The following is a 56,484-nucleotide window of genomic DNA, read 5'->3' as shown; positions in this document are numbered from 1 at the left end:
CGTCGGCGATGCCGAAGAGCGCGAGCCCTTCCTGCGCCCGCTTCCACAGCGCCGATCCCTTGATCAGGGCGGGCAGGAACAGCGTGTGGTGGGTCGAGCAGTGGAAGTCCCCGTCCTGGGTGCGCTCCATCAGGCAGGGGCTGGAGGCGACGCACTCCTCGAACACGTGCCGTACGGGGTCGATGCCGACGACCTCCGCGGCCTCGTCGTCGGTGAGCCGCATGTTCAGGAAGCCCTCGCCGCGAAGGGAGTTGAGGAGAAACCGGTTCTGCGCCACGGTCAGCAGCACGATCGCCGGGTCGGGCAGGCTGGACTTCACCCGGATCCCCAGCACCACGTCCTGCAGGTGGCGGCCGTCGAGCGAGAAGATCGATTCGTCGGCCCGGCCGAACCTGTCGGTGAAGTGCTCGCGGGTCCGCGAGCGTCCTCCCTCGCAGATGGCGAGCACGTGCTCCTTGGCCACGGTGTCCTGGCGCTCCGCGATGTCGAATTTCTCCGGCACCAGGCGGATGCGGGCGGACCTCTCGTTCGCCATCTCCAGCAGGGTGTCCTCGATGTGGGCGATCCGGATGTTCCGCGGGCCGCAGCCGCGGATGGAGTCCGGACCGGCCGGCCACATCTCGCTGTAGGACCCCTCGGTGAACAGCCGCTGCTGGACGTCCTCCGGGAGGTTCAGATACTGGCGGCTCTGCACGGTCACGACCTGCTGCCGCCGGTTGTTGCCCTGCCTGGCGTTCTTCCACACGACGCGCGAGCCGTCCATGGTCCAGCGGCCGTCGTAGATCGTGATGGTGACGCGCTGCCCCATGAGGTGGTCGAGGAGCAGGGCGAAGGCCAGCCCGACGGGCCCGCCGCCGGAGACGGTGACGTGCAACACCTGCTCCGGCTCGACGTCCGGCGCTGACGGGCGGAACCGCTGCATCAGAGAGGTGTTCAGCACCGTCACGGAGTCGTCGAACGCCTCGAAGCGGAACGTCTCCCCTCCGATGGCGATCGTGTCGCCGGGCTGGAGCACATGCCTGGTGACACGCGTGCCGTTGACCAGCGTCCCGTTGCTGCTGCCCCGGTCGAGGAGCACGTAGCCCTCGGCCTCGCGGCGCAGCTCCGCGTGGAAGCGCGAGGCCCGCTCGCTCGTGATCACCACACTGTTGTCGCCTCTGCGGCCGAAGGTGATCGGCTTGTCGTCGATCGGAAAACGCTGACCGGCAAGTGGACCTTCATGTCCGACGATCGCAGGCGGCATGCTCCGCCCCCTCTCCCTCGCAAACGTCGTGATCATTTATCGTGACACGCTTCCTGTTCGCTGCAAAGCGTCCAAGTCGGGCAGGCGATCGCCTCCGTGCGCGCCGTCGCGCTTTTCGTCCCGCTTCGCCCTGCTTCGTCGGACCGGCCGGGCGGGCGGAAACCGGAGATGACGCCCATGCGGACACTGTCCCGCCCGCCACTTGACGTCCGCTTGGAATCCGGTTGCCCTGCCGGGTGGCCTAGGCGTACGCGAACGCGTCCCGGCGCAGCCTCCCGCAGATCGCGCCGGGATCGCCGAGATAGCGCCAGGGGATCGCGGTCACCAGATCTCCGAACGCCTCGAAGCGCTCCTTGGCCGCGACGTGGTCGCCGGCCAGGGCGAAGGCGCAGGCGAACACGTTGTGGTCCTCCGGTCAGCCCGGCCGCCGCCGGTAGGCCGGATGCCGTACGGAGCGGTCGGCGGCGGCGCGCAACTCGGCCCTGACGTCGGGACGCGTCATGTACACATCGTCATCGCCCCTGTCGAGCGACAGCCACTTCTCCAGGTGCGCCTCGGCGACGAGCCCGCCCAGCGGGCTGCCGGGAGGCGCGTCCGCCACGGCCCGCCGGGCGAAGGCGAACATCTCCTCCTCGCTGCCGAACCATTTCGCGCACAGCCACTGGAGCATCTGGGAGTGGGTGTGCAGGTGCCAGGGGTGCCGGCTCGTCGCCGCGTGGAAGCGCCGCAGCGTCTCCTCCCGCCCCACCCCGTGGCCCCGCGCGCCTCCCATGCCCACCTGACTCCGTGCGCGCCTTTCACCAGGAGCGGCAGCGTCGACTCCCGCTCGGCCGCGATCCATCCGTCGGCCCGGTCCTGCACGCCTTGTACCGACGCGCAGACGTTCAGGTAGAAGGCGCGCGGCCTGCTCCTGCCTGCCGACCGGGCGCCGATGCTGTGGGCGACCGTACGCGAGCTGGCGGCGGAGGCGCGCACCCGGATGCCCGAGGAGATCTGGCTCACCGCGGAGGTCAACGCCGCCGTGCAGGAGGAGCCGCGTTTTCTGGGGCTCTCCGGGGGACGCCGCCGCCTCTACGTCGGCCTGCCGCTGCTGCAGACCATGACGGTCGGACAGATGCGGGCCGTGCTCGCGCACGAGCTCGGGCACTACTCCGAACGCCACACCCGCCTGTCCGTGCCCGCGTACCGGGGCAGGCTGGTGATCGCCCACACCCTGGACCGCATCGGGCCGAACAACCCGGCGGGCTGGCTCTTCCTCGCGTACGCCCGGCTCTACCTCCTGGTCGACCGGGCGGGGTCGCGTCGCCAGGAGCTGGAGGCCGACCTCGCCTCGGCCCGGGCGGCGGGAGCCGACGCGGCGGTCAGTGCGCTGCGCGAGATCCGCGTCCTCGCCGCCGCCTGGGAATTCTTCCTGGACCAGTACGTCCGCCTCGGCTGGGAGTCCGGATATGCCCCGGCCGACCTGTTCGCCGGGTTCGGCGCGCTGGTGGAGGCGCGCCGGGACGAGCTGGAGGAGCTGCGCGCCCGCGAGCCGGACGACAGCGGCTCCAGATGGGACACGCACCCGCCCCTGTCAGAACGGCTCGCCGCCCTCGCGGCGGCGCCCCGCACGGCGGCGCCGCTCGACACCCGGCCCGCGGCGATGATGCTCGCGAACATCGCGGAGGCCGGGCGCGCGCTGCAGCAGGTGGCGATCGACAGCGAAGAGCGCACCCTGCTGACCTGGCCCGAGCTCACCGCGACGGCCCTCGCCGAGCAGCTCCAGCGCGACGCCGACGCGATCCTCCGCATGATCGCCCGTACGACCGGCAAACCGGCGGTGGGGCTGGCCGACGTAATCGACGCCATCGCGGCCGGGCAGCTCACGACGATCGCGCAGCCCTTCTTCCCGACCGCCACCCGGCGGGAGGTGGGCCCGCTGTTCGCCGAGCCGCTGGAGACCCTGCTCAGGCTCGCCGCGCTGCGGTCCGGCGTCGCGCGGTGGTGGCACTCCTGGAGCGGCCCGGCCCGCTTCCGCGGCGTACGCTGCGACGAGCTGCCGCTGGGGAAGATCGCGACGCTCGCGGTCAGTCCGGACGGCCTGCGGGCGGCCCTCGCGGAGCTGTCCGCGCTCGGCGTCGACATCCGCCGGGCAGCACCGGCCGACACGGCCCCGAGCACCTTCGGTTCCGCCGTCGTCGGCGGCCTGGCGAACGTGCGGGTGGACGGGGCCGAACACGACCTGTTCGTGCTGACCACCGGGATCGTCCTGGTCGCGAACCCCGGCAAGTCGGACAACGGGCGGCAGCGCATGCGCGACCTGCTCGGCACGACGACCGCGGTGAGCCTGGCCGAGCGGAACCGGTTCGTCGCCTTCGAGGAGATCGAGAGCGTCCGGATCGGCAAGCGGATCCCGCTCGACGCCGAACTCGTGCTCTACGGCGGCGCGACCCTGCGGCTGCGGGAGCGGTGGAGCAGCGACGAACTGGACGACGACAGCCGCAAGCACCTCATCGCCCTGCTGGAGAACATCTGAGCGGTGACTCGGCGGACGAGCGGCAACCACCGGGCGGGCCGGGAACGCTGGAGCGGTTACCGGGCGCCAGGGAACGTCTGACCGGTTATCGGGTGGCCGGGAACGTCTGACCGGCTATCGGGTGGCCGAGCCGCGCACCTGGAGGGAGGCCAGCAGCGCCGTGCTGGCCTGCGCGATCTCCTCGACCGCGCGGTCGAACGCCTCGGCGTTGTGCGCGGCGGGCGCGCGGAAGCCGGAGATCTTGCGGACGTACTGCAGGGCCGCCGCCCGGATGTCCTCCTCGGTCACCTCGTCGGTGAACGGCGGGCGCAGGGTCTTGATGCTTCGGCACATGACCCCATACTGACCGATCCGCGACCGGTCAGGGGTGGAGGACGGCGGCGCCGAAGTCCTCGGCCACCTTGCGCAGCATCGCGGCCAGCTCCTCGCGGTCGATCGCGTCGATGCGCTCGGCCGGCCCGGACACCGACATCGCCGCGAAGGCCCGCCCGCCGTCGTGGACCGGCACGGCCATGCAGTGGACCCCGCTCTCCTCCTCGCCCAGGTCGAGCGCGTACCCCTGGGCGCGCACCCGGTCGAGCTCCTCCAGCAGCTCGCCGACCGACGTGATCGTCCGGTCTGTACGGCGGGGCAGCCCGGTGCGCCGGAACACCGCCTCCGCGTCGTCCCGCCCGGCCAGCAGGGCCTTGCCGACGGCCGTGCTGTGCGGCAGCACGCGGCGGCCGACCTCGGCGAACATCCGCAGCCTGCGCGGCGAGGGCACCTGGGCCACGTAGACGACGTAGTCGCCCTCCAGCACCGCGAGGTTGGCGGTCTCGCCCGACAGCTCCACGAGCCTCGCGAGATAGGGCTCGGCCCAGACGGCGAGCATCCGCTCGGCCACGCCGCCGATCCGCACGAGCGCGCCGCCGAGAGCGTAGCGCCGGTCGGACTCCTGCCGGACGTACCCGCGGGCCAGCAGCGTCTGTAACAGCCGGTGGATCGTCCCGTACGGCAGGCCGGTCGTGGCGGCGATCTCCGACAGCCCGGCCTGACCGCCATGCTCGGACAGTGCCTCCAGCACGTCCAGCGCCCGGTCGACGCTCTGCACGCTCACGGCATCCTCCTCCTCGGCGGTGTCATCCTTGACGGGGGGACCATCCCAGGATGCCGGGTTCGAGACCGCGCAGCGAAGCGTCGAGCACCTCGGCCGTGTGCGCGACCCGGATCTCCCCCTTGCCCGCCCTGCGTACGGCGGCCGCGATCTGCATCGTGCATCCCGGGTTGGCCGACACCAGCACGTCCGCGCCGGCGGCGAGCACCCGCTCGGCCTTGCGGTCGCCCAGCTCCCTGGCCGCCTCGGGCTGGAGAAGGTTGTAGGTGCCCGCGGACCCGCAGCAGATCGCGGACTCCTCGATCTCCCGCAGCTCCAGCTCCGGGATCGCGCGCAGCAGCTCGCGCGGCTGCGCGCGCACGCCCTGGGCGTGGGCCAGATGGCAGGCGTCGTGGTAGGCGACCGTGAGCGGCAGCGGGCGGCGCTCGGCGACCGGGCCCAGCTCGATCAGGAACTCCGCCAGGTCGCGGGTCCGCAGCGCCTCGGCGCGGGCCGCCCAGCCGGGCTCGCCGGCCAGCACCTCGGCGTAGTCCTTCATGCTCGATCCGCAGCCCGCCGCGTTCACCACCACGGCGTCCACACCGGCCCGCTCGAACGTCTCGATCGTGCGGCGGGCGAACCTCTTCGCCTCGTCCTCGCGGCCCGAGTGCAGCGACAGCGCCCCGCAGCAGCCCTGCCGGGGCGGGATGACCACGTCGCAGCCCTCCAGCGCGAGCACCCGGGCCGTCGCCGCGTTGACCTGCGGGAAGAACTCGCCCTGCACGCATCCGGTGAGCAGCCCGACCCGCGCCCTGCGCCGCCGCCTCGCCCGCACCAGCGGCGGGAGCCGTACGGGCCGGGGGACGGCGGGGGCCAGCTCGGCCATCGCGCCGAGGGAGGGGTGAACCTCCTCGAGGAACGACTGCAGGCGCCTGATCAGCCGCATGGGCAGCCGCATCGCCCGCAGCCTGCGCCGGTAAGGGAACAACGCGAACACCAGCGCCCGGATCGCGCGCTCGTCGGGGCGGCGCACGTGCTCGCGCTCGACGACCGCACGGGTCTGCTCGATCAGCCGGTCGTACCGCACACCGGACGGGCACGCGGTGACGCACGCCATGCAGCCGAGGCAGGCGTCGAAGTGGCCGGCCATCGCGCCGGTGACCGGCGTGCCCTCGACGTGCTGCCCCATGAGGTGGATGCGCCCGCGCGGGGAGTCCATCTCCTCGCCCCACAGCACGTACGTCGGGCAGGTGGGCAGGCAGAACCCGCAGTGGACGCAGTCCTTGATCAGCTCGGGGTCCATCAGATGCCTCCCGGGAAACGGCCGGGGGAGAGCCGGCGATCGGGGTCGAACCGCTCCTTGACCCGCTGCATCAGGCGGAGCGCGCCGACGTGCCCCCACCGGTCCAGGCGGCGGCCGGTCTCGGGCGGCACGGCGAGCACGACGACCCGGCCCTCGCCGTCGGTCTCCATGTGGTCGCGCAGCTGGCTCGTGAAGGCGGCGACCCGTCCGGGCTCGGTGTCCGGCGGCAGGGCGACGTGGAGGACGCTCGCGGCCAGGGAGCCGCGCACCGACGCGCGCACGCCCGCCTCACGGGCCGCCTCGAAGGGGCCGACGAAGCTGCCCGCCAGCCGATAGGGGATGTTCCTGACCTCCAGCAGGATCTCCCCGCCGCCGGTGCTCCCCGTGCCCTCTCCCGCTACTTCGCTCGTCGTGCCCTCGCTGCCCGTGCCTCCGTTCGTCGTGCCCCCGGGTGGCCGGTCCGGCGCCGGCGGTTCGGGCAGGAGTCCCCACCACGGTGGTGGCTCCTCGGTCACCTCCGCCGTCTCGCCCATCAGCCCGCACAGCGCCTTGGCGCGCTCGGCCGCGGCGGTGCCCTCGACCAGGACCGCGACCGTGCAGGGCCCCTCCACATCGGGCCAGTCCACCTCCACCGCACTCGGCTCCAGCGGCGACTCGGTGATCGCCGGGATCGCCGCGTGCAGGGACGCCGCGACGCCCGTGGATGTGGTCTCCAGCGTCTTCCCCTCGTACACGTAGGGCTCGACGGTCACGGTCACCGGCCGTTCGACGGTCGCGGTCACCCAGGCGCGGGCGGCGGGCAGGGGATGGAGGCGGAACGTCGCGTCCGCGATGATCCCGAGCGTGCCGTACGAACCGGTGAACAGCTTGCCGAGGTCATATCCGGCGACGTTCTTGACGACCTTCCCGCCCGACCTGGCGATCGTGCCGTCGGCGAGCACGACCGTGACGCCGATGAGCAGGTCGCGGGCCGTGCCGTGGCGGAACCTGCGCGGCCCGGCGACGCCGGTGGCGAGCAGTCCGCCGACCGTGGTGCCCGGCACGGGCACGTCGAGCGCGAGCTCCTGACCTTCCTCGGCGAGAGCGCGCGCGAGCGCCTCCACGGTCACCCCGGCCTGCGCCCGGACGACCAGGTCGCCCGCCGCGTGCTCCATCACCCGGTTCATGCAGCACAGGTCGACGAGCACGTCGCAGCGGCGCAGCGGGGCGCCCCAGTGCAGCTTGGTGCCGCCGCCGGTCGCGACGGCGGCCAGGTCGTGCGCGGCGCACACCCGCATCACGGCCGCGATCTCCTCGGCCGACTCGGGCAGCGCCACCCAGCGCGGCCGAACGCCCGCCACCTCGTCCTCGTCGCCGGCCCCGCGCACGGCCACACCCGTCGCCTCCAGCGCGTCCCTGACGTCCCGCTCGCTCATCAGAACTGCTCCGCCAGACCGGCCTCGACCAGGGGATGGGCGCCCTTGCGCACGCCCGGCGCCTCGCCGCACAGGCGCGGCGTGGGGAAGACCTTGCCGGGGTTGGCAAGCCCCCGGGGATCGAACGCGCACCGCACGAGCTGCATGGTGTCGAGGTCGTCGCCGGTGAACATCCGGGGCATGTAGCGGGCCTTGTCCACGCCGACGCCGTGCTCCCCGGTGATCGACCCGCCGTGCTCGATGCACAGGTCGAGGATGCGCCCGCTGACGATCTCGGCGCGCTCGGCCTCGCCGGGCACGGAGTCGTCGAACAGCACGAGGGGATGGAGGTTGCCGTCGCCCGCGTGGAAGACGTTCGCCACCCGGATGCCGAACTCCTCCTGCAGCCGGTCGATCCCCGCGAGCACGCGCGGCAGCGCGGTGCGCGGCACCACGCCGTCCTGCACGATGTACGCAGGGCTGATCCGGCCCACGGCGGCGAACGCCGACTTGCGGCCCTTCCAGATGGCCGCCCGCTCCTCGGCGGAGGCGGCCACCCGGATCTCGAAGGCGCCGCTGTCGCGGCAGATCCGCTCCACGGCCGCGAACTGGTGCTCCACCTCGGCGCGCGGGCCGTCCAGCTCGACCACCAGTACGGCTCCCGCCCCCGCGGGGTAGCGGCAGTCGACGGCGGCCTCGGCCGCCTCGATCGCCAGCGCGTCCATCATTTCGATGGCGGCGGGCACGACGCCCGCCGCGATGATCGCCGACACGGCCTGCCCGCCCGCCTCGATGCCGGTGAAGGCGGCGAGCAGGGTCGTGACCGCCTCCGGCGCCCGCGACAGCCGTACGGTGATCTTGGTGGCGATGCCGAGCGTGCCCTCCGAGCCGATGAACGCGCCGAGCAGGTCATAGCCGGCGTCCATCGCGGACAGCTCCACGATGTCCCCGTCCGGCGTGACGATCTCGGCGGCGAGCACGTGGTTGACCGTGAAGCCGTATTTGAGGCAGTGCGCGCCCCCCGAGTTCTCCGCGACGTTGCCGCCGATCGAGCAGACCTGCTGGCTGGAGGGGTCGGGGGCGTAGTAGTACCCCTGGTCGCGCACCGCCTCGGTGATCGCCAGGTTCGTCACCCCGGGCTCCACCACGGCCCGCCGGTTCGGGATGTCGATCTCGACGATCCGCCGCATGCGGGAGGTGACGATCAGCACGCCGTCCGTGCGGGGGAGGGCGCCGCCCGACAGGCCGGTGCCCGACCCGCGGGCGACGAACGGCACGCCGTGCTCGCCGCACAGCCGTACGACCGCGGCGACCTGCTCGGCCCCGTCCGGCAGCACGACCACACCGGGGGTCGCCCGATGGACGGTCAATCCGTCGCACTCGTAGGTGCGCAGCCGTACGGGGTCGGTGATGACGGCGTCCGGCGGGAGCACGGCCGCCAGCCGTGCCGTCAGCCGTTCGAGCTCGGACATCGGCTCCCGCTTCCCCTCACATCGTCACGGCATCCGCTCGTACGCCGGAAGCGTGAGGAACTCCGCGAAGTCGTCGTCAAGGGCGACCTCCTTGAACAGCGCCGTGGCCTGCGCGTAGAGCTTCTCGTCGTAGCCCGGCTCGGCGGCGATCCCGGCCAGCTCCTCCTCGATGATCCGCTCGACGAGCTCCCGTGTCACCACCGCGCCGGTGTCGGCCAGTGTGATCTCGTTGTGGATCCACTGCCAGACCTGCGAACGGGAGATCTCGGCGGTCGCGGCGTCCTCCATCAGGTTGTGGATCGCCGCGGCGCCGTTGCCGCCCAGCCAGGCCGCCAGGTAGCGCAGGCCGACGTCCACGTTGTTGCGCAGCCCGGCCTCGGTGATCTCGCCCGGTGTCTTGGAGACCGCCAGCAGGTCCTCGGCCGTGACGTGGACGTCCTCGCGCAGCCGGTCGATCTGGTTGGGCCGGTCGCCGAGCACGGCGTCGAACACCTCGCGGCAGATCGGCACGAGATCGGGGTGGGCCACCCAGGAGCCGTCGAAGCCGTCGCCCGACTCGCGGGTCTTGTCGGCCCGCACCTTTTCGAGCGCGACCTTGTTGACCTCGGGGTCGCGGCGCGAGGGGATGAAGGCCGCCATGCCGCCGATCGCGTGCGCGCCGCGCTTGTGACAGGTGCGCACCAGCAGCTCGGTGTAGGCCCGCATGAACGGCGCGGTCATCGTCACCGCGTTGCGCTCGGGCAGCAGGAACTCCCGCCCCCGGGTGCGGAACTTCTTGATGACGCTGAACAGGTAGTCCCAGCGGCCGGCGTTGAGGCCCGCCGAGTGCTCGCGCAGCTCGTAGAGGATCTCCTCCATCTCGAACGCGGCCGGGTAGGTCTCGATGAGCACGGTCGCCCGGATCGTTCCCCGAGGGATGCCGAGCAGCTCCTGGGCGCGGACGAACACGTCGTTCCAGAGACGCGCCTCCAGGTGCGACTCCATCTTCGGCAGGTAGAAGTACGGCCCGCGGCCCTTGTCGATCTGCCGCTTGGCGCAGTGGAAGAAGTAGAGGCCGAAGTCGAGCAGCGACCCCGACATGCGCGCGCCGTCCACCAGGATGTGCTTTTCCGGCAGGTGCCAGCCGCGCGGGCGCACCACGATGGTGGCCAGCTCCTCGTCCGGCCGCAGCGCGTACGTCTTGCCGCCGGCCTCGAAGTCGATCGTACGGTCGAGGGCGTCGCGCAGGTTGAGCTGCCCGTTGATCGTGTTCTCCCAGGTCGGCGAGTTGGCGTCCTCGAAGTCGGCCAGCCAGACCTTGGCCCCGGAGTTGAGCGCGTTGATCGTCATCTTGCGGTCGACCGGACCGGTGATCTCGACCCTGCGGTCCTCCAGCCCCGGAGCGGGCGGGGCGACCCGCCACTCGGACGCGCGGACGTGGGCGGTCTCGGGCAGGAAGTCGAGCATGCCGCCCGCGGACAGCTCCTCCTGCCGCGCCTGACGTGCAGCGAGCAGTTCCTGACGCCTGGGGTCGAACTCGCGCTGCAAGGTGGCCACGAAGCCGAGGGCCTCGGGGGTGAGGATCTCGTCGAACCGGTCCAGCATGGGGCCCTTGATCTCGACGTCTTCCGCCATTTTCCACCTTCCGGAAAAATAGTTCTGAATCGTGGAATCGACGCTACTTCAGGGAACGTCCGGGGGTCAACGCGGGGGACGGCTCAGGGGATGGTGAGGGACTTCCCCGATGAGAGGGCGCGCACGCATCCCCGAGGATCTAGGGCATGAGACACAAGACGATGGCCGTCGCGGGGGCCGTCCTGGGACTGAGCCTTTCCGTCGCGGCGTGTGACGTGCCACTCAACTTCGGCGGGCAGCAGGCCGTGGAGTCCTACGACGTGAAGGACAAGGTGGCCGTCCTCGACACCCACACGGCGTCGGGCGATGTCGTGGTGAGCGAGAGCGACAGGACCGGCGTTCACGTCACCGAGACCCTGCACTGGCGCGGGGACAAGCCCGCGAACGGCCACTCCGTCGACGGGGACACGCTCAGGCTGGCGTACAAGTGCGACGACTGCTCGGTTGACTACAAGGTGGAGGTGCCGCGTGGTCTCACCGTGAAGATCGACACCGGCTCGGGGGACATCACGCTGCGCGACCTGACCGGCCAGGTGAACGCCTCCGCCGGCTCGGGCGACCTCGACGCGCGGGGGCTCGCCGCCAAGCAGGTCAACACCCGCACGGGGTCGGGGGACATCACGCTGCGGTTCACCGCCGTTCCCGACCAGGTACAGGCCGTGACAGGGTCGGGCGACAGCCGGCTCTGGGTGCCGGACGGCGCCTACAACGTCAACGCGTCCACGGGAAGCGGCGACCGCAGGATCGAGGTCCTGGACGACGACTCGGCGCCGCACACGATCACGGTCAGGACCGGATCGGGCGACGCCGAGGTGCACAAGGCATAGCCGGCCGGGCTATCCGAGCACCGGCTGGTTGGCGCGGAAGACGCCGCCGGGGTCGCGGCGGCGCTTGATCTCGCGCAGCCGGGCCAGTGTGTCCGCGTCGAACGCGGAGGCGGCGGTCTCGCCGCCGTTCAGGTAGGTGAACGGCTTGCGGCCGCTCGTGTGCGGCGCCATCGCCTGGGCGATCTCCGCCATCCGCGCGGTGAGCGCCTGCCCGCCCTCCGGCGACAGGACCGGCCCGACCATGCTCAGCAGGTAAGGCTCGGCGATGTGCCCGCACGCCCCGCCGCCGTCGGCGGGGCGCCTCAGTGCGCCGCCCAGGTGACGCACCTGCACAGTGCCCACGGGGGCGATGCCTCCCACGGCCGAGAGCAGGTCGTCCGCCACGGCGTCGCCGAGCCCGGTCAGCAGCTCGGCGCGGCCCGCGCCGGGCACCGGCTGCGTCGGCTCGGCGCAGATGCCGCCCAGGGCGTCCAGGGGCATCGCCGCGCGGCTGTCGCTCAGCGCGCCGGGGATGTCCTCGAACCGCCGGAGCAGGCCGCGCCCCTCCTCCTCGCCGCCCAGGAACGTCGCGTCCACCACGACCGCGGCGAGCCCGCGCAGCGGCTCGGGCACGTGGGGCGCCGCCGGGAACTTCACCATCGCGAACCAGACGGTCAACTCCTCGGGCGCCGCCGCGGTCACCTCGCGATAGACGGCGAGCACCTCGGGCGCCCGCTCGGCGGGCCACAGCATGCGCCCGCCGTAAAGATGCGGCGCCGGGTGCAGGTCCAGCTCCATCGCCGTGACCAGCGCGAAGTCGCCCCCGCCGCCGCGCAGCGCCCAGAACAGCTCGGGGTCGGATTCGCCGGTGACGCGGGCCTGCGTGCCGTCGGCGGCGACCACCTCGAAGGCGCGTACGGCGTCGGCCGCCCAGCCGTGCCTGCGGGAGAACCAGCCGAGCCCGCCGCCGAGGGTGTAGCCGGTGACACTGACGACGGGGGAGCCGCCGGGCAGGCCGGTCAGCCCGTGCTTGCCGGTGGCGGTCAGCAGCTCGCCCCACTGCACGCCGGCCTCGACCCGGGCGGTGCGCCGCTCCTGCTGGACCTCCACGCCGCGCAGCCGTCCGGTGCGCAGCAGGATCGTCCCGTCGAGGCGGGTCGTGGCGCCGTGCCCGCTCGGCTGCACCGCGACGGGGAGACCGGCCCGGCCCGCGAAGCCGACCACGGCGGCGGCGTCGGCCGCGTCCTCGGCCTCCACGACCGCGGCCGGGCGCTGGTCGACCGCCCGGTTCCACGGCAGTCGCGCGGCCTCGAAGCCGTCGTCGCCGGGGACGTGGACCTGGCCGCGTACCGTACGGCGAAGGTCGGTGCCCAGGGTTGTCACGCTCTCCTCCTGCTGCGTCCGGGGGCGCCGGTCGGCCCCGCTCGTGATCAACCCTGCTACATCCCGTTTGCCGATGATCGGGAATTCGCTCGGCTCCTGGCGAATCGGGCGCATAAGGGAGTGCGTACGTCCGGGGGGTCGTGTCACCATCGACGGGAGGCATCCGGGGCCTGGGAAGGCATCGGGGTGTCCGACTGTTCTGTCTAGTAGAGATGACATATATGCGAAACGAGCCCGAAGACCTCGCCGTGGGCGATTACGAACTGGAAGAGCGCCAGGCGCTCCGCCGCGTAGCGGGTCTGTCGACAGAGCTCGAAGACATCACCGAAGTCGAATACCGGCAGCTGCGGCTGGAGCGGGTCGTCCTGGTCGGCGTCTGGGCGGGCGGCACCGCGCTGGACGCGGAGAACTCGCTGCAGGAGCTGAAGCTGCTGGCGGAAACCGCCGGATCGCAGGTGCTGGAGGGTCTGATCCAGCGTCGCGACCGGCCCGACCCCGCCACCTACATCGGATCGGGCAAGGCGATCGAGCTGCGCGACATCGTCGCCGCGAGCGGCGCCGACACCGTGATCTGCGACGGCGAGCTGACCCCCGGCCAGCTCCGCCAGCTCGAAGAGATCGTGAAGGTCAAGGTCATCGACCGGACCGCGCTGATCCTCGACATCTTCGCCCAGCACGCCAAGAGCCGCGAGGGCAAGGCCCAGGTCGAGCTGGCGCAGCTGCAATACCTGCTGCCGCGCCTGCGAGGCTGGGGTGGCAACCTGTCCCGTCAGGTCGGCGGCCGCGCCGCAGGCGGCGTCGGCATCGGCGGCCGCGGCCCCGGTGAGACCAAGATCGAGCTGGACCGGCGGCGGATCCGCGAGCGGATGGCCAAGCTGCGGCGGCAGATCAAGGAGATGTCGACCGCGCGGCAGACCAAGCGGCACCGGCGGCAGGCCCGCGAGGTGCCCGCCGTGGCGATCGCCGGATACACCAACGCCGGCAAGTCGTCGCTGCTCAACCGGCTGACCGGCGCCGGCGTGCTGGTCGAGGACGCGCTGTTCGCGACCCTCGACCCGACCGTGCGCAAGGCCCGCACCCCCGACGGCCGCCTGTTCACGCTCGCCGACACGGTCGGTTTCGTACGGCACCTGCCCCACCAGCTCGTCGAGGCGTTCCGCTCGACGCTGGAGGAAGTGGGCGACGCCGACCTGATCCTCCACGTGGTGGACGGCTCGCACCCCGACCCCGAGTCGCAGATCGCGGCCGTGCGCGAGGTGCTGGCCGAGATCGAGGGCGCGCGGGACATCCCGGAGATCGTGGTCGTCAACAAGGCCGACGCGGCCGACCCCGTCGTGCTGACCCGGCTGACCATGAAGGAACGGCACAGCGTCGTCGTCTCCGCCCGCACCGGGGCCGGGATCGGCGAGCTCATGGCCGTGATCGAGCGGGAGCTGCCCCGCCTCGACCACGAGGTCAGGCTGCTGGTGCCGTACGACAGGGGCGACCTGATCGCGCGGGCGCACAGCGAGGGCGAGGTCCTGTCACTGGAGCACACCGGCGACGGCACGGTCCTGCACGCCCGGGTCCTCGCCGACCTGTACGCCGAGCTCGACCGGGTGGCCAAGCCCGTCGAGACCGTCTGACGCCTTCAACGGCGGGTCACCTTCGCGTGTCGGTGGCCCGCCGACGGTTGCCCTTGCTACGATCAGGAAAGCCTAATGGGACCTTATGGCGTGGGTAACGACATGACTCCAGGCAGTGCGGTCACCCTATTCAAGGCGTTCGCGGACAACGGATCGGTTGCGTCGAACCTGATCTCGCCGCAGCGTGTGAGACGACTGATGCGCGGCGATGCGCATGATACCGGCGTACGTTTCTGTCGCTAACCCTGTACATCAAGCCCACCTGTGAAATACCGTAACTGAACTGAATCGCCCGGGTTCGAGATCCCGGCGGTAGGGTCATCGCACAACATCGGTGCGCGATGAGGCAGGAGACCCCCCAATGACGTCCGGACGCGAAGCGGACCCGGCGGGCCAGGCGCCCGCAGGCGGGGGTCGTTCGTCGTCCCGGGGTGTGTGGCAGGTGGTCGGATGACCGTTCGCCTTCTCACCAACATCGGCCGGCTCTGGACCGGACACGATGTGTGCAGCAACGCCGCGATCCTGGTGCACAACGACCGGATCGCGTGGGTCGGCCGCGCCGCCGACCTCCCGCAGAGCGTTCCCGGCGTCGTGGACGACATCGTCGACGTCGACCATGTGGAGAACCTCGGCGGCGCGCTCGTCACGCCCGGCCTGATCGACGCGCACACCCACCCCGTGTACGCGGGCAACCGCTACGCGGAGATGGCGATGCGGTCCGGCGGGTCCAGCGCCTCGGCCATCGCGGCGGCGGGCGGCGGCATCGGCTCGACCGTCACCGTGACCCGTGGCACCGACCCCTGGACGCTGTGCAACGGGGTCCGCGAGCGGCTGCGCGAGTGGCTGCTCGGCGGCACCACGACCGTCGAGGCCAAGACCGGCTACCACCTCACCCGCGACGGCGAGCTGGCCGACGTGCGGCTGCTGCGCGAGCTCGAAAAAGAGCCGATGATGCCGCGGGTCCACGTCACGTTCCTGGCCGCCCACGTGGTGCCGCCGGAATACTTCGGCCGCCAGCGCGACTACGTCGAGGCCGTCGCCTCCTGGTGCGCGGACGCCGCCGGCGCGGGGGCCGACAGCGTCGACGTCTACTGCGACGACGGTCACTTCACCGCCGAGGAGGCCCGCTGGGTGCTGGCCTCCGGCCGCAACGTCGGGCTGCTGCCGCGCATCCACGCGGGCGCCTACAACCGGCGCGGCGCCGTCCAGCTCGCGGCCGAGATGGGCTGCGCCTCCGCCGACCTGCTCCACCACGCCTCGGACGAGGACGTCGCCCTGATGGCGAGGTACGGCGTGCCCGCCGTCGTCTGCCCGGGCGCGGCCCTGCAGGTGGGCCACCTCCCGCCGGTGCGCAGGATGCTGGCCCAGGGTGTCCCGATCGCGCTCGGCAGCGACCACAACCCCGGCCACTGCGGCATCACCTCGATGTCCCTGGTCATCAGCCTCGCGGTGGCGGCGTTCGGGATGAGCGTCGGAGACGCCCTGCGGGCCGCCACGCTCGGCGGAGCCCAGGTCCTCGGCGCTCCCGACCGTGGCATCCTCGCCCCCGGCCGCCTTGCCGACATCGTCCAGTGGGACGCCGACCACGAGGGCGCGTTCGCCTGGTCGTTCGGCCTCAAGCCGCGTCGCGTCTGGCGGGGCGGCGTACCGGTCCAGTAACGGCCGGGATTTTGTGACGGACCGGTTTTGCTGACGGACTGGTTTTGGTGAGGACCGGTTTTGGTGAGGACCGGTTCAGCGACGCGCCGGTTTTCGTGGTGGGCCGGTTCAGCGACGGGCGGGATCGTCGGCGTGACCTGAAGGTTCAGGAAAAGGCCGGCCGGTCCAAGAAAAAGCCTGAAGCTGCCTGAAAAGCTTGCCAGGCGATCACCCACGGGTAATCTCGCGATATGTCACCATCTGTCGCTGTCGTCACCGATTCCACGGCGTACCTCGGCGCCGAGGCGACCGGTAGATGGAACATCACCGTCGTACCGGTACAAGTGATCCTCGGTGATCGCGAAATCGACGACGTTACCTCGTTCGACGCCGGTCTTCTCACGCACGCACTCAAGGCCCGCTCGCCGATCGTCACCTCGCGCCCGGCCCCCGAGCGTTTCGCGGACGCCTACCAGCGGGCCGCCGCCGACGGCGCCACCGCGATCGTCTCCGTCCATCTCTCCGGCGCGCTGTCCGGCACCGCGGACTCCGCACGTCTGGCCGCGCGAGAGGCCTCCGTGCCGGTCGAGGTCGTCGACAGCGGCTCGATCGCCATGGGACTCGGCTTCGCGGCGCTGGCCGCCGCGGGGGCGGCCGCGGCGGGGGCCCCGGTCGCCGAGGTGGCCGACGTGGCCCGGCGGCGGGCCGCCTCCACGAGCACGTTCTTCTACGTCGAGACGCTCGACTACCTGCGGCACGGCGGCCGCATCGGCCGGGGGGCCGGCCTCCTGGGATCGGCACTGTCGATCAAACCGCTGCTGCGGATGGCCGACGGCGAGATCGGGGTCCTGGAGAAGGTCCGCACCGGGAGCCGTGCCCTCGCCCGCCTGGAGGACCTTGCCGTCGAGGCGGCCGGGGACCGGCCCGTCGACGTGGCCGTGCAGCACCTGATGGCGGCCGAACGGGCCGAGGCGCTCACCAAGGGCCTGACGGCGCGACTGCCCAGGCTCGTACGGATGTGGGTGGCCGAAATCGGCCCGGTCCTCGGCGCCCACGTCGGCCCCGGCATGCTCGGCGTCACCATCGCCCCCGCCACCCTGGACTGAGCCCCGCCTGAGCCCCGCCTGAGCTGCGCTTCGCGCCGTGCCGCGCGCTGGGTCGTGCTTTACGCTGAGCCGCGCCTGAGTCGCGCTGGGTCGCGCTGTGCTGAGCCGTGCCGCGCTGTGCTGAGCCGCGCCGCGCTGGGTCGTGCTTTACGCTGAGCCGCGCCGTGTCGCGCCGGGCACGCCGGGCACGCCAGGCTGCACTTCGCGCTGAGTCACGCTGGGCCACGATGCTGTGCCGAGCCGTGCAAGTGCCACAACTCCGCAGTCGCGCACTGCCCCACCCCCCCTGCCCGTGCGCTCCTCCCAATCCCCGCCGCGCCGCCGTGCTGCGACTGCGTCCGTACCCTGCCACGTGTTGTGCCGCACGGTCTGTGCACGGGTGCTGTTCGGGACGTGCAAGCGCCGCATTTCCGCAGTTGTGCGCTGTCCCACCCCGCTCGCGCGCGTCCCAACCCCGCCGCGCCTCCAGGCCTGTGCGGCGCCCCGACCTGCGGTGTGCCGTTGGCCGCGTTGCGCCGTGGGGCGGTGAGCTTGACGGGCGACCGGGGGTTCGCAGGTTATCCACAGAACCACGTTCGGTGACGAGCGGGGTCTCGGCGAGTCCCTACCGTCCATGGCGTGCGAAGCAAGGAGTCTCCTGGGGCCGCGCGTGGCGTCGTCGGCGAGTCCCGCCTGCGCGCGCTGCTGCGTCCACTCGATCCGGTTCCCCCGTCCGCCCGCCTGCGATCGACGCCGTCCCCGCCCGGGCCGCCGCCGTCGTTCGGCGCTCCCCACATCGTCCGTACGGAGACCTACGTGCCCGAGCATCCGACGGAGGCCGAGGACGGCCCCTACCGCGAGGAGACCTTCATCCTGCCCGAGGAGGCCGCAGATCAATGGGCGGGCCGCCCAGACGGGTCGGCAGGACGTTCCGGCGTGCCAAGCACATCCGTGCCAGACCTGAGAACGCGCGGACGGGCGGCTCTCGGTCGCGCCCTGCCACGGCTCGATCCGGGCATGCCCGGGCTGCGGGTGCTCGTGGCCGCCGGGCTGCTCGCCGCGGTCGTCACCGGGGTCCTGGCCTGGCGGTCGAGGCCGGTGGCCGAGCCCATCGCCCCGCCGCTTCCGGCCGCCGCGGTTCGCGACCTTGGTTCTGCCGCAGATCATGGCGCGGATTCCGCTGCCGGCCGCGACGTGCCGCCTGGTTCGGCGACGCCCGCGTCTCCGGGCCCGGGAGCCGACGGCGGGCCGGGCGCGACGGCCTATGTCGCGGGTGCCGGTTCTTCCACGGTCACCACCCCGGGGTCGCCCGCGCGGGTCGTCGTTTATGTGACGGGCAAGGTTCGCCACCCGGGAGTGTTCGTCCTCGCGTCCGGCGCGCGGGTCGCCGACGCGATCGAGGCCGCAGGAGGTCTGCGGAAGGGCGCGAAACCGGGTGCCATCAACCTGGCCCGGCGTCTGGTGGACGGTGAGCAGATCGTCGCCGGAAGCCCGGCGGCGGCCGGTGCGGACTCCGCCTCCGTCCCTGGATCGACCATGGTGCCCGGAGCGGGCGTGGTGAACCTCAACACCGCCACCGCCGAGCAACTCGACGCGCTGCCCGGGATCGGCGGCGTGATCGCGCAACGGATCGTCGACTACCGGAACGCGCACGGAGGCTTCCAGAGCGTCGACCAGTTGAAGGAGGTCCCGGGCATCGGAGACAGGAAGTTCGCCGAGATGCGCGACAAGGTCTCCGTGTGACCGCCGTCGGCTTCCCTCACGGCCTGACCGGGGACCACGACGAGCCGGACAGCGGCCCGACGGTCTGCAGTGAGGCCGGGTGCGCTGAGCGGGGGTGTGCCGGGCGGGGCTGCGACCTGCCGGGGTGTGCCGGGTCGGGGTGTGCCGGGTCGGGGTGTTCCGGGTCGTGGCGTGACGAACCGGGCGACGAGCCGGGCAGCGAACCGGCAGGGCGCGACGAGGCTGGACAGGGCCGGGCGGTCTCCGGTCCGGTGGCTCTGGCCGCTCCGGCGGTGGCCGCCTGGCTCACGGCGCTCGTGCTGCTCGGCTGCTCCGCCGTCGCCGGAGCTGCCGTGGCACTGGCCGCGACCATCGCGGGCGCGGTCATGTGGGCGACTGCGTGGACCGCCGGGCGGCGCGGCAAGCGGGCAGGTGGGAGACTCGCCGACCTGGTGGGAGCGCCGGGGGCCGCGCTCCGGACCGCCCTTGCGGTGCTCGCGTCCACCGCCGTCACGGCCACGGTGACGGCGTTCATGGTCCACCGGGTGACGACCGGGCCGGTGCCGGACCTGGCCCACCGGAGCGTCTCGGTGACCGCGGAAGCCGAGATCACCGACGATCCGCGCATCCGGCCGCACCAGGGCGGGGTGTCCCGGCGGGAGACGGCGGTCGTCCAGGCCCGGATGCTGCTCGTGTCGGCCGCTCGGGAGCGGTACGCCGTGGACGTGCCCGTCGTGCTGCTCGGTCCGGCCGACGGCTGGCGTCCGCTGCTGCCCAGCCAGCGGGTCAGGGTGCGCGGGCGGTTGAGCCCGGCGGAGCAGGGTGAGCCGGTCGCGGCCGTGATGCTCGTCCGGGGGCTGCCCGAGCCGATCGGCACGCCCTCGGCCGTTCAGCGTACGGCCGGGGTGCTACGCGAGGGGCTGCGGGAGGCGAGTGGCGTGCTGCCGGACGACCAGCGCGGGCTGCTGCCCGGCCTGGTCGTCGGCGACGTGTCACGCCTCGACGAGGAGGTGCGGCTCGACCTGGTGACGGCGGGCCTGAGCCACCTCACCGCCGTATCCGGCACCAATCTGGCGATCGTGGCGGGTGCTGTGCTGGTGTTCGGGCGCTTCGCCGGCCTGCCCCTGGCACTCCGGGCCGTCGTCGCGGTCATCGCGATGATCGCTTTCTCGGTCGTGGCGAGGCCGTCGCCGAGCGTGCTGCGGGCCCTCGTCATGGGAACCGTCGCCGCCGTGGCCCTCGGCACCGGCCGCACCCGGGACGGTGTGGCCGCCCTGTCGGCGACCGTGCTGGGGCTGGTCGTGTTCGATCCCGGGCTGGCCCGTCAGTGGGGCTTCGCGCTGTCGGTGTTCGCGACCGGCGGCATCCTGATCCTCGCGCCCCGATGGCGCGACCGTCTGACGGCGCGCCGGGTGCCCCGCCTGCTCGCCGAGGCCCTGGCGGTGTCCGCCGCGGCGCAAGCCGCGGTCACGCCCCTGCTGGTGCTGATGTCGGGGCGGCTCGATCTGGCGGCGGTCCCGGCCAACCTTCTCGCGGAGCCCGCGGTGGCGCCCGCGACTGTGCTGGGGTTCGGGGCCGCCGTGGTCGCTCCGGTGAGCATGGACCTGGCCCGGCTGCTGGTGCGTCCTGCCGGGTGGGCGGTCGGCTGGATCATCGCGGTGGCGCAGCGGGCGGCGGACCTTCCGTTCGCCTCGGCGGAGTGGCTCGGGGGAGTGGCGGGCGTCGCCGCGCTCGCGGCGGCGGCCGTCGCGGGATGGCTCGTGCTGCGTGGCCGTGCGCGAAGACGCCTGGTGGCGGCGCTCTCCGCTGGGGCGCTGCTCGCCGTGCTCGTGGCCGTGCCGGTGGTGTCCCCCTGGCCGCCGCCGGGATGGCTGCTGGTCGTCTGCGACGTCGGCCAGGGGGACGCCTTGGCGCTGGCGGCCGGTCCCGGCCGGGCCGTGGTGGTCGACTCCGGGCCGCAGCCGGGCCCCGCCGATCGGTGCCTGCGTGCTCTCGGAGTACGACAGGTGCCGCTCGTGGTCCTGACTCATCCCCATCTCGACCATGTCGGCGGGCTGCCGGGCGTGCTGCGCCGCCGGGCGGTGGGGGCGGTGGTCGTGAGCCCGAGCCGCGTGCCCGAGGGCGAGGCCGTACGGGTCTCCGCGCAACTCAGGGCGGCGCACATTCCGGAATGGCAGGCCGTCCCCGGAATGCGGTGGCGGTTCGGACCGAGCGAGATCACCGTGCTCGCCCCCGAGCCCGGTGTGGGGCCGCAGGGCCCCGGCGAGGGGGCGGTGTCCAACAACGCCAGCGTCGTGCTGCTGGTCCGGTGGTTCGGACCGTCCACATCGCCCGGCGGCTCGCCCGCGGCGCCTGGCGGGTCGCTCGCAGCACAGGGCACAGTGACAGCGCCAGGCGCTGCGGGAGTGCAGGCTCCGGCAGCGGAGGGGGCCGCGGGAGCGCAGAGCGCAACGACAGCTTCCGGCGCTGCGACAGCATCCGGCCCAGCCGCAGCGCCTGGAGTGCCCGGAGCGTCGGCGGAGGCGGCAGCCCCCGGAGTGCGGCCGGTGGCGGGGCCGATGGTGGGGCCGGTGGCGGGGCCGGTGGTGGGGCCGATGAAGGGGGCAGTATCGGGGCCGGCTCTGGGGACGGCCCTGCTCGCCGGTGACCTGGAGACGGAGGCGCAGGAAGCCCTGGTGCGGCGCGGCCTGCCACGGGTCGACCTGTTGAAAGTCGCTCATCACGGCTCGTCTCGACAGGCACCTGCCTTTCTCGCCGCCACGGGCGCGCGGGCCGCTCTCATCAGCGTCGGCGCGGTCAACGACTATGGGCATCCCGCCCCGCTGACGCTGCGGCGCCTGCGCTGGCTGGGCATGCGCCCCTACCGCACCGACCTGTCCGGGGACATCGCCGTCGTCGCCACTGACGACGGCCTCGCGGTGGTCGTACGGGGCAAAGGAGCGCGAGCCAGGTGAGAAGGCGAGGGAGGGGTGGCGGTGGATGTGCCCCGGCCGCCGGGGCGTGGCATGCTGCGTGACATGGCGAACCCAGCACCTGTGACCCTGGTCGTCGGCGACGAGGAGTTCCTGGCCGATCGCGCCGTCGGCTCCATCGTGGCCGCCGTACGCGCCGAGAATCCGGGGGCGGAGCTGCACGACCTTCAGGGGAGCAAGGTGGAGCCGGGGGAGCTGACCGGGCTCGTTTCCCCCTCGTTGTTCGGTGACCGCTCGGTCATCGTGATCCGCGGGGCGCAGGATCTCTCGAAGGACGTCATCGCCGAGATCGTGAAATACACCGCCCATCCGGCCGACGACGCCGTGCTGGTGCTGGCCCACGCCGGTGGGGCCAAGGGGAAGGCCCTGGTAGACGGGGTGAAGAAGGCGGGCGCGGACGTCGTCACCGTGGCCAAGCCGAGCAAGGCGGGGGAGCGGCTCGACTTCATCAAGGCCGAGGTACGCAGGGAGGGCCGCTCGATCTCGCCCGCCGCCGCCCAGGCGCTGCTCGACGCGGTGGGCAGCGACCTGCGCGAACTTGCCGCCGCCTGCAATCAACTCGCTTTCGACACCGAGGGCAAGAACATCGACGAGGCGGCGGTCGCCAAGTATTACCGGGGACGCGCGGAGGTCAGCGGCTTCACGATCGCCGACCTGGCCATCGAGGGTCGCTTGGGGGAGGCGCTCGAACAGGTCCGCTGGGCCGTCGCCACGGGCGTGGCGCCGGTGCTGATCGTCAGCGCGCTCGCCGGGGGCCTGCGCTCGCTCGCCAAGGTGGGCGGGGCGCCCCGCAACCTGCGCGGCGGCCAGTTGGCGAGCCACGTGGGCATGCCGCCATGGAAGATCGACCGGGTGAAGCGCCAGCTGTCCGGTTGGGGGCCGGACGGGATCTCCACCGCCCTCCAGGCCGTGGCCACCGCCGACGAGCAGGTCAAGGGTGGTGGCACCGACCCGGCGTACGCGCTGGAGAAGGTTGTCCACACGATCGTGGCCAGCCGGAACAAGCGCTGATCCCGCCCTCTCGGTTCGGGACGTCACCGAGGGGGCCGGACGCCCGTCCGGGGCCGGTCGCCACGCCCGGTCGCGGGAGCCGGTCGGCCACGCCTGGCCCAGGAGCCGGTCGCCAGGTTTGATCCCGGGAGCCGGTCTGCCATGCCTGGTCCAGGCGGGGCCCGCCGCTCCCCGTCCACGAGTCAGGCGCGGCCGGGGTTCTCCACGCGAAGCAGCATTCGCTTGAGCAGCGCCGCGAGGATCTCCTGGTCGTCCGGCCCCAGAACGCCCACCATCGCGTCCTCGACCTCGCCGCGCAGATCCATCGCCTTGAGCCAGATCGCGCGGCCTTCGCTCGTCAGCTCCACGTCCACCCGGCGGCGGTCCTCCACGCTGCGGATGCGCCGGACGAGCCCCGCCTTCTCCAGGGTGTCCAGGCGGCCCGTCATGCCGGCGGGGGAGACCTTCAGCTCGGCGGCGAGCTCGGACGGGGTGGCACGGCCGCCCTCTCCCCGGGCCCCGAGCCAATGCAGGGTCTCGTACTCGAAGTCCTGCAGGCCCACCGCGGCGAGCGCACTGTCCTTCGCTTGAGCGAGGTGCTTCACCAGGAACTGCATGCGCGTGACGATCGCCTCCACGCGTTCGTCGAAGGGCGCCTTCCCGCGCCACCGCGCGATGTGCCGGTCCACCGAGTCGTCCACGGGGCAATCCTACGCCAGATAAAAATACGTTGACGAAAAATTCGCTGGCGAAATACCTTGCCTCGCATGATTGCACGTCTGGTCGCCGGGCGGACGGTCGCGGCGCTCGCCACCGCCCTCATCCCCACCGGGCTCACCCTCGCCGTCATCAGGGTGACCGGCTCCGCCCTCGACCTCGGGGTCGTCCTCGCCGCCGAGATGCTGCCCATGCTCCTGCTGCTCCCGGTCGGCGGAGTGTTCGCCGACCGCTTCCCGCCGAGGCGGGTGATCCTCGTGGCCGACATGGTCCGCTGCGCCGCCCAGATGACGCTGGGGGCGCTGCTTCTCCTCGGGCATCCCTCTATCGCGCTGATGGCGGGACTCGCGGCGCTCACCGGAGCCGCGGTGGCCTTCGGCGTCCCGGCGGTGTCACCGCTGGTCATCGGAGTGGTGCCGGCGGAGCGCCGGCTCCGGGTGAACGCCCACATGGGAGTGGCAAGCGGCGTCGCACAGATCGCCGGTCCCGCGCTCGCCGGAGGCCTGACGCTGTGGCTCGGGCCGGGATGGTCCTTCCTGCTGACCGGGATGCTGTTCGCCGGATCCGCGATCACGCTGGGCGGCCTGGTCACGGCTTCGCGGCCGGCGTCCGAACGCGATCACCTCCTCCACGACCTTCGGGAAGGGTGGCGCGAGGCGCGGCGGCACCGCTGGTTCCTGATCAGCGTGGCCGGGCACGGCGTCTGGCACCTCGGGGCGGGCATCCTGCTGACCCTCGGTCCGGTCATCGCCGTACGCAGCCTGGGCGGGGAGTCGGTGTGGGTGGTCGTCGCGCAGGCGGGAACGGTGGCGACGGTGCTCGGCGTCTTCGCGGCCCCCAGGCTGCGGATCCGGCGCCCCCTCGCCGTGGCGGCGGTCGGCGCGGCGGTCTACGCATGCCCGCTCGCCGCCTTCGCGTTCCCCGCGGAGTTGCCCGCCCCGGCGGTGGTCGTGACCGCCGCGTACGTGATCGCCATGCTGGGCGTGGGGATGCTGACGCCGCTGTGGGAGACGGTGGTGCAGCAGCGTGTGGAGCCGCAGGCCCTCGGCCGGGTGGACTCGCTCGACGCGCTGATCTCCTTCGCGGCACGGCCACTCGGGCTCGCCGCGGCCGCGCCGGTCGCCGCCTGGGCCGGCGCCGCGGCACCACTGCTCACGGCGGCGGTGCTGGTGGCCGTGGTCAACCTGGCCGTGCTCGCCCTGCCCGAGGTCCGGCGGCGTACGACGGAGAAGGCGGCGCGGCCCATGCCCGCCTGACATCCGCGGCCGTCGCCCGCCTTCCGCCCCGGCAGCCCTTACGGGTCCTGACGCCGGCGGCCCTCATCGGCCCGGCAGCTTTCGCCAGCCTGATGCCGGCGGCCCTTATCGGCCCGGCAGCCTTCGCCGGCCTGACACCGGCAGGTGCCCACGTCGTACCAAGTCGCCGTCGGGCATACGAACGCCGTCGGGCATGCGACAAGGGCGCGCCACGCCGGCGGGGGTACGCGAAAACGCCGCACCCCCACGAGGGGGATGCGGCGTGCGCGTCGGTACGACCTACTTGGCGGCCTGCAGAGCGGCGGCGCGCTTGGCGATCGCCGACTTCCGGTTGGCGGCCTGGTTCTTGTGAATGACGCCCTTGCTGACGGCCTTGTCGAGCTGACGGGACGCGGCCTTGAGCGCGACGAGGGCCTCGTCGACGTTGCCCTGGTCGGCAGCCTCGCGGAACTTGCGGACCGCGGTCTTCAGGGACGACTTGACGGCCTTGTTACGCAGCCGGCGCTTCTCGTTCTGCCGGTTGCGCTTGATCTGGGACTTGATGTTCGCCACGAAGAAAGCCTCAGTGTTAAGTCTTGGTCGGATGGGGCGCGCGGGCTGGTGAGAGGGCGCGCCACACGCAGTTGGACAGGATACCAACAGCCCGGGTCGCCGCTCAAATCAACGACGACAGGGCCGCCCCGCTCATGCTATCGCGGCTGGGCCGCCGCGGTCCGCACATCAGGCCGCCCACCTTATGAGTCCGCGCCGGCCGGTCTACGAGTCCACGCTCCCTCGGGCGGGCCGCTCTACGAGTCCACGCTCCCTCGCGCCGGCCGGTCTACGAGTCCACGCTCCCTCGGGCGGGCCGCTCTACGAGTTCGCGATCCCTCAGGCTGGCCTGCCCTAGGAGTCCACGCTCCCTCGGGCGCCGCCGCGCACCCAGAACCGCTCGTACTCCGTCCAGTCCTCCTCCGTGGCCGCGAAGTCGACGTACAGGGCCAGGCCGAACTCGGTGCGCGGGCCGTGCTCGCTGAGCGCGAGCCGCGCGCCCTCGGCCGCGGTCTCGACGCTCTCGGCCGAGTCGCCGTACCAGACACCGTGGTCGTGGTACGCCGGAGCCCCGATGAGAAGGGTCTTGTCCTCCGGCACCAGGCCGAGGGCGAGCGAGGTCTGCCGCGCGACGTAGCCGCCGTAGAGGGAGTTGAGCGGCGTCCATGAGTCGTACGTCATGATCGCGACCTGGTCGGTGAGGCCGACGACCTGGCGGAAGTAGTCCGGCGTCCAGTATTTGTCGTGGCCGATCGCCAGGGCGGTGGGGGCGCGCAGGCCGGTCAGCGGCTCGATCTGCTGCGTGGCGACCGACAGCAGCCGGGTGCCGATGGCCTGCCGGGTCTCGCGCAGGACGCTGAGGAACGGCCCGTCCCCGTCGGAGACCGGTTCGAAGTCGTAATGGATTCCGTCGAACCCGGGGGTGGCCAGGTCGCGGCCCCCCGCCACGACGCGGGCTCGCGTCGCCGGGTCGGCCAGGCTCAGGTGGAGCTTGCCGTTGTCGTTGACCGTCTGGCCGAGCCAGGCGGACACCCGCACGTCCGGCACGTTCTTCCGCCACCATTTCAGGAAATTTCTGGCGTTGGTGTAGCGGTCGGGCGGCAGAGTCCCGTCGTACTTGAACGGCCCGCTGTGGACGTACACGTCTTTGATCCCGCTCGCGCGCAGCCGTACGGCGAGGGCCCGCACGTCGGCCTCGGTGCGGCGGCCGTCCACCCACGCGTGGCCCATCCACAGGGCGTCGTGCCCGGTGGTCCTGGCCCATCCGGCCGGCGTGCCGGCGTACTGCAGGCGCAGCGCGGCGGCGCCGGCCAGGCCGAGCGTGAGCGGCACGGCCACGACGACGATGGCGGCTAATCGCAGAACACGTCTGGTGGTCAAGGCAAGCACCCGGACATGCCACCATGGAGGGTGGCTGGTCCGCCAGCCTCGGGAGGGCCCGCCGAGCGCGAGGCGAGGCGGACGGCCCGCCCGATCAGCAGTCAATCATCTTGTCGAAACGGACCTCGGTGCGCACTCAGCCTGGCCAGACCGACCCCGCGTTGATCCGCAACTTCTGCATCATCGCGCATATCGACCATGGCAAGTCGACACTCGCCGACCGGATGCTGCAGCTCACCGGTGTGGTGGACGACAGGTCGATGCGCGCGCAATACCTCGACCGCATGGACATCGAGCGGGAGCGGGGCATCACCATCAAGTCGCAGGCCGTGCGGCTCCCGTGGAACGGCCACGTCCTCAACATGATCGACACTCCCGGCCACGTGGACTTCACCTATGAGGTGTCCCGGTCGCTGGAGGCGTGCGAGGGCGCGATCCTGCTGGTCGACGCGGCGCAGGGCATCGAGGCCCAGACGCTGGCCAACCTCTACCTGGCCATGAACGCCGACCTCCACATCATCCCGGTGCTCAACAAGATCGACCTGCCCGCCGCGCAGCCGGACAAGTACGCCGAGGAGATCGCGGGCCTCATCGGCTGCGACCCCTCCGACGTGCTGCGGGTGTCCGGCAAGACCGGCGAGGGGGTCAAGGAGCTGCTCGACCACGTCGTGGAGCACGTCCCGGCGCCTGTGGGGCAGCCCGACGTCCCGGCCCGGGCGCTGATCTTCGACTCGGTGTACGACACCTATCGGGGCGTCGTGACGTACGTCAGGGTGGTCGACGGCCACCTCTCCAAGCGCGAGCGCGTGCTGATGATGTCCACCGGCGCGCAGCACGAGCTGCTGGAGATCGGCGTCATCTCGCCCGAGCCCATGCCGTCCGACCGGGGGCTCGGCGTCGGCGAGGTGGGCTACCTGATCACCGGTGTGAAGGACGTGCGCCAGTCCCGCGTCGGTGACACGGTCACCAACGCGGCCAAGCCCGCCGCCGAGGCCCTGGGCGGTTACGAGCACCCCAAGCCGATGGTCTACTCCGGGCTCTATCCGATCGACGGCGACGACTACCCCGAGCTGCGCGAGGCCCTCGACAAGCTGCGGCTGAACGACGCCGCGCTCGTGTACGAGCCGGAGACCTCGGCGGCGCTCGGCTTCGGCTTCCGCTGCGGCTTCCTCGGCCTGCTGCACATGGAGATCGTCCGGGAGCGGCTGGAGCGCGAGTTCAACCTCTCGCTGATCTCGACCTCGCCCAACGTCATCTACCGGGTGATCATGGAGGACGGCAAGGAGCACGTCGTCACCAACCCGTCGGAGTTCCCGGCCGGGAAGATCGGCCAGATCTTCGAGCCGGTGGTGAAGGCCACGGTGCTCGCGCCGGCCGAGTTCATCGGCGCGATCATGGAACTGTGCCAGGGCCGCCGCGGGCAGCTCCAGGGCATGGACTACCTGTCGGAGGACCGGGTCGAGATCCGCTACACGCTCCCGCTCGGCGAGATCATCTTCGACTTCTTCGACCAGCTCAAGTCGAAGACCCGCGGGTACGCCTCGCTCGACTACGAGCCGTCCGGAGAGCAGGAGGCCGACCTGGTCAAGGTGGACATCCTGCTGCAGGGCGAGACCGTGGACGCGTTCAGCGCGATCGTCCACCGCGAGAAGGCGTACGCCTACGGCGTGGAGATGGCCAAGAAGCTCAAGGAGCTCATCCCGCGGCAGCAGTTCGAGGTGCCCATCCAGGCCGCGATCGGCGCGCGCGTCATCGCCCGGGAGAACATCCGGGCCATGCGCAAGGACGTCCTCGCCAAGTGCTACGGCGGTGACATCAGCCGTAAGCGCAAGCTGCTGGAGAAGCAGAAGGAAGGCAAGAAGCGGATGAAGATGGTCGGCCGGGTGGAGGTCCCGCAGGAGGCCTTCGTCGCCGCCCTCTCGTCCGAGGCCCCGGACAAGAACAAAAAGTAGCCGTCCCTCTGTTGACCAGAACTTAATTGCGATCGCGGAGAAACATGACCATCGGTTAACGTTTGGTCATGCGCATCCTCTCTGTGAACGTGGGCCGGGCCGTGGACGCCGACTGGGCCGGCAACCTGCGGCGCACCGCGATCGACAAGCGGAAGATCGAGGGCCGGATCGCCGTCCGCGAGAACGGTCTCGCGGGCGACGAGCGCGCCGACGTCGCCAACCACGGCCATCCGGACCAGGCGGTGTACGCGTACGCGCGGGAGGACTACGACTGGTGGGAGCCCATCATGGGCCGCGATCTGCGTGACGGCCAGTTCGGGGAGAACCTCACGACGTCCGGGGCCGACGTGACCGGCGCGGTCCTCGGGGAGCGGTGGCGGGTCGGCACGGCCGTCCTGGAGGTCACCGCCCCCCGCATCCCCTGCGTGGTGTTCCGCAACTGGCTGGACGAGCGCGGCTGGGTGAAGCGCTTCACCGACGCGAACCGCACCGGGGCGTACTTCCGGGTGGTCGAGCAGGGCGAGCTCGGCGCCGGCGACGAGATCGAGGTGCTCTACCGGCCTTCGAACGGCGTGACGATCGCCGAGTCGTTCCGGGCCTACCACGGCGACCGCGACCTGATGCTGCGGATCCTCGATCTCCCCGGCCACAGCGACAAGTGGGACCGGATCGCCGAGCGCGTGCTCGGAGATCGCAGCGGCGTCGTCGCAACCTGATCACGAAACACCCGCGGCCCTCGGCCTCGGTGGCGTAGCGATCTACCGTGGCCGTATGAGACGGCTCGCGGGTCTGCTCGTGGTCGGACTGCTCGCCTTCGGAGCGACCGGTTGCACCGTCCCCATCAACGGGATCACCGGTGTCGGCCTCGATCGGGACGGGAACCTCGTCATCGTCCTGGCCTGGTGCGGGCGGCAGCCGGATGGCGTGACCGTCTACCACCGCACGTACTCGGAGGATTCCACTCCCGAGACGTACGACCCTGACGCGAGCGGGCCGGCCAATCCCGCCATCGACGACGCCTCCTATCGGGCTCCCCGGGTGGCGGGGGAGACGGCGTCGTTCCGGATCGACGCCCCCGGGAACGGTTGGAGGGCCGATCAGGGGATCCCCTCATTCGACCCGGACGTCACCTATCGGGCGTACGGCTGGACGCGCGACAACACCTTCTCCACCGCGCATGTCGAGTTCCAGATCAGCGACGCGGGCAAGCTCAGGCGCAACCCGGGCACCGTGCTCGTCAACGACTACGACCCGGAGAGAGACAAGGTCTCCGACGTGCTGCTCCCGCAGGCCGAGTTCGACCGGCAAGGACGGACGAAGTACTGCGACGACTAAGACGGCCGAGCATCCGTTTCCGGCATCACCCGCCTCCGAGCTGCCCGGCCGTTGGAATCCTCGGTTCGCGCCTATGGTGCGCCACGCCGCATCGCGCCCGGCTCCATCGCTCCGTGGTCAGTACACCGAGGCCGTAGACGTCCAGCTCGGAGCCCGCTTTCTCCCGCACCGGGGAGCCGGTCATCCGCAGGGTGATGTGGCTGATCAACCGCGTACGGACCCCTTGGGATCGGAGCGGGCCGCCGAGCGCGGCCAGGATGTCCGCCTGCTGTCCTACTCTTGAGCCCGTGATCGAGTTCCGGCCTGACCAGCTCAAATGGGAAGCCGTCCTCGAAGAGATACGACGGCGTATCCGGACGGGCGAATACCAGGTGGGGCACCCCGTCCCTGGTGAACCGCGCATGGCCGAGGAGTTCGGCATCGCCAAGGGCACCGCACGCCGGGTCATCAACGAGCTGCTCAAGGCCGGAGACGTCTACACCGTGCTCGGCAAGGGCACCTTCGTCGCCGACCCCGAGACCGGCGGCCCGCCCGGGAGAGACACCGAAGACGAGTGAGGGCCCCCGAACAGATCGGGGGCCTTCGAAGACACCCAGGCAGGGGAGCCGTACGAAGTCCCTCCCCCGGGCCGGGTGTCAGCGGAGGATGGAGTAGAGGGCGGTGGTGAGGGAGGCTTTGGCGTCGTCTTGGTCGATGGACCAGAGCATGGAGCCGCCGAGGCCCTTGAGGCGGATGTAGGCGGCCTTTTCCAGCATGACGGCGGGGTCGTCGTAGGACCAGAACTCGTTGCCGTCGTAGAGCCAGAGGGTGCCGGTGAGCAGGTCGCGGTAGCGTTTGCCGGGTTTGTTGACGAGGATCTTGTAGTCGTCGCTGCCGGGGGCCCAGGTGCCGGGGGCGGGGCCGGTGGCGGTGGCGTAGCGGCCGTCGGCGCGGGAGGTCACTCCGGTCCAGCCCTGGCCGTACGCGGGGACGCCGATGACGATCTTGTTTTTGGGTGCGCCGCGTGCGATGTAGTCGCGTACGGTCTGGTCGACGCTGTATTTGACGTCGTTGGGGTCGCGGCGGTCGGTGAAGAGGTTGGCCTGGTGGCCGGTGCGGTTCTCCCAGGGGCCGTGCAGGTCGTAGCCCTGGACGGTGGCGAAGTCGAGCTGGTCGAAGACCTTCCGCACCTCGAAGCCGGCGTCGATTTTGGTGGCGGCGGCGGGGAGGAAGGCGGTCAGTTGGTCGTGCCGGTCGTGGGCCTTCATCTGGCGGCGGAGTTCGGCCAGGAACAGGGTGAAGTTCTGCTTGTCTTCGGGGCGGATGACGTTGCCGTCGTTTCCGGCGGAGCCTGGCCATTCCCAGTCGAGGTCGATGCCGTCGAAGACGCCGGCGGCGACGCCTGCGGGCAGGCCGGGGAGGTTGCCCTTGAGCCACAGGTCGACACAGGAGGCCGCGAGCTTGGCGCGGGATTCGGGGGTGAGGACGGCGTCGGAGAAGTGGGCGGAGCCGGTCCAGCCGCCGAGGGAGATGAGGACCTTGAGGCCGGGGTGGCGGGCCTTGAGCTTCTTGAGCTGGCCGAGGTTGCCCTTGAGAGGCTGGTCGTCGGAGTCGGCGACGCCGTCGACGCTTTGGTCGGCGGGCACGGGGCGCTGCCAGTCGGCCCAGGGGTCGGCGGAGTAGCAGGTGCCCTCAGGGCCGACGAACCCGAAGGCGTAGTTGATGTGGGTCAGCTTCCCGGCGGCGCCGCTCGTCTCCACATCCTTGACGTGGTAGTTGCGCCCGTAGATGCCCCACTGGATGAAGTAGGCCACCCGCTTGTAGCGGTCTCCGCCGCCGGTGGTGGCCTGGGCCGCTGACGGCGCTAATCCGGCCGCCAGGGTGGCGGCGACCGCCGCGGCGAGAGTCCTTCTCATGAGCACGCCGGCCTCCCGAGCGCTTTTTATAGGAAAGTTTCCTGTAAATTGCCGCGATCGTAGACCGAGGTGATCGGGGCGTCAATGGCAGCGCCCGAGTGCGGCGGGCCGGCGCCACGCACGCGATCATGCCGCCCACACGCGCGACCGTGCTGCCACGCGTGCGACGGCGCCTCGCGCGCGACCACGGCGTCGTACGCACTTAGTTCGGGCGCTGCCATGCGAACGGTGACGGGGTCACGGATGCATGAGAAGCAGGGGGTCGCAGGTGTCGCTTCCATCCGCCTTGGACGTCCCCGGTTTCTCCAGGCTCCTCTCGCTGTTGACGATGTAGTAGCCGCCGAAGGGCCGAGGTATCACGATCAGCGTCTGGAGGTACATGATCGCCTGAGCCTTGGCGATGGTCCCTCCGTGCGGCGTGTGGACCAGCATGCTCCTGAGCATGGCGAAGAGATTGTCGTGGGTGAATCCCCCCCAGATGAGCACGCGGTAGGTGTGTTGGATGTTCGTGTGGTGCTGCTCGCTGTAGCCGGTGATCGACACGCGCGTGTCCGCCCAATTCTCTACGGTTCTGGCGGCCAGCTTGTCCTGGGCGACGAGGTCGTTATAGGACTCCGGGCGCGCCCGCGCCATGTGGATGTGCAACTGGTCGAGCTGTCTCGCCGGCCTCGAATTGATCCCCAATCCCACCGGGGCGGGAACCTCGGTGGGCTGCTGGGTGGCGCAGTAGTCGGCGGCGCTCCAATAATTCGGTGCGGTGCTGCAGCAGATCCACGGACACTCGATGCCGTTGATCCGCTTGGTGGGGATGAGGAGGTAGTTGACGTACTTCTTCTTGCTCGGGTTGCCCTTCATCACCACGAAGTCTGGGTGGTTCTGCAGGCAGGTGCCTTTTTTGAAGCAGTCCTGACTTTTTGTCCAGAGGGGCTCCTTACTGTGGGGATTGCCGCAATCATTTTCGTCGGGGTCTGGGCCGCATGTCGGCGAAGGCGCGGAGAGCGCGTGCCCGGCGCCGGCGAGAATGCTCGCGCCTGTGAGTATGGTGGCGCCCGCCATACTGGAGAACTGGATGAACCGGCGCCGCGTCAGCTCGCTCGCCTCGTCGTTTTCATGCATGACTACCCCCGACAACCCGCATCTGTTGCTATTTGCCGCGATCTTCGCGCGCCTTGCGGTTCAGGCCGTACGCGAGACCGGAAACGGCGTCGTCAGTGAAAGATCGACGCACTCGGCGAGGTTGATCCCCCCTCTGGTGGCCGGTAAAAGCCCCTGGCGCAGGCTTGATTTTCCGTAGGAAAGATCGGAACACTTCCCCGGGGGGTCGAGAGAATCTCCTGGCGCGCGGCGAACGGACCCGGAAATCTCGGCCGGGCGAATGCTCATAAGAGATATTCCGGCATCGCATATCGTGCGATATTCGGGCGAGAGCGAAAAACCGGCAGTGATACCAGACCGGGCGTCGAGGGCAGGGGGCGAGTGGCGGCAGACTGGAGAGCGTGCCTTCCGTGCTTCCCGACGGCGATCCCGTCCCCCCGAGCGGCGAGCTGCCGTCCGAGGCCCTCGACGGGCTCGGCTCCCGTCCGTTCGGCTTCTACGTCCACGTCCCGTTCTGCGCGACGCGCTGCGGCTACTGCGACTTCAACACCTACACGGCGTCCGAGCTGGGGCCCGGCGCATCACAGCGCGACTACGCCGCCACCGCGGTCGAGGAGATACGGCTGGCCCGGCGCGTGCTGGGAGACGCCGCGCCGCCCGTTGAGACCGTCTTCTTCGGCGGCGGCACGCCGACCCTGCTGCCCGCCGCCGACCTCGTACGGATCCTGGACGCCATCGGCGAGGAGTTCGGCCTGCGGCCCGGCGCCGAGGTGACGACCGAGGCCAACCCCGAGTCCGTCGACCCGGCCTACCTGAAGGAGCTGCGGGCGGGCGGGTTCACCCGGATGAGCTTCGGCATGCAGAGCGCGGGCGAGCACGTCCTCGCCGTCCTCGACCGGCGGCACACCCCCGGCCGGCCCGCCGAGGCCGTACGAGAGGCCCGCGACGCCGGGTTCGAGCACGTCAACCTCGACCTCATCTACGGCACGCCGGGGGAGAGCGACGACGACTGGAGGGCCTCCCTGGAGGCCGCGCTGGCCGCCGGGCCCGACCACGTCTCGGCGTACTCCCTGATCGTCGAGGACGGCACCCGGCTCGCCGCACGCATCCGGCGCGGCGAGCTGCCGATGCCGGACGACGACGTGGCGGCCGACCGCTACCTGATCGCCGAGGAGATGCTGACGGCCGCGGGCCTGAGCTGGTACGAGATCTCCAACTGGGCGGCGGGAGACGAGGCGCGCTGCCGCCACAACCTGCTCTACTGGACCGGCGGCGACTGGTGGGGGGCCGGGCCGGGGGCGCACAGCCACGTCGGCGGCACCCGCTGGTGGAACGTCAAGCATCCGGCGGCGTACGCCGCCCGGCTGGCGGCCGGGACCTCGCCCGCGCACGCCCGCGAGGTGCTGTCGGCGGAGGACAGGGCCGTCGAAAGGGTCATGCTGGAGCTGCGCCTCGCCTCGGGTCTCCCGCTGGCCGACCTCGCCCCCCAGGCGCGTACGGCGTGCGCGCGGGCACTGGCGGACGGACTGCTGGAGGTGGAGGCGTTCAAGGCGGGCCAGGCCGTGCTCACGCTGCGCGGCAGGCTGCTCGCCGACGCGGTGGTCCGGGACCTCACCCCTTAGATCCGGGACCTCACCCCTTAGATCCGGGATCTCACCCCTTAAACGGGGGCGGTGACGAAGTCGATCAGTTCTTCCACACGGCCGAGGAGCTCGGGCTCCAGGTCGGCGTAGGTCGTGACCCGGCTCAGGATGTGCCGCCACGCCTCCTGGGGGTCCATCCGCCAGCCGAGGGCGGCGATCACGCCCTCCTTCCAGGGCACGCCGCGCGGCACGTCCGGCCAGGCGGGGATGCCGAGCGCCCGGGGCTTGACCGCCTGCCAGATGTCCACGAACGGATGCCCGACGACGAGCACGTCGTCCCCGGACACCCGGGCGGCGATGCGGCTCTCCTTCGAGCCGGGCACCAGGTGGTCGACGAGCACGCCGAGCCGCCTGCCCGGCTCGGGGCCGAACTCCTCGACGATGGCAGGGAGGTCGTCCACCCCTTCGAGGAACTCGACGACGACCCCCTCCACCCGCAGGTCGTGTCCCCAGATCTTCTCCACCAGCGAGGCGTCGTGGACGCCCTCGACGTAGATGCGGCTCCCCTTGGCGACCTGCGCGCGCAGGCCCTCGACCGCGATCGACCCGGAGGCGCTCCGCAGCGGGCCCTTGGGGCCGGCCTGGGGCCGCACCAGCGTCACCGGTTTGCCTTCGAGGAGGAACCCGGCGGGCGTCAGCGGGAACCCCCGCCTGCGGCCGAACCGGTCCTCCAGCGTCACGGCCTCCTTGTCGCAGGCCACCACGGCGCCGCAGAAGCGGCCCTCGGCGTCCTCCACCACGAGGTCGGGCTCTGCCGGGACCTCGGGGATCTGCCCCCGCCGTGGCCGCCGCCAGTCTCCGGAAAGCACGTCCCGCCCGTACATGCGGGGAACGCTAGCAAATCACGCCCTGCGGCGGCGGGCCGCGGAGCGGCGCGCGAGTACGACGATCGTCACGATCGGCGCGGCCAGGAAGCCGGCACGACCGGCAGGACGGCGAAGAGCACCCAGGGACCCACAGCAGCGCGGGGCCGGATCGGCCGGGGAGCGGCGTACGGCGGGGGAAACGGGTGCGGCAGCCACAGGGGCGCGCCGGGCCGTGCCGGGGGCATCATGGGCGGGGAACCCGCGTGGTCGCCTCGGCCGGCGCGGGTCTCTGGTGCTCGTGCATAGGGTGAAGAGTCGGCCATGCGGCTTGCGGTCGATTCGCAGCCCGCTTGTCCGTGCCCCCCTGCGCGTTATCGCACCAGGTGGGGTGGTAGCCGTACACTTGGCACTCGGGAACACAGAGTGCCAGAGTCGGTGTTTCCAGGCACAGGGAGGTGACACATTGCTCGACGACCGCAAGCTCGCCGTCCTGCGGGCCATCGTCGAGGACTACGTGTCCACCAACGAGCCGGTGGGGTCCAAGGCCCTGGCGGACAGGCACAACCTCGGCGTCTCTCCGGCGACGATCCGCAACGACATGGCGGCGCTGGAGGAGCAGGGCTACATCACCCAGCCGCACACCAGTGCCGGAAGGGTGCCGACGGACAAGGGATACCGGCTGTTCGTCGACCGGCTGTCCCAGATCAAGCCGCTGTCGGGTGCCGAGCGCAGGGCCATCGAGACCTTCCTCGCCGGGGCCGTGGACCTCGACGAGATCGTCATGCGTACGGTGCGGCTGCTCGCGCAGCTCACCCGTCAGGTCGCGGTGGTGCAGTATCCCTCGCTCACCAGGTCGTCGGTCCGCCATGTGGAGATCGTCCCGCTCGCGGAGCGCCGGGTCATGCTGGTGCTGATCACGAACACCGGGCGGGTCGAGCAGCGTGTGGTCGATCTGCCCGAGGCCATCGCCGACGACCGGATCGCGAATCTGCGCGCCGTGCTCAACGCGTGCCTGGACGGCTGCGGCCTGTCCCAGGTGCCGGAGACGGTGGCCGACATTCCCGACCGCCTGCCCCCCGAGGACAGGCCGGTGGCGGCCACGATCCTCTCCGTGCTGCTTGAGACGCTCGTGGAGCGGCACGAGGAGAAGATCGTCTTCGGTGGCACGGCCAACCTGGCCGCCGCCGACTTCAGCATCGGCCTGCGGGACGTGCTGGAGGCCCTGGAGGAGCAGGTCGTCCTCATCCGCCTGCTGGGGGAGACCGGCGGGCTTTCCGAACTGACCGTCCGCATCGGATCCGAGAACCCCTACAGCGGGCTCCGCGGCACGTCTATCGTGGCCGCCGGATACGGTTCGGGCGACAGAGAACTGGCCCGGCTCGGAGTGCTGGGCCCGACACGAATGGACTATCCGGTGACGATGGGTGCGGTGCGCGCGGTGGCGCGTTACGTCGGCCAGATCCTGGCGGGGTCATAAGTGTCCAACGACTACTACGCGACCCTTGGCGTACGGCGCGACGCCAGCCAGGAAGAGATCAAGAAGGCATACCGCCGTCTTGCCCGTGAGCTGCACCCGGACGTCAACCCCGATCCGGAGACCCAGGAGCGGTTCAAGGAGATCAACCAGGCGTACGAGGTGCTGTCCGACGCGGGCAAGCGCCGCATGTACGACATGGGCGCCGACCCGTTCGGCGGTGGCGGCGGAGCGGGGGCCGGAGCCGGCGGCTTCGGCGCGGGCTTCCCGTTCAGCGACATCATGGACGCCTTCTTCGGCTCGGCGGGCGCCGCGCGGGGGCCCCGCTCCCGTGCCCGCCGGGGCCGCAACGCCACCATCAGGGTCGAGCTCGACCTGGCGGAGGCGGCCTTCGGCACGACCCGCGAGATCGTGGTCGACACGGCCGTGGTCTGCGAGGTCTGCCAGGGCTCCGGGGCGGCGTCCGGCACGCACCCCGACACCTGCGACATGTGTCACGGGCGCGGCGAGGTGTCGCAGGTGACCCGTTCGTTCCTCGGCCAGGTCATGACCTCGCGTCCCTGCCCCCAGTGCGGCGGGTACGGCAGCGTCATCCGGCACCCCTGCATGGAGTGCTCGGGCGAGGGACGGGTGCGGACCCGGCGCACGATCAAGGTCAGGATCCCGGCCGGCGTCGAGGACGGCACGCACATCCAGCTCGCCGGCGAGGGCGAGGTCGGCCCCGGCGGCGGGCCTCCCGGCGACCTGTTCCTGGAGATCGTCGAGCGGCCGCACCAGATCTTCGAGCGGCGCGGCGACGACCTGCACTGCACGGTGGCCATCCCGATGACGGCCGCCGCGCTCGGCACCTCGCTCACGATCGAGACCCTCGACGGCGCGGAGGAGATCGACATCCGGCCCGGCACCCAGGCCGGCCAGGTCATCCCCCTGTACGGCAAGGGCGTCCAGCGGCTCAACGAGACCGGCAGAGGCGACCTGCTGATCCACGTGAACGTCGAGACGCCGAGCAAGCTCGACCCGCAGCAGGAGGAACTGCTGCGCGAGCTGGCGAAGCTGCGCGGCGAGGAGCGCCCGCCCGGCAAGTTCTCCCCGGGCCAGCAGGGCTTCTTCTCCCGCCTGCGGGACGCCTTCAACGGCCGCTGAGCTGATCGCATGACTGTTCCCGTGTTCCTGTCGGACGCGGCCGGCCAGACGGGGGACACGATCGTCCTCGACGGGCCCGAGGGGCGGCACGCCGCCGCCGTACGCCGCCTGCGGCCGGGGGAGCGGATCGACCTGACCGACGGCGCGGGGCGGGTGGCCGAGTGCACGGTCACGGCGGCGGGGAAGGACTCGCTGACCGCCGAGGTGCTGCGCCGCTATGAGGTCCCGCCGCCCCGGCCGAGACTGGTGGTCGTCCAGGGCCTGCCCAAGGGCGACCGGGGCGAGCTCGCGGTCGAGATGATGACCGAGGCCGGGGTCGACGTGATCGTCCCCTGGGCCGCCTCCCGGTGCGTCACCCAGTGGAAGGGCGACCGGGCCGCCAAGGCCCTCGCCCGCTGGCGCGGCACGGCCCGCGAGGCGGCCAAGCAGGCCCGGCGCTTCCATCTGCCCGAGGTGACAGAGCAGGCCACGACCGCGGCGGTCGGCGCGCTCGTCTCGTCGGCGGCGCTCGCGGTCGTCCTGCACGAGGAGGCCGCCGAGCCGCTGAGCCGCCTGCCCCTGCCGGAGGAGCCGGGCGACATCGTGATGATCGTCGGCCCGGAGGGCGGCGTCACCGACGAGGAGATCGCCACGTTGCGGGCCGCGGGAGCCACGCCGGCCCTGCTGGGGCCGACGGTGCTGCGCACCTCGACTGCGGGCGTGGCCGCGGCGGCCGTCCTGATGTCCCGCTGCGGCCGCTGGTGACGCACGGCCGCGGCGCATAGCCCGGCCTCGGCTCATAGTCCGGCCGCGGCGCATAGCCCCGCCACGGCTGACAAAGCCGTCCCGTCAACTCGGAGGCCGGGACCGGCCCGTCCACCGGGCCGCGGACCCCGGCCGACGACCAGGGGGCCGGGTCAGGGCGAGGGCGAGGGCGACGGGGCCGCCGCCGCTTCGGGCGTCGCCGCCTCCGCGGGAGGCGGCGTGCTCGGGGTGACCGGGGGCGCGGACGTCGTGCGCGGAGGCGACGACGGGCGGCGCGAGGCCGACGGCGTCGTCACGGGCGTCTCCTGCGTCACCGACGTGGGCGAGCACGTCGGCGGGAGGGCCGTGTCGGGCTCGATCACCCCGGCCTCGGGGGTGGGCGTGACGCAGGGATCGGACGGCGACGGCGACGGTCTGGTGGTCGCCTCCGTCTTGGGCGTGGGGGTCGGGCTGGGCCGTTCGCGCGACGGGCTCGGGGTGACGGGCACGATCACGACCGGCCGCGAGGGCTCCGCCGGGTTGGGCGGCCGGATCACCGACGAGGTGTCCCTGTTGTCCTCACGTTCGTCGCCGGCGTTGGAGATGCCCGTTGATTGCGCCACCTGGTCGCGCAGGCCGGGGACGATCATCACGACCGCGCCCGCCACGAGCACGGCCCCGGCGGCGGCCGCTCCGACCCGCCGCCACAGCAGGTGCCGCAGGCCGCGCAGACCACGCTGCTCGATCCGCCCGCGGATGATTTCGAGTCCATCGGGAGACGGCACGACCGAGTCCGCCTCCGCGCGCAGGGCACGGCGGAGCAGCTCGCCGTACTCGTCGTCGGGAGGGAAGGTCATGAGAACTGCTCCAGTGCCATCCGTAGTGCGGCCATGCCGCGGGCCGTGTGACTCTTCACGGCGCCCTTGCTGATCCCCATCGCGTGGGCGATCTCGGCTTCCGACAGGTCGCCGTAGTATCGCAGCACCAGTGCCTCGCGCTGCCGGGTGGGTAAGCCGCGCAGCGCCTCGATGACGGCCGAGCGCTCCAGTTCGCCGATCGCGCCGTTCTCAGCGCTGGGCGCGTCGGGCAGCCCCTTGGGCGCGTACTTCTCGACGACCGCTCGGTGCCGCAGCACGGAACGCGATCGGTTCACGACCGATTGCCGAAGGTAGGCCAGTGCCTTGTCGGTGTCCCTCAGCCTGCGCCAGGCGCCATGAAGGGCGACGAACGCGTCCTGAACGACCTCTTCGGCGCTGGCCACATCACGCACCAGCAGCACGGCGAGACGCACCAGTGACCGATAGTGAGCGCTGTAGAGCGCCGTCACGGCCATGTCGGCATCCCACCCGACGGGCACCGTTCCCAACGACCTGTCGGCCACGAGGGTCTCGGTGGTCACATCAATAGGACGCTCGTCATCCTCGGGGGGTTTACGTTCTTCCGAATCATGAGGGGGCATGGCCCAGTGGTGTCCTCGCCCGACACTAGGGGGGTTTTCTGGTGCAGTCTCGCACACTCACCCTAGCCCGGGGGATCATTGCAGTCATCAACTAGTGTCAACGGCTAGGCTTTCGCGCGTGAGCGACTGCCTCTTCTGCAAGATCGTGGCCAAGGAGGTCCCGGCGGACATCGTCCTGGAGACCGGGCGGGCGCTGGCCTTCCGCGACATCAACCCGCAGGCCCCCACCCACGTCCTCGTCGTGCCGAGGGCCCACCACGAGAACGCCGCCGCGCTGGCGGCGGCCGACGACGGCCTGGCAGACGACCTGCTCAAGGCCTGCCACGCGGTGGCCGTACAGGAGGGCGTGGCCGAGAGCGGCTACCGGATCGTGTTCAACACCGGAGAGGGCGCCGGGCAGACGGTCTTCCACGTCCACGCGCACGTCCTCGGCGGCCGGGGCCTCACCTGGCCCCCCGGCTGAGCGGCTAAAGTGGGGAGGGAGCTAGGGAGGCGATCAGGGCCGCAAAGGCCGCCCATGTCCGAGTCACAGCAAATGCACAAGACCCAGGCCAAGGTAGTCATCCCCGAGGGGCAGCCGATGGTCAGCCTCCTCGGGTCGGGCGACGAGCTGCTACGGGTCATCGAGGGCGCCTTCAGCGCCGATATCCACGTGCGGGGCAACGAAATCACGATCACCGGCAGTCCCGAGGAGAGCGGCATCGTCGTGCGCCTCTTCGAGGAGCTGGTGGAGCTGGTCGGCTCGGGTGCCGAGTTGTCCCCCGACGCGGTCGAGCGCAGCATCCACATGCTGCGGCAGGCCACCGACCGTCCGGCCGAGGTTCTGTCCCTGGACATCCTGTCCTCGCGGGGCCGCACCATCCGCCCGAAGACGGTCAACCAGAAGCGGTACGTCGACGCGATCGACAGGCACACGATCGTCTTCGGCATCGGCCCCGCCGGCACCGGCAAGACGTATCTGGCGATGGCGAAGGCCGTGAAGGCCCTCCAGAACAAGCGGGTCAACCGGATCATCCTCACCCGCCCCGCCGTCGAGGCGGGGGAGCGGCTGGGCTTCCTGCCCGGCACGCTCTACGAGAAGATCGACCCCTACCTGCGGCCGCTGTACGACGCGCTGCACGACATGCTCGACCCCGAGTCCATCCCGCGCCTGATGTCGGCGGGGACGATCGAGGTCGCGCCGCTCGCGTACATGCGCGGACGCACGCTGAACGACGCCTTCATCATCCTGGACGAGGCGCAGAACACCTCGCCCGAGCAGATGAAGATGTTCCTGACCAGGCTCGGGTTCAACTCGAAGATCGTGGTCACCGGTGACGTGACCCAGATCGACCTGCCCGGCGGCCAGGACAGCGGCCTGAAGGTCGTCCAGCAGATCCTCGACGGCATCGAGGACATCCATTTCAGCAGGCTGACCAGCGCCGACGTCGTACGGCACAAGCTGGTGAGCGACATCGTCGACGCCTACGGCCGGTACGACGCCGCGATGGCGTCGGAACCGCGCGCGATCAACAAGCGGCCGCGGAACAACCGGCGGTGAGCGGGACCATGACGGGTGAGGAGACCCCGTGAGCATCGAGGTGGCCAACGAGTCCGGCGTCGAGGTCGACGAGTCGGCGCTGGTCGAGCTGGCCGGGCACGTCCTCGGCCGGATGGGGATCAACCCGCTGGCCGAGCTGTCGATCCTGGTGATCGACGAGGCGGCGATGGCCGAGCTGCACGAGCAGTGGATGGGGGAGCCGGGGCCGACCGACGTGCTGGCCTTCCCCATGGACGAGCTGCGGCCCAACGTCGGCGGCCGGGACGAGGACGACGCGTCCCCCGACCCGGCGCTGCTCGGCGACGTGGTGCTGTGCCCCCAGGTGGCCGCCAAGCAGGCCGCCGAGGCCGGGCACAGCGCGCAGGACGAGCTCGAACTGCTGTGCACGCACGGCATCCTGCACCTGCTCGGCTACGACCACGCCGAGCCGGAGGAGCACGCCGAGATGTTCGGGCTGCAGGACGAGCTGCTCGGCGCCTGGCGGGAGGTGCGGCGTAAGCCGTGAACGACGGCTGGCTGCTCTCCGCCGTCGTCCTCATCGTGGCCGGCGGCCTGCTGGCGAGTGCGGAGACGGCGCTGACCCGCATCTCCAGGGTGCGCGCTGAAGAGTTCGTCAAGGAGGGCAGGCGCGGTGCGGTGCGGCTGCAGGCGATCGTCGCCGACCCGCCGCGCTACCTCAACCTGGTGCTTCTGCTCCGCCTGAGCTGTGAGCTCGTCGCGACGGTGATCACGACGCTGCTGTTCATCGACTGGCTCGGCGACCGCGGGCAGGCGTACGCCCTGGCGGCCGTGGTGATGATCCTGGTGAGCTACGTCATCGTCGGGGTCATGCCGCGCACGCTCGGCCGCCAGCACGCCGAGGTGGTGGCGCTGGCGAGCGCGCCCATCGTGTACGGCCTGACCCGGATCTTCGGGCCGCTGCCCGAGTTACTGATCCTGCTGGGCAACGCGCTCACCCCGGGCAAGGGCTTCCGCGAGGGGCCGTTCACCTCCGAGGCCGAGCTGCGCGACCTCGTCGACCTGGCCGAGCAGCGCAGGGTCATCGAGCCCGACGAGCGGGAGATGATCCACTCGGTCTTCGAGCTCGGCGACACGCTGGTGCGCGAGGTCATGGTGCCGCGCACCGACATGGTCTTCATCGAGCGCGGCAAGACGCTGCACCAGGCGCTCTCGCTGGCCCTGCGCAGCGGGTTCTCCCGCATCCCCGTGGTGGGGGAGAACGAGGACGACGTGGTGGGCATCGCCTACCTCAAGGACATCGTCCGCCGCATCCAGGACACCGGCGACGGCGGGACGCGGGTGGACGAGCTCATGCGCCCCGCGACGTACGTGCCGGAGAGCAAGCCGATCGACGAGCTGCTGCGCGAGATGCAGGCGCGGCAGATCCACCTCGCCATCGTCATCGACGAGTACGGCGGCACCGCGGGCCTCGTCACCATCGAGGACGTCATTGAGGAGATCGTCGGCGAGATCGCCGACGAGTACGACCAGGAGGCCCCGCGGGTCGAATGGCTGGACGACGGGGCGGTGCGGGTGACCGCGCGGCTCCCGGTCGACGAGCTCGGCGAGCTGTTCGACCGCGAGATCGAGGTCGACGACGTCGACACGGTCGGCGGCCTGCTGGCGCACGCCCTGGGCCGGGTGCCGATCGCGGGCTCGGAGGCGGTGGTCGGCGGCCTGCGCCTGACGGCCGAGAACCTGGCCGGACGCCGCAACCGGATCAGCACGGTCGTCGTGCGCCGCGAGGAGCCCGCGACGGGCGACGAGGTCGTGGCCGCCGGCGCCGACCACGAGTGACCTGCCACGAGTGACCCGCCACGAGTGAGCCGGCGCGACCTCGGGTGACCCGTCACCACCTGGGGCTGCAAGCGTCTTTCAACCGAGTTGCAAGCGTGCCCGGCCATCGTTGTCCCAGGCGCTCAGAAGGGGTTCGGGGCGTCTCGTTGGGGAGTCCGGCGCGCCGGGAGGGGTTCGCGGCGCACCGGAGCCTCCCATGGGGGATCCGTAATCGGTGCGGGGCTCCCACCCGGTCAAGGGTGGGAGCCCCGCATTGGTTCCCGCGTCGGATCAGTATTGATTACGCAATGTGATTACCCGCTCGCGGTCCGGGGAAGGAAAACCTCCGGCAAAGCGGGGAGGCGGGTATGCGCATCGTCCACGCGGCCGTCGCGGGCTGCCTGGTCCTGGCCACCGGTGCCTGCGGCGGCACGGACGGGGTCACGCACGCCCCCGCCCGGGTGCCTCACAGGGCGGGGGTCGGGCGCCCGCCGATGGTGCTCGGCCGGATGGACGGCCTTCCCGAGGGGTTCTTCAGCCACGCGCGGGCGCCCTGGCGTCCGCCGTTCCGTCCCCGCGCCCGCGCGTGCCGCCTGCTGTTCGACGCGGCCGCGGGCAGGCCCCCGCGCGAGGGGCTCAGCGGCGCGACCGCCGCCACCTACCAGGGCGCGCACGCGGGCGAGCTCGCCGGGGTCGGCGTCGCCGTCTACGACGGCGGCGAGGCGGCCGGTCACCTCGCCGCGCTCCGCGACGCCCTCTCCCGCTGCGCGACGGCCGACGACGGCACGCCGTACGACCGCCTGACCGGGCGGACGCCGCTGCCCGGCATCGGCGGGCCGGACGCCGCGGGCCGGGCGCTGACCGGAAAGGTCGGCGGCTACCCCTACCGCATGCACGTGGTCGTCGCCCGCTCCGGCCATACGCTGATCGCGCTCGTGCACGCCGGCCTGGCCGCTCCCGACCCCGTCCGTACGGCCGAACTGACACGGCTGCTCGTCCGCGAGGTCGGTACCCTTGACGCGTGACACAGACGCTGGACCCCGAGGACAACAAGATCATCACGCTGGCCAGGTCGGCGCGGGCGCGCGGCGGCACCCCCGAGGGCGCCGCGGTGCGCGACGAGACCGGCCGGACGTACGCCGCGACCACGGTGGCGCTGCCCTCGCTCCGGCTCTCGGCCCTCCAGGCGGCCGTCGCCATGGCCGTGTCCAGCGGGGCGAAGTCCCTGGAGGCGGCGGCGATCGTCACCGAGGCCGACGACCCGGCGGAGCAGGACGTGGCCGTCGTCGAGGACATGGGCAACGGCACGCTCTTCCTGGCCGCGCCCGACGGTTCCCTGAAGGGCCGGTACATCTGACGTGGACGCCGAATCGAGCGGTTTCCGTGCGGGCTTCGCCTGCTTCGTCGGCAGGCCCAACGTCGGCAAGTCCACGCTGATGAACGCCCTGGTCGGCACCAAGGTGGCGATCACCTCGTCCAAGCCGCAGACCACGCGGCGGGCCATCCGCGGCATCGTGCACCGCCCGGACGCCCAGCTCGTGATCGTGGACACCCCCGGGTTCCACCGTCCCCGCACGCTGCTGGGCGAGCGGCTGGACAGCCTGGTGCTGTCCACGCTGACCGAGGTCGACGTGATCGGGTTCTGCGTGCCGGCCAACGAGCCGATCGGCAAGGGCGACCGGTTCATCGTCGACAAGCTCGCCGCCGTCAAGAAGACCCCGGTGGTGGCGGTCGTCACCAAGTGCGACCTCGCCACTCGCGAGCAGATCGCCCACCAGCTTCTCGCGGTGTCCGCGCTGGCCGATTTCGCGGAGATCGTCCCGGTGTCCGCGCAGGGCGGCGAGCAGCTCGACGTCCTCGCCGACGTGCTCGTCAAGCGGCTGCCGGAGTCGCCCCCGCTGTACGCCGGCGGGGAACTCACCGACGAGCCGGAGCAGACGCTGGTCGCCGAGCTGATCCGGGAGGCCGCACTGGAGGGCGTGCGCGACGAGCTGCCCCACTCGATCGCGGTGGTCGTGGAGGAGATGCACCCCCGGGAGGGTCGTGACGACCTCCTCGACGTGTACGCCCACATGTTCGTCGAGCGGCCCTCGCAGAAGGCGATCGTGATCGGCCCGGGCGGCGCGCGGCTCAAGGACGTGGGCACCCGCGCCCGGCAGCAGATCGAGGCGCTGCTCGGCACCCGCGTCTACCTCGATCTCCGGGTGAAGATCGCCAAGGAGTGGCAGCGCGATCCCAAGCAGCTGCGGCGTCTCGGCTTCTACGACTGACGGCCGTTCACCGGCGGCGCAGCAGCGCGACGGCGGCGAGCACGGCCAGCGCGACCGAGGCCAGCAGGCCGGCGAACCAGCCGTACTGGATCGTCGGGTGCACCCGCAGCAGCCCGGAGACCTGGAAGTCGAGCCGGCCCACGAGGTCGTGCGGGTCGGCGAGGAACATGGCCAGCGCGAAGGCGGCCACCGCGCCGGGCAGGATCGCCAGCCCGGTGAACAGCCAGTTTCGCGTCGCGCCGAGCACGCCGAGCAGCATCGCCGTGATCCCGGCGCCCAGCACGAACCAGCCCGGGCCCGCGTCGACGCCGCGCACGGCGTGCGTGAGCGACGCGTTGAGAATGCCGAACTCGGCGGTGAGGCCCGCCCACGGGAGCAGCGCGGTCACGGCCAGCGCGAACCCCGCGACGAACACACCGGCGGCCCGCAGGACGCCGGCCGTGCTGGTGCCTCGCCGCGGACCGCCGGGGTGCTGCGTGGGTTCCGACACGATCACCAGGCTACGGCCCGAGGCCGCCGGTTTCAGCCCCCCGGCCGCGCGGCGGACGCCCGAGTCGCCCTCGATGATGCGCCCGGGCCGGAACGTCCGTGGCCGTGGTCGGTGTGGCAGGCCGGGAACGTCCGTGGTCTGTGCACCGTCGTGGCCGGTGCGGCGGACGGTGGCCCGGGTGGCGTTCAGCGGGCGGCGGCCCCGGTGGCGTTCAGGCGGGCGGCGGCCCGGGTGGCGTTCAGGCGGCCGCGGCCTCCTCGCCGCGCCGCAGCCGCTCCCTGAGCTCGACCGCGTCCGCGCCGAGCGCGCACACCTGCACGCCCGGACCGCCCAGCGGCAGCGCCGCCCAGCCGTCTCCCAGCACGGCCCGCCGCTCGCGCTTGACATCCGGCACCGCGGGCGGAGCCCAGGCGGGCCCCGCGAGCAGGGTCGAGCCGACGCACCGGGCGTCCCCGTAGACGGCCGGGCTGCCGTCCAGCGCCTCCTCGCCGATCAGGAGGTCCTGGCGGAGCAGGGGCCGTCCGGCCACGGTCGCGTCGAACCGCGAGTGGCAGCGTCCCGGCCGTTCGCCGTGCCGCCCGAAGACGATCTCCTCCCGCCAGAAGACCGTGGCGTCCTCGGCGAGCGAGAGCCGTACGACGAGGCGGTGGGCGCATCCGGCGGCGAGGACGGTCGGCTCGGGGGAGAAGCGCAGGGTGGCACCCGCGCCGACCCGCGCCCGCACGACCATGACCGAAGGGGCGTCCGCGAGCCCCGGCAGCACCAGCGTGGCGCCCACCGAGCGAACCTCCAGCGAGGTGCCGGGCGCGACGTCCACGTCGAGGTCGAGGTGGTCGCCGCGCAGCGGTCCCGCGCCGGTCGAGACGAGGTGGACCCGCTGCGGGCCGGTCTGCCGCAGCGTCAGCGGAGGGTCGGACCGCAGCGTCTCCAGCCGGGTCCGGCCCCCGCTCGCGGCCTCCGTCCTGATCAGCGCGTGCGCGGTGAAGGCCGTCATGCCGGTCAGGACGCCGGGGCCTGCGCGGCGTGGTGGTGGGGCTCGCCGTGCTCGTGCTGCCAGGCGCCGACCATGTGCGTCACCCACTCCGCCACGGCGTGCGCGCCCTTGTCCTCCCTGATCGACGTGAACAGCACGGGCCTGCCGTCCCGTACGGCCGCCGCGTCGCGGGACATCACGGTCAGGTCGGCGCCGACCATCGGCGCGAGGTCGGTCTTGTTGACGACGAGCAGGTCGGCGGAGGTCACCCCCGGCCCGCCCTTGCGCGGCACCTTGTCGCCGCCCGACACGTCGAGCACGAAGATCTGCCGGTCGGCCAGGCCCCGGCTGAACGTGGCGGTGAGGTTGTCGCCGCCGCTCTCGACGATCACGAGGTCGAGCGGCCCGAACCGCTCCTCCAGCGTCTCGACGGCGTCCAGGTTGGCCGCGATGTCGTCCCGGATGGCGGTGTGCGGGCAGCAGCCGGTCTGTACGGCGAGGATCCGTTCGGGGTCGATGACGCCCGCGCGGCGGAGGAAGTCGGCGTCCTCGGTGGTGTAGATGTCGTTGGTCACGACCCCGAGCCGCAGCGACGGCCCGAGGCTGCGGCACAGCGCCGCCCCCAGGGCGGTCTTGCCGCTGCCGACCGGCCCGCCGATGCCGAGGCGGAGCGCCCGCCCGTGTGGATCGGCCGCGTCGTGGAGATCGTCGTGCTGAGCGCCCATGGGGGTTGTGCTCCTTCTCGTGCGATGGCCGGTACGGATACGTGGAGATTCGTGGGGAGGAGTGATCAGGAGACGAAGAGCTTCATCGGGTTGGTCAGGTGTCCCTCCGCCAGGAGGTCGAGCGCGGGCGCGCCGTGCCCCGGCAGCGTGTGCCAGCCCGCCGGCCCGGCCGCGTCGCCGAGCGACGCGCAGGCGGCGCGGGCCGCGTCCTCGATCGCGGGGGCGAGATCGGCGAGCAGGCGGGGAACGGTGACCGGGTCGAGGCCGAGGAGCCGCACGGCCGCTGTGGCCGGGGCGGTGACCGAGGTGTAGGCGGCGGTCAGCGCGGCCTGGCGGGGCGTGCAGCCCGCCGAGGCTCCGGCCGCGCCGAGCGCGACAGGATGGTGCGGTCCCTCCGGCACGGCCCGCGCGAGCGTGCCCAGGACGGCCGAGGGCCACATCCGCCGGGCCGTGCGCAGCAGGAGCCGCCCCTGGGTGCGCGAGGCCTCCCGCTGGGCGGGTGCGGCGGTCCTGGCGTCGGCCTCCGCGTCCAGCCGCCGCCACAGCTCCATGCCGCTGACGGCCTCGCCCGCAGCCTCATCCGTTGCGTCGTCCGTTGCGTCGTCCGTGACGCCCTTCGCGGGCGACGCCACCGGGTCACGGGCGGCGCCGCGTTCCCGGTCCGCGCCGTCGCTGCCGCGTTCCCGGCCGGTGTCGCGTTCGCGGTCTGTGCCGCGTTCCCGGTCCGCGCCGCCGCTGCCTGCGGGGACGGTCTCGGCGGCGGTTTCCGAGGCGGCCAGTTCGCAGGCGGCGGCGGCGAGGGCGGCGGTGACGAGGCCGGCGGTGGCGAGCCTGCCGCGCAGGAACCGCGCGAGGTCGCCGGGGCCGGTCACCACGCCCCGCCGTACGGCCTCCTCCACGCCGCCCGAGTGGGCGTGCCCGCCCGCCGGCAGCCGGGAGTCGGCCAGCAGCAGCAGCGCCGCTTCGCCGTTCATGTCAGAAGAGGAAGTAGCGCTGCGCCATCGGCAGCGACTCGGCCGGGGCGGGCTCGATCAGCTCGCCGTCCACGCGTACGGCGAAGGTGTCGGGATCCACCCGGATGTCGGGCAGGGCGTCGTTGAGCGGCATCGCGTCCTTGCGCCGGGCGCGTACGTCGGCCACGGGCGCCAGCCGCCTGCCCACGGCCAGGCGGTCGGCCAGGCCGTCCTCCAGCGCGAGCGGCGCGACGAAGTGCAGCGAGGTCGCGGCGGCGGTGACCGGGGCCGCGCCGAACATCGGCCGGGGGAGCACGGGCTGCGGCGTCGGGATCGACGCGTTCGCGTCGCCCATCTGGGCGTAGGCGATGACGCCGCCCTTCACCACGACGTCCGGCTTCACCCCGAAGAAGGCCGGGCTCCACAGCACGAGGTCGGCGAGCTTGCCGGGCTCCACCGAGCCGATCTCCGCGTCCAGGCCGTGGGCGATCGCCGGGTTGATCGTGTATTTGGCGACGTAGCGGCGGGCCCGGAGGTTGTCGGCCGGGCCGTCGCCCGGCAGCGCGCCGCGGCGGCGCTTCATCACGTGCGCCGTCTGCCAGGTGCGGATGATCGTCTCGCCGATCCGGCCCATGGCCTGGGAGTCGGAGCCGATCATCGAGATCGCGCCGATGTCGTGCAGGACGTCTTCGGCCGCCATCGTCGTGGGCCGGATGCGCGACTCGGCGAACGCCAGGTCCTCCGGGATGGCGGGATTGAGGTGGTGGCACACCATGAGCATGTCCAGGTGCTCGTGGTGGGTGTTGACCGTGTGCGGCCGGGTCGGGTTCGTGGACGACGGCAGCACGTTGACGTGGGAGGCCACCGTGATGATGTCCGGGGCGTGGCCGCCTCCGGCGCCCTCGGTGTGGTAGGCGTGGATCGCCCGCCCGCCGATGGCCCGCAGGGTCGACTCCACGAACCCCGCCTCGTTCAGCGTGTCGGTGTGGATGGCGACCTGCACCCCGGTCGCGTCGCACACCCGCAGGCAGGCGTCGATGGCGGCGGGGGTGGTGCCCCAGTCTTCGTGCAGCTTGAAGCCCGACGCCCCGGCCCTGAGCTGTTCGAGCAGCCCCTCCTCGCTGACCGTGTTGCCCTTGCCGAGCAGGGCGACGTTCACCGGGTAGGAGTCCAGCGACTCCAGCATCCGGCCGAGATACCAGGTGCCGGTCACGGTGGTGGCCTTCGTGCCCTCGGCGGGGCCGGTGCCGCCGCCGATGATCGTGGTCACCCCGGAGGCCCGCGCCCCGTCCATGAGCTGCGGGCAGATCAGGTGGACGTGCGAGTCGACCGCGCCCGCCGTGACGATCTTGCCGTTGGCCGCGAGGATCTCGGTGGACGGGCCGATGACGAGGTCCGGGTGGACGCCGTCCATGGTGTCGGGGTTGCCGGCCTTGCCGATGGCGGCGATCCGGCCGTCGCGTACGCCGATGTCGGCCTTCACCACACCCCAGTGGTCGAGGATCACCGCGCCGGTGATGACCAGGTCGGCCGCGCCCTCGGCTCTCGTGGTGCGCGCCTGCCCCATCGACTCGCGGATGACCTTGCCGCCGCCGAACACGGCCTCGTCGCCCGCCCCGGCGGGGCCCATCGACAGGTCGTCGGTCACCTCGACGTACAGGTCGGTGTCGGCCAGGCGCACGCGGTCGCCGGTGGTCGGGCCGTACAGCGCGGCGTAGCGCGCGCGTTCGACGCTAGTCATCGGTCCTCCCGTCGAGAGGCCCGGCCCACTCGGGACGGAGGCCGGGTACGACACGGTTCCCCGCGAGCGGGACGAGCGTGACGTCGCGCTCCACCCCGGGCTCGAACCTGATCGCGGTGCCCGCCGGGATGTCGAGACGGGTGCCCCAGGCCGCCTCGCGGTCGAACTCCAGGCCGGGGTTGGCGGCGGCGAAGTGATAGTGCGATCCGACCTGCACCGGCCGGTCGGCGGTGTTCACGACTCTCAGGGTGATCCGCTCCCTGCCCGGGTTCAGCGGCACGTCGCCGTCGCCGCAGAGGATCTCTCCCGGCACGCCCTCGAAGCGCGGTGTGCTCATGCGATCGGGTTGTGGACGGTGACGAGCTTGGTGCCGTCGGGGAAGGTGGCCTCGATCTGGACGGACTCCAGCATCTCGGGCACGCCCTCCATGACGTCCTCGCGCCGCAGGACCTTGCGGCCGGCGTCCATCAGGTCGGCGACGCTGCGGCCGTCGCGGGCGCCTTCCAGGAGGAATGACGCGATGAGGGCCGTCGCCTCCGGATGGTTGAGGCGAAGGCCGCGCTCCTTGCGCTCGCGGGCCACGCCCGCGGCGACGTGGATGAGGAGCCGTTCCTGTTCGTGTGGAGTGAGCCGCATGGCGGGACGATAGGTACCCGCCGTTTCCCCCGCGTTACCCGTGCATTTCGTATGCGTATCCGACAGGCGGTGAGCTCTCGCTAATGAGTTGTTAACTCCCGGGATTTCGGCGGGAAATACCACGCGCCCACCTTGGCGGCAGACGGATCAACTCGGGGGCCGCAGCGGCAAGGAGAGGCAATTGCGGAACTCATTATGGCGTGCCGGAGCGGCTTTCGCTCTCGCGACCGCGACACTCGCGGCATGTGGCGGACAATCCTCGACAAATAGTACATCGGCCTCATCTGGTGGTTCCGACACCATAAAGGTCGGCATCCTGCACTCCCTCAGCGGCACGATGGCCATCAGCGAGGTCACGGTCAGGGACGCCGAACTGCTCGCGATCGAGGAGATCAACGCGGCCGGCGGCGTGCTGGGCAAGAAGCTGGAGCCCGTCGTGGAGGACGGCGCTTCCGACTGGCCGACCTTCGCGGAGAAGGCCACCAAGCTCATCGCGCAGGACAAGGTCGCCACCGTATTCGGCGGCTGGACGTCGGCGAGCCGCAAGGCGATGCTCCCGGTCTTCGAGAAACGCAAGGCGCTGCTCTGGTATCCGGTCCAGTACGAGGGCCTGGAAAGCTCGCCGTACATCTTCTACACGGGCGCGACGACCAACCAGCAGATCGTTCCCGGGCTCGACTATCTGAAGCAGGAGGGCAAGAAGAAGCTGTTCCTGGTGGGCAGCGACTACGTCTTCCCGAGAACCGCGAACAAAATCATCAAGGCGTACGCCGCGGCGAACGGGATGGAGATCCTCGGCGAGGAGTACACCCCGCTCGGGCACACCGAATACAGCACGCTCGTCAATAAGATCACCGAGGCGAAGCCGGACGCGGTTTTCAACACCCTGAACGGCGACAGCAACGTCGCGTTCTTCAAGCAGCTCAAGAGCACCGGGATCACCGCCGAGCAGATGCCGGTCATGTCGGTGTCCGTGGCCGAGGAGGAGGTCAAGGGCATCGGCGTCGACAACGTCGCCGGGCAGCTCGTGGCCTGGAACTACTACCAGACGACCGACACCCCGGAGAACCAGAAGTTCGTCGCCGCGTTCAAGGCGAAGTACGGCGCGGACAAGGTGACCTCCGACCCGATGGAAGCCGGATACAACGCCGTCTACCTGTGGGCCGAGGCCGTGAAGAAGGCCGGCAGCACCGACGTGGAGGCCGTGAAGAAGGCCGCCGGCGGTGTGTCCCTCGACCGCCCCGAGGGCAAGGTCACCATCGACGGCGACAACCAGCACGTCTACAAGACCGCGCGCATCGGCGTCGTCCAGCCGGACGGTCAGATCAAGGAGGTGTGGAACTCCGGCGAGCCGATCAAGCCGGACCCCTACCTCAAGACGTACCCCTGGGCCGGCGGACTGGTCTGACGCCGACATGGAGGGAATGCTCAACCAGCTGCCGATCGGGCTGTCGATCGGAGCGGTCCTGCTGCTCATCGCTCTCGGGCTGACGTTCACGTTCGGACAGATGGGCGTGATCAACATGGCCCACGGTGAGTTCATCATGGCGGGGGCCTACACGGCCTACCTGCTGCAGGGCGTGGGCTTCCTGATCGCCCTCCCGGCCGCCTTCGTGGTGGCCGGGGTCATGGGCCTGATCCTGGAGCGCACGCTGATCCGGCGCTTCTACGGTCGCCCGCTCGACACGCTGCTGCTCACCTGGGGCGTCAGCCTCATGCTCCAGCAGCTCGCCCGTGACCTGTTCGGGGCGCCCAACGTGCAGGTCGCCTCGCCCGCCTGGCTGCGCGGCGGCATCGGGATCCTGCCGTACAACCGGCTGTTCATCATGGCGCTCGCCGCGGCCTCGGTGCTCGCGATCTGGGCGTACATGAACAGGACCGGGCAGGGACGGCGGATGCGGGCCGTGATGCAGAACAGGAAGCTCGCGGCCACGAGCGGCATCGACACCGGGCGGGTCGACCAGCGGACGTTCTTCATCGGTTCCGGCCTCGCCGGGATCGCCGGGGTCGCCCTCACGCTGATCGGGCCGGTCGGCCCGACGCTCGGCACCTACTACATCGTGGACGCGTTCCTCGTGGTCGTCGCGGGCGGTCTGGGGCAGCTTCGCGGCGCGGTGCTGGCCGCGGCCGGCCTCGGTCTGCTGAACTCCTATGCCGAGTTCTGGAGCGACGCCAGCCTCGCCAAGGTGGTGGTCTTCGTGGCGATCATCGGCTTCCTGCAGATCCGGCCGCAGGGGCTGTTCTTCGTCCGATCGAGGGCGCTCACATGACGGCCCCGGTCGAGGGCGCCGACACGAGGGCGCCGGTCGAGAGCGCCGACGCGGCCGTCCCGGACAAGGGCGCGGGCGCGGCGGCGCCGGACAAGCCCGTACGGCGGTGGCAGGGCCCGGCGGTCTTCACGGCGGTGGCGGTGCTCGCCCTGGTGGTGGCGCCGCTGCTGCTGGAGCCGTTCCGCCTCGGGCTGCTGGCCAAGTATCTGTGCTACGCGATCGTGGCGCTGGGCATCGGCCTCGCCTGGGGGCAGGGCGGCATGCTCACGCTCGGCCAGGGGGTGTTCTTCGGCCTCGGCGGCTACGCGATGGGCATGTATCTCAAGCTCAACGACGCCGGCGGGGACCTGCCCGACTTCATGGTCTGGAGCGGGGTGGAAGAGCTGCCCGCGCTGTGGAAGCCGTTCGGCAACCCGGTCTTCGCGCTGGCCATGGTCGTCGTGCTGCCGGTCGTGGTCGCGCTGCTGCTCGGCGCGCTGGTCTTCCGCCAGCGCGTACGCGGGGCGTACTTCGCGATCCTCACCCAGGCGCTGGCGGCGGCGCTGGTGATCCTGCTGGTCGGTCAGCAGGGGCTGACCGGCGGCACGAACGGCCTGACCAACTTCTTCGACTTCTTCGGCCGCGACGTGGCGGCCGACGAGACCCAGCGGGGCCTCTACCTGCTCGTCGCGGTCGTGCTCGGGGTGCTCTACCTGGGCGCCAGACAGCTCGTCCGCAGCCGGTTCGGGCGGCTGCTGCTGGCCGTCAGGGACGGCGAGGACCGGGTGCGCTTCCTCGGGTACAACCCGGCCACCGTCAAGACGCTGACCTTCGCCGTCTCGGCGGGCATGGCCGGCATCGCCGGGGCGCTGTTCGTGCCCGTGGTCGGCATCATCTCGCCTGCCCTGCTCGGGGTCGTGCCCTCGCTCGAACTCGTCGTCGCGGTGGCCGTCGGCGGCCGGTTCGCGCTGGCCGGCGCGGTGCTGGGCGCGGTCGTCATGGGCTATGCCCGGACGTACTTCAGCGAGGAACTGCCGGACGCCTGGCTCTATCTCCAGGGCGCCCTGTTCGTGCTCGTCATGACGCTGGCGCCCAAGGGCATCGCGGGCCTTGCCGCCGGCCTCGTACGGAGAAGGGAGGCACGGGTGTGACCGACACGCTGCTGGAAATCCGGTCTCTGGAGGTCGCCTTCGGCGGCTTCCGGGCGATCGACGGCGTCGACCTCACCGTCGGCCGGGGCGAGCTGCGGTTCCTGATCGGCCCGAACGGCGCGGGGAAGACCACCCTCATCGACGTGATCACGGGCCTGACCCGGCCCACCGGGGGCTCGGTGCGGTTCGAGGGGAACGACCTCGTGGGCCGCAGGGAGCACGAGATCGTGCGGCTCGGCGTGGGCCGCACCTTCCAGACCTCGGTGGTCTTCGAGGAGCTCACCGTGCTGGAGAACCTCGACCTGGCCGCGTCGTTCCGGCGCCCGCTGTGGTCGCTGCTGCGCCGCAGGCGCGGGGTGTCGGAGGAGGTCACGGCGGCGCTGGAGACGACCGGCCTGGCCTCCCTGGCCGGCAGCAAGGCCGGGGTGCTGTCGCACGGGCAGCGGCAGTGGCTGGAGATCGGCATGCTGATCGTCCAGCGGCCCCGGCTGCTGCTGCTCGACGAGCCGGTCGCCGGCATGTCCTCCGGCGAGCGCGAGCGCACCGGCGAGCTGCTCACCGAGGTCGCCCGCGACCACACCGTGATCGTGGTCGAGCACGACATGGACTTCCTGCGTCGCTACGCCTCCCAGGTCACCGTGCTCCACGAGGGCAAGGTGCTGACGGAGGGCTCGGTCGACCAGGTGCGGGCCGACCCGCGCGTGCAGGAGATCTACCTGGGCCGGGCTCGGGAGGAGGCCGAGGATGCTGTCCGTTGAGGGACTGGAGTCGGGGTACGGCCGGGCGCGGGTGCTCTTCGGCGTCTCGCTCGAGGTGCCCGCCGGCCGCCTCGTCTGCGTGATGGGCCGCAACGGGGTCGGCAAGACGACCCTGCTCGACACCATCATGGGCGTGCTCCCGGCGACCGGTGGGAAGGTGACGTTCGAGGGCAGGGACGTCACCCGGCTGCGCCCCGACCAGCGCGTACGGCTCGGCATGGGCTACGTGCCGCAGGGACACGACACGTTTCCCCAGCTCAGCGTGATCGACAACCTGCTGGTCACGCTGGAGGCGTCGGCGCACCGGGACCGGGCGGCGGTGGAGGAGGCCCTGGAGGTCTTCCCCCGGCTGAAACCGCTGCTCAAACGGCCGGCGGGCTTCCTGTCGGGTGGTCAGCAGCAGCAGCTCGCGATGGCGCGGGCCCTGGTCACCCGGCCGAAGCTGCTGATCCTGGACGAACCCACCGAGGGCATCCAGCCGTCGATCATCCTGGAGATCGAGGAGGCCGTCGAACGCCTGCACGCGAGCGGTCTGGCGATCCTGCTGGTGGAGCAGTATCTGGACCTCGCGCTGCGGCTGGCCGACGGGTTCGTGATCCTCGACGCCGGCCGCGTGGTCAGATCCGGCCCGGCAGAGGAGCTCCAAGATGAGGAGGTCCACCGGCTGTTGTCGGTCTGAGCCTCGCGTTTACCCTGGAGGGGAGGAAGCGATCGCACGTGTGAACGCCTTCGGCCGCGCCGGAGGCTCCGCGCCGCCACAGCGGTTCCGCAGCGGCAGGGGCCGTCCGGACCCGGCACTGCGCACGGACCGACCGCTTCCTCCGCCGTCTCCGGCCGGTTCGCGCGATGGCCGAGGTGTGTCGCCATACGAGGGCGTGTGGAGCAATTGTCAAATCCTGTGGATTGCGCGTGATTCACAGAGCTCGAAGCCATTGGTCGAGGGCTGCGAAGTCGTCGTCGGCGAGTCCCCGGTATGACT

The 56,484-nt window shown here is 71.6% G+C and carries 54 protein-coding genes (1 of these 54 only partly in view); 29 read left to right on the top strand and 25 right to left on the bottom strand.

All coding sequences use genetic code 11. The annotated features are described in order from the left end of the window. The 3 genes from FLV34_RS16880 to FLV34_RS16875 all read right to left on the bottom strand — a co-directional run. Window positions 1–1,243: the 5' portion of an FHA domain-containing protein gene (locus tag FLV34_RS16880; RefSeq protein ID WP_147943532.1), read on the bottom strand. The gene continues 689 nt to the left of window position 1, outside the view; the window shows 1,243 of its 1,932 coding nt (coding positions 1–1,243); the start codon lies at window positions 1,241–1,243; the stop codon falls past the left edge of the window. 241 nt (window positions 1,244–1,484) lie between these two features. Continuing rightward, window positions 1,485–1,643 (bottom strand): hypothetical protein, encoded by a 159-nt coding sequence (locus FLV34_RS40490; RefSeq protein WP_168066348.1) that lies wholly within the window; start codon window positions 1,641–1,643, stop codon window positions 1,485–1,487. A gap of 15 nt (window positions 1,644–1,658) precedes the next feature. After that, a complete protein-coding gene (locus FLV34_RS16875) occupies window positions 1,659–2,015 on the bottom strand; it encodes a hypothetical protein (RefSeq protein ID WP_147943531.1) in 357 nt (118 codons plus the stop codon). Between the two features lie 159 nt (window positions 2,016–2,174). Between FLV34_RS16875 and FLV34_RS16870 the strand changes: the two genes are divergently transcribed. Then, window positions 2,175–3,758, top strand: coding sequence for a M48 family metallopeptidase (locus tag FLV34_RS16870; RefSeq protein ID WP_147943530.1), 1,584 nt, complete (start codon window positions 2,175–2,177; stop codon window positions 3,756–3,758). Window positions 3,759–3,872: 114 nt separating this feature from the next. Here FLV34_RS16870 and FLV34_RS16865 read toward each other — a convergent pair whose 3' ends face one another. Genes FLV34_RS16865 through aceB form a run of 6 tightly spaced genes read right to left on the bottom strand, consistent with a single transcriptional unit; the run spans window position 3,873 to window position 10,613 of the window. Beyond that, window positions 3,873–4,091 (bottom strand): DUF2277 domain-containing protein, encoded by a 219-nt coding sequence (locus FLV34_RS16865; protein ID WP_142650571.1) that lies wholly within the window; start codon window positions 4,089–4,091, stop codon window positions 3,873–3,875. Window positions 4,092–4,119: 28 nt separating this feature from the next. Then, on the bottom strand, window positions 4,120–4,854 hold the full coding sequence (locus tag FLV34_RS16860; protein ID WP_142650572.1) for an IclR family transcriptional regulator: 735 nt from the start codon (window positions 4,852–4,854) through the stop codon (window positions 4,120–4,122). Window positions 4,855–4,876: 22 nt separating this feature from the next. Next, window positions 4,877–6,133, bottom strand: coding sequence for a (Fe-S)-binding protein (locus FLV34_RS16855; RefSeq protein ID WP_142650573.1), 1,257 nt, complete (start codon window positions 6,131–6,133; stop codon window positions 4,877–4,879). Next, the gene (locus tag FLV34_RS16850; RefSeq protein WP_147943529.1) at window positions 6,133–7,548 is read right to left on the bottom strand and encodes an FAD-binding oxidoreductase; all 1,416 of its coding nucleotides are present in this window, start codon (window positions 7,546–7,548) and stop codon (window positions 6,133–6,135) included. The genes FLV34_RS16855 and FLV34_RS16850 overlap by 1 nt, the downstream gene beginning before the upstream one ends. Next, window positions 7,548–8,999, bottom strand: coding sequence for an FAD-linked oxidase C-terminal domain-containing protein (locus tag FLV34_RS16845; protein WP_142650575.1), 1,452 nt, complete (start codon window positions 8,997–8,999; stop codon window positions 7,548–7,550). Before FLV34_RS16845 ends, FLV34_RS16850 begins: the two co-directional genes overlap by 1 nt. A gap of 24 nt (window positions 9,000–9,023) precedes the next feature. Then, window positions 9,024–10,613 carry a malate synthase A gene (gene aceB / locus FLV34_RS16840; RefSeq protein WP_142650576.1) on the bottom strand — a complete coding sequence of 530 codons (1,590 nt, stop codon included), beginning with the start codon at window positions 10,611–10,613 and terminating at the stop codon, window positions 9,024–9,026. 146 nt (window positions 10,614–10,759) lie between these two features. Between aceB and FLV34_RS16835 the strand changes: the two genes are divergently transcribed. Beyond that, complete coding sequence (locus FLV34_RS16835; protein WP_147943528.1) at window positions 10,760–11,440, top strand: DUF4097 family beta strand repeat-containing protein; 681 nt, start codon at window positions 10,760–10,762, stop codon at window positions 11,438–11,440. Window positions 11,441–11,449: 9 nt separating this feature from the next. On the opposite strand, the gene FLV34_RS16830 is transcribed toward FLV34_RS16835, so the two are convergent. Continuing rightward, the gene (locus tag FLV34_RS16830; protein WP_260617443.1) at window positions 11,450–12,802 is read right to left on the bottom strand and encodes an FAD-binding oxidoreductase; all 1,353 of its coding nucleotides are present in this window, start codon (window positions 12,800–12,802) and stop codon (window positions 11,450–11,452) included. 221 nt (window positions 12,803–13,023) lie between these two features. On the opposite strand from FLV34_RS16830, the gene hflX reads away from it, so the two are divergent. The 6 genes from hflX to holA all read left to right on the top strand — a co-directional run bounded on the left by hflX (window position 13,024) and on the right by holA (window position 22,855). Then, the gene (gene hflX / locus FLV34_RS16825) at window positions 13,024–14,427 is read left to right on the top strand and encodes a GTPase HflX (RefSeq protein ID WP_240971913.1); all 1,404 of its coding nucleotides are present in this window, start codon (window positions 13,024–13,026) and stop codon (window positions 14,425–14,427) included. A gap of 450 nt (window positions 14,428–14,877) precedes the next feature. Further along, on the top strand, window positions 14,878–16,086 hold the full coding sequence (gene hutI, locus FLV34_RS16820) for an imidazolonepropionase (protein WP_142622131.1): 1,209 nt from the start codon (window positions 14,878–14,880) through the stop codon (window positions 16,084–16,086). Window positions 16,087–16,316: 230 nt separating this feature from the next. Then, window positions 16,317–17,171, top strand: a complete 855-nt coding sequence (locus FLV34_RS16815) for a DegV family protein (protein WP_147943527.1) — start codon at window positions 16,317–16,319, stop codon at window positions 17,169–17,171. 618 nt (window positions 17,172–17,789) lie between these two features. Continuing rightward, entirely contained in the window at window positions 17,790–18,893 is a 1,104-nt protein-coding gene (locus tag FLV34_RS16810) for a ComEA family DNA-binding protein (protein ID WP_205830834.1), read from the top strand. 251 nt (window positions 18,894–19,144) lie between these two features. After that, window positions 19,145–21,826: a ComEC/Rec2 family competence protein gene (locus tag FLV34_RS16805; RefSeq protein WP_261985805.1), complete on the top strand. Its 2,682-nt coding sequence runs from the start codon at window positions 19,145–19,147 to the stop codon at window positions 21,824–21,826. Window positions 21,827–21,889: 63 nt separating this feature from the next. After that, window positions 21,890–22,855: a DNA polymerase III subunit delta gene (gene holA / locus FLV34_RS16800; protein ID WP_205830835.1), complete on the top strand. Its 966-nt coding sequence runs from the start codon at window positions 21,890–21,892 to the stop codon at window positions 22,853–22,855. Window positions 22,856–23,037: 182 nt separating this feature from the next. Here the strand turns inward: holA and FLV34_RS16795 are convergent, their stop codons facing one another. Beyond that, a complete protein-coding gene (locus FLV34_RS16795; protein WP_205830836.1) occupies window positions 23,038–23,535 on the bottom strand; it encodes a MarR family winged helix-turn-helix transcriptional regulator in 498 nt (165 codons plus the stop codon). Between the two features lie 66 nt (window positions 23,536–23,601). Here FLV34_RS16795 and FLV34_RS16790 point away from each other — a divergent pair, with 66 nt between their 5' ends. Then, entirely contained in the window at window positions 23,602–24,807 is a 1,206-nt protein-coding gene (locus FLV34_RS16790) for an MFS transporter (protein WP_147943526.1), read from the top strand. A 279-nt stretch (window positions 24,808–25,086) separates the two neighbouring features. Here the strand turns inward: FLV34_RS16790 and rpsT are convergent, their stop codons facing one another. Together rpsT and FLV34_RS16780 are read right to left on the bottom strand one after the other, a co-directional pair. Further along, entirely contained in the window at window positions 25,087–25,359 is a 273-nt protein-coding gene (rpsT, locus tag FLV34_RS16785) for a 30S ribosomal protein S20 (RefSeq protein WP_142650582.1), read from the bottom strand. 333 nt (window positions 25,360–25,692) lie between these two features. Then, the gene (locus FLV34_RS16780; protein WP_147943525.1) at window positions 25,693–26,727 is read right to left on the bottom strand and encodes a hypothetical protein; all 1,035 of its coding nucleotides are present in this window, start codon (window positions 26,725–26,727) and stop codon (window positions 25,693–25,695) included. Window positions 26,728–26,846: 119 nt separating this feature from the next. On the opposite strand from FLV34_RS16780, the gene lepA reads away from it, so the two are divergent. From lepA to FLV34_RS16760, 4 genes are all read left to right on the top strand, one after another. Next, entirely contained in the window at window positions 26,847–28,670 is a 1,824-nt protein-coding gene (lepA, locus tag FLV34_RS16775; RefSeq protein ID WP_261985804.1) for a translation elongation factor 4, read from the top strand. A 68-nt stretch (window positions 28,671–28,738) separates the two neighbouring features. Further along, the gene (locus FLV34_RS16770; RefSeq protein WP_142650585.1) at window positions 28,739–29,386 is read left to right on the top strand and encodes an MOSC domain-containing protein; all 648 of its coding nucleotides are present in this window, start codon (window positions 28,739–28,741) and stop codon (window positions 29,384–29,386) included. A 55-nt stretch (window positions 29,387–29,441) separates the two neighbouring features. Next, the gene (locus FLV34_RS16765) at window positions 29,442–30,005 is read left to right on the top strand and encodes a hypothetical protein (RefSeq protein WP_142650586.1); all 564 of its coding nucleotides are present in this window, start codon (window positions 29,442–29,444) and stop codon (window positions 30,003–30,005) included. Between the two features lie 287 nt (window positions 30,006–30,292). Next, a complete protein-coding gene (locus FLV34_RS16760; protein WP_222709534.1) occupies window positions 30,293–30,562 on the top strand; it encodes a GntR family transcriptional regulator in 270 nt (89 codons plus the stop codon). A 78-nt stretch (window positions 30,563–30,640) separates the two neighbouring features. Here the strand turns inward: FLV34_RS16760 and FLV34_RS16755 are convergent, their stop codons facing one another. Further along, a complete protein-coding gene (locus FLV34_RS16755) occupies window positions 30,641–31,900 on the bottom strand; it encodes a glycoside hydrolase family 18 protein (RefSeq protein ID WP_147943523.1) in 1,260 nt (419 codons plus the stop codon). Between the two features lie 237 nt (window positions 31,901–32,137). After that, complete coding sequence (locus FLV34_RS16750; protein WP_142649861.1) at window positions 32,138–33,016, bottom strand: CDP-diacylglycerol diphosphatase; 879 nt, start codon at window positions 33,014–33,016, stop codon at window positions 32,138–32,140. A 380-nt stretch (window positions 33,017–33,396) separates the two neighbouring features. On the opposite strand from FLV34_RS16750, the gene hemW reads away from it, so the two are divergent. Further along, the gene (hemW, locus tag FLV34_RS16745; protein ID WP_142649842.1) at window positions 33,397–34,617 is read left to right on the top strand and encodes a radical SAM family heme chaperone HemW; all 1,221 of its coding nucleotides are present in this window, start codon (window positions 33,397–33,399) and stop codon (window positions 34,615–34,617) included. Window positions 34,618–34,655: 38 nt separating this feature from the next. Here the strand turns inward: hemW and FLV34_RS16740 are convergent, their stop codons facing one another. After that, on the bottom strand, window positions 34,656–35,462 hold the full coding sequence (locus FLV34_RS16740; protein ID WP_147943522.1) for a DUF3097 domain-containing protein: 807 nt from the start codon (window positions 35,460–35,462) through the stop codon (window positions 34,656–34,658). 445 nt (window positions 35,463–35,907) lie between these two features. Between FLV34_RS16740 and hrcA the strand changes: the two genes are divergently transcribed. The 3 genes from hrcA to FLV34_RS16725 are packed head-to-tail and all read left to right on the top strand — an operon-like array spanning window position 35,908 to window position 38,805. Beyond that, the gene (hrcA, locus tag FLV34_RS16735) at window positions 35,908–36,921 is read left to right on the top strand and encodes a heat-inducible transcriptional repressor HrcA (protein WP_142649840.1); all 1,014 of its coding nucleotides are present in this window, start codon (window positions 35,908–35,910) and stop codon (window positions 36,919–36,921) included. Further along, complete coding sequence (dnaJ, locus tag FLV34_RS16730; RefSeq protein WP_142649839.1) at window positions 36,922–38,061, top strand: molecular chaperone DnaJ; 1,140 nt, start codon at window positions 36,922–36,924, stop codon at window positions 38,059–38,061. Window positions 38,062–38,070: 9 nt separating this feature from the next. After that, window positions 38,071–38,805: a 16S rRNA (uracil(1498)-N(3))-methyltransferase gene (locus FLV34_RS16725; protein WP_142649838.1), complete on the top strand. Its 735-nt coding sequence runs from the start codon at window positions 38,071–38,073 to the stop codon at window positions 38,803–38,805. Window positions 38,806–38,957: 152 nt separating this feature from the next. Here the strand turns inward: FLV34_RS16725 and FLV34_RS40485 are convergent, their stop codons facing one another. Then, window positions 38,958–39,641: a hypothetical protein gene (locus tag FLV34_RS40485; RefSeq protein ID WP_187280652.1), complete on the bottom strand. Its 684-nt coding sequence runs from the start codon at window positions 39,639–39,641 to the stop codon at window positions 38,958–38,960. After that, entirely contained in the window at window positions 39,638–40,117 is a 480-nt protein-coding gene (locus FLV34_RS16715) for a SigE family RNA polymerase sigma factor (RefSeq protein ID WP_111697223.1), read from the bottom strand. Before FLV34_RS16715 ends, FLV34_RS40485 begins: the two co-directional genes overlap by 4 nt. Before the next feature lie 244 nt (window positions 40,118–40,361). Between FLV34_RS16715 and FLV34_RS16710 the strand changes: the two genes are divergently transcribed. The 7 genes from FLV34_RS16710 to era all read left to right on the top strand — a co-directional run bounded on the left by FLV34_RS16710 (window position 40,362) and on the right by era (window position 45,829). Then, window positions 40,362–40,706, top strand: coding sequence for a histidine triad nucleotide-binding protein (locus FLV34_RS16710; protein WP_260617398.1), 345 nt, complete (start codon window positions 40,362–40,364; stop codon window positions 40,704–40,706). Window positions 40,707–40,760: 54 nt separating this feature from the next. Continuing rightward, entirely contained in the window at window positions 40,761–41,783 is a 1,023-nt protein-coding gene (locus FLV34_RS16705; protein WP_142649836.1) for a PhoH family protein, read from the top strand. 28 nt (window positions 41,784–41,811) lie between these two features. After that, window positions 41,812–42,288 (top strand): rRNA maturation RNase YbeY, encoded by a 477-nt coding sequence (gene ybeY / locus FLV34_RS16700; RefSeq protein ID WP_142649835.1) that lies wholly within the window; start codon window positions 41,812–41,814, stop codon window positions 42,286–42,288. Continuing rightward, window positions 42,285–43,580, top strand: coding sequence for a hemolysin family protein (locus FLV34_RS16695; RefSeq protein ID WP_142649834.1), 1,296 nt, complete (start codon window positions 42,285–42,287; stop codon window positions 43,578–43,580). The genes ybeY and FLV34_RS16695 overlap by 4 nt, the downstream gene beginning before the upstream one ends. 347 nt (window positions 43,581–43,927) lie before the next feature. After that, window positions 43,928–44,584, top strand: a complete 657-nt coding sequence (locus FLV34_RS16690) for a hypothetical protein (RefSeq protein ID WP_147943521.1) — start codon at window positions 43,928–43,930, stop codon at window positions 44,582–44,584. Then, window positions 44,581–44,916, top strand: a complete 336-nt coding sequence (locus FLV34_RS16685) for a cytidine deaminase (RefSeq protein WP_142649832.1) — start codon at window positions 44,581–44,583, stop codon at window positions 44,914–44,916. Before FLV34_RS16690 ends, FLV34_RS16685 begins: the two co-directional genes overlap by 4 nt. A 1-nt stretch (window position 44,917) precedes the next feature. Next, complete coding sequence (era, locus tag FLV34_RS16680; protein WP_142649831.1) at window positions 44,918–45,829, top strand: GTPase Era; 912 nt, start codon at window positions 44,918–44,920, stop codon at window positions 45,827–45,829. 7 nt (window positions 45,830–45,836) lie between these two features. Here the strand turns inward: era and FLV34_RS16675 are convergent, their stop codons facing one another. The 7 genes from FLV34_RS16675 to FLV34_RS16645 form a co-directional block, all read right to left on the bottom strand. Beyond that, window positions 45,837–46,319, bottom strand: coding sequence for a hypothetical protein (locus FLV34_RS16675; protein ID WP_142649830.1), 483 nt, complete (start codon window positions 46,317–46,319; stop codon window positions 45,837–45,839). A gap of 238 nt (window positions 46,320–46,557) precedes the next feature. Then, window positions 46,558–47,313, bottom strand: coding sequence for an urease accessory protein UreD (locus FLV34_RS16670; RefSeq protein ID WP_147943520.1), 756 nt, complete (start codon window positions 47,311–47,313; stop codon window positions 46,558–46,560). 5 nt (window positions 47,314–47,318) lie between these two features. Continuing rightward, a complete protein-coding gene (gene ureG / locus FLV34_RS16665) occupies window positions 47,319–48,017 on the bottom strand; it encodes an urease accessory protein UreG (RefSeq protein WP_147943519.1) in 699 nt (232 codons plus the stop codon). A 65-nt stretch (window positions 48,018–48,082) separates the two neighbouring features. Beyond that, complete coding sequence (locus FLV34_RS42485) at window positions 48,083–48,991, bottom strand: urease accessory protein UreF (RefSeq protein WP_147943518.1); 909 nt, start codon at window positions 48,989–48,991, stop codon at window positions 48,083–48,085. A gap of 1 nt (window position 48,992) precedes the next feature. Beyond that, on the bottom strand, window positions 48,993–50,711 hold the full coding sequence (locus tag FLV34_RS16655) for an urease subunit alpha (protein ID WP_147943517.1): 1,719 nt from the start codon (window positions 50,709–50,711) through the stop codon (window positions 48,993–48,995). Then, window positions 50,704–51,048, bottom strand: a complete 345-nt coding sequence (locus FLV34_RS16650; protein WP_142649825.1) for an urease subunit beta — start codon at window positions 51,046–51,048, stop codon at window positions 50,704–50,706. Before FLV34_RS16650 ends, FLV34_RS16655 begins: the two co-directional genes overlap by 8 nt. Next, on the bottom strand, window positions 51,045–51,347 hold the full coding sequence (locus FLV34_RS16645; RefSeq protein WP_030506285.1) for an urease subunit gamma: 303 nt from the start codon (window positions 51,345–51,347) through the stop codon (window positions 51,045–51,047). The genes FLV34_RS16650 and FLV34_RS16645 overlap by 4 nt, the downstream gene beginning before the upstream one ends. A 181-nt stretch (window positions 51,348–51,528) precedes the next feature. Between FLV34_RS16645 and urtA the strand changes: the two genes are divergently transcribed. Genes urtA through urtE form a run of 5 tightly spaced genes read left to right on the top strand, consistent with a single transcriptional unit; the run spans window position 51,529 to window position 56,184 of the window. Beyond that, window positions 51,529–52,755 carry an urea ABC transporter substrate-binding protein gene (gene urtA / locus FLV34_RS16640; protein WP_142649824.1) on the top strand — a complete coding sequence of 409 codons (1,227 nt, stop codon included), beginning with the start codon at window positions 51,529–51,531 and terminating at the stop codon, window positions 52,753–52,755. Window positions 52,756–52,762: 7 nt separating this feature from the next. Further along, window positions 52,763–53,617, top strand: coding sequence for an urea ABC transporter permease subunit UrtB (gene urtB / locus FLV34_RS16635; protein WP_142649823.1), 855 nt, complete (start codon window positions 52,763–52,765; stop codon window positions 53,615–53,617). Beyond that, entirely contained in the window at window positions 53,614–54,747 is a 1,134-nt protein-coding gene (gene urtC / locus FLV34_RS16630) for an urea ABC transporter permease subunit UrtC (RefSeq protein WP_147943516.1), read from the top strand. Before urtB ends, urtC begins: the two co-directional genes overlap by 4 nt. Continuing rightward, a complete protein-coding gene (urtD, locus tag FLV34_RS16625) occupies window positions 54,744–55,505 on the top strand; it encodes an urea ABC transporter ATP-binding protein UrtD (RefSeq protein ID WP_142649821.1) in 762 nt (253 codons plus the stop codon). The genes urtC and urtD overlap by 4 nt, the downstream gene beginning before the upstream one ends. Continuing rightward, a complete protein-coding gene (gene urtE / locus FLV34_RS16620) occupies window positions 55,492–56,184 on the top strand; it encodes an urea ABC transporter ATP-binding subunit UrtE (protein WP_142649820.1) in 693 nt (230 codons plus the stop codon). Before urtD ends, urtE begins: the two co-directional genes overlap by 14 nt. The last annotated feature ends 300 nt before the right edge of the window (window positions 56,185–56,484 follow it).

This window comes from Microbispora sp. CSR-4 (genome assembly GCF_008033685.1).
GTDB lineage: Bacteria > Actinomycetota > Actinomycetes > Streptosporangiales > Streptosporangiaceae > Microbispora.
Note: the sequence above shows the minus strand (reverse complement) of the source record. Positions and strands in the feature narration are given on the sequence as shown.

Excerpts from the sequence above, each read along its gene's own strand:
- FLV34_RS16875 (WP_147943531.1), bottom strand. The coding sequence starts at position 2,015 with ATGGGAGGCGCGCGGGGCCACGGGGTGGGGCGGGAGGAGACGCTGCGG.
- FLV34_RS16870 (WP_147943530.1), top strand. The coding sequence starts at position 2,175 with ATGCTGTGGGCGACCGTACGCGAGCTGGCGGCGGAGGCGCGCACCCGG.
- FLV34_RS16865 (WP_142650571.1), bottom strand. The coding sequence starts at position 4,091 with ATGTGCCGAAGCATCAAGACCCTGCGCCCGCCGTTCACCGACGAGGTG.
- FLV34_RS16855 (WP_142650573.1), bottom strand. The coding sequence starts at position 6,133 with ATGGACCCCGAGCTGATCAAGGACTGCGTCCACTGCGGGTTCTGCCTG.
- FLV34_RS16850 (WP_147943529.1), bottom strand. The coding sequence starts at position 7,548 with ATGAGCGAGCGGGACGTCAGGGACGCGCTGGAGGCGACGGGTGTGGCC.
- FLV34_RS16845 (WP_142650575.1), bottom strand. The coding sequence starts at position 8,999 with ATGTCCGAGCTCGAACGGCTGACGGCACGGCTGGCGGCCGTGCTCCCG.
- aceB (WP_142650576.1), bottom strand. The coding sequence starts at position 10,613 with ATGGCGGAAGACGTCGAGATCAAGGGCCCCATGCTGGACCGGTTCGAC.
- FLV34_RS16835 (WP_147943528.1), top strand. The coding sequence starts at position 10,760 with ATGAGACACAAGACGATGGCCGTCGCGGGGGCCGTCCTGGGACTGAGC.
- hflX (WP_240971913.1), top strand. The coding sequence starts at position 13,024 with ATGCGAAACGAGCCCGAAGACCTCGCCGTGGGCGATTACGAACTGGAA.
- hutI (WP_142622131.1), top strand. The coding sequence starts at position 14,878 with ATGACCGTTCGCCTTCTCACCAACATCGGCCGGCTCTGGACCGGACAC.
- FLV34_RS16815 (WP_147943527.1), top strand. The coding sequence starts at position 16,317 with ATGTCACCATCTGTCGCTGTCGTCACCGATTCCACGGCGTACCTCGGC.
- holA (WP_205830835.1), top strand. The coding sequence starts at position 21,890 with ATGGCGAACCCAGCACCTGTGACCCTGGTCGTCGGCGACGAGGAGTTC.
- FLV34_RS16790 (WP_147943526.1), top strand. The coding sequence starts at position 23,602 with ATGATTGCACGTCTGGTCGCCGGGCGGACGGTCGCGGCGCTCGCCACC.
- FLV34_RS16770 (WP_142650585.1), top strand. The coding sequence starts at position 28,739 with ATGCGCATCCTCTCTGTGAACGTGGGCCGGGCCGTGGACGCCGACTGG.
- FLV34_RS16765 (WP_142650586.1), top strand. The coding sequence starts at position 29,442 with ATGAGACGGCTCGCGGGTCTGCTCGTGGTCGGACTGCTCGCCTTCGGA.
- FLV34_RS16755 (WP_147943523.1), bottom strand. The coding sequence starts at position 31,900 with ATGAGAAGGACTCTCGCCGCGGCGGTCGCCGCCACCCTGGCGGCCGGA.
- FLV34_RS16750 (WP_142649861.1), bottom strand. The coding sequence starts at position 33,016 with ATGCATGAAAACGACGAGGCGAGCGAGCTGACGCGGCGCCGGTTCATC.
- FLV34_RS16740 (WP_147943522.1), bottom strand. The coding sequence starts at position 35,462 with ATGTACGGGCGGGACGTGCTTTCCGGAGACTGGCGGCGGCCACGGCGG.
- FLV34_RS16725 (WP_142649838.1), top strand. The coding sequence starts at position 38,071 with ATGACTGTTCCCGTGTTCCTGTCGGACGCGGCCGGCCAGACGGGGGAC.
- FLV34_RS40485 (WP_187280652.1), bottom strand. The coding sequence starts at position 39,641 with ATGACCTTCCCTCCCGACGACGAGTACGGCGAGCTGCTCCGCCGTGCC.
- FLV34_RS16715 (WP_111697223.1), bottom strand. The coding sequence starts at position 40,117 with ATGGCCGTGACGGCGCTCTACAGCGCTCACTATCGGTCACTGGTGCGT.
- FLV34_RS16705 (WP_142649836.1), top strand. The coding sequence starts at position 40,761 with ATGTCCGAGTCACAGCAAATGCACAAGACCCAGGCCAAGGTAGTCATC.
- FLV34_RS16690 (WP_147943521.1), top strand. The coding sequence starts at position 43,928 with ATGCGCATCGTCCACGCGGCCGTCGCGGGCTGCCTGGTCCTGGCCACC.
- FLV34_RS16670 (WP_147943520.1), bottom strand. The coding sequence starts at position 47,313 with ATGACGGCCTTCACCGCGCACGCGCTGATCAGGACGGAGGCCGCGAGC.
- ureG (WP_147943519.1), bottom strand. The coding sequence starts at position 48,017 with ATGGGCGCTCAGCACGACGATCTCCACGACGCGGCCGATCCACACGGG.
- FLV34_RS42485 (WP_147943518.1), bottom strand. The coding sequence starts at position 48,991 with ATGAACGGCGAAGCGGCGCTGCTGCTGCTGGCCGACTCCCGGCTGCCG.
- FLV34_RS16655 (WP_147943517.1), bottom strand. The coding sequence starts at position 50,711 with ATGACTAGCGTCGAACGCGCGCGCTACGCCGCGCTGTACGGCCCGACC.
- FLV34_RS16650 (WP_142649825.1), bottom strand. The coding sequence starts at position 51,048 with ATGAGCACACCGCGCTTCGAGGGCGTGCCGGGAGAGATCCTCTGCGGC.
- FLV34_RS16645 (WP_030506285.1), bottom strand. The coding sequence starts at position 51,347 with ATGCGGCTCACTCCACACGAACAGGAACGGCTCCTCATCCACGTCGCC.
- urtB (WP_142649823.1), top strand. The coding sequence starts at position 52,763 with ATGGAGGGAATGCTCAACCAGCTGCCGATCGGGCTGTCGATCGGAGCG.
- urtC (WP_147943516.1), top strand. The coding sequence starts at position 53,614 with ATGACGGCCCCGGTCGAGGGCGCCGACACGAGGGCGCCGGTCGAGAGC.
- urtE (WP_142649820.1), top strand. The coding sequence starts at position 55,492 with ATGCTGTCCGTTGAGGGACTGGAGTCGGGGTACGGCCGGGCGCGGGTG.